This is a genomic window from Cytobacillus sp. NJ13, assembly GCA_030348385.1.
Lineage (GTDB): Bacteria > Bacillota > Bacilli > Bacillales > Cytobacillaceae > Cytobacillus.
This window is the reverse complement of the sequence record JAUCFP010000006.1, coordinates 2,928,532-2,985,094: the sequence shown is the minus strand read 5'-3', so window position 1 is coordinate 2,985,094 and position 56,563 is coordinate 2,928,532. Positions and strand designations below refer to the sequence as shown.

The 56,563-nt window shown below is 40.9% G+C and carries 63 protein-coding genes, 2 pseudogenes, 1 riboswitch and 1 other annotated feature (1 of these 67 cut by a window edge); of the genes and pseudogenes, 44 read left to right on the top strand and 21 right to left on the bottom strand.

Annotation, left to right across the window (positions count from 1 at the left end; translation table 11 throughout):
- Positions 1–566 carry the 3' end of a serine hydrolase domain-containing protein gene (locus tag QUF73_14750; protein ID MDM5227461.1) on the top strand. It extends 889 nt beyond the left edge of the window, so the window shows 566 of its 1,455 coding nt (coding positions 890–1,455); its start codon lies beyond the left edge, outside the window; it ends in the stop codon at positions 564–566.
- 26 nt (positions 567–592) lie between these two features.
- On the opposite strand, the gene QUF73_14745 is transcribed toward QUF73_14750, so the two are convergent.
- Positions 593–1,003: a VanZ family protein gene (locus QUF73_14745; GenBank protein MDM5227460.1), complete on the bottom strand. Its 411-nt coding sequence runs from the start codon at positions 1,001–1,003 to the stop codon at positions 593–595.
- Between the two features lie 261 nt (positions 1,004–1,264).
- On the opposite strand from QUF73_14745, the gene QUF73_14740 reads away from it, so the two are divergent.
- From QUF73_14740 to QUF73_14700, 9 genes and pseudogenes are all read left to right on the top strand, one after another.
- A complete protein-coding gene (locus QUF73_14740; protein MDM5227459.1) occupies positions 1,265–1,657 on the top strand; it encodes a hypothetical protein in 393 nt (130 codons plus the stop codon).
- Between the two features lie 9 nt (positions 1,658–1,666).
- Positions 1,667–1,897, top strand: a complete 231-nt coding sequence (locus tag QUF73_14735; protein ID MDM5227458.1) for a hypothetical protein — start codon at positions 1,667–1,669, stop codon at positions 1,895–1,897.
- A gap of 166 nt (positions 1,898–2,063) precedes the next feature.
- Positions 2,064–2,255: a hypothetical protein gene (locus QUF73_14730; GenBank protein ID MDM5227457.1), complete on the top strand. Its 192-nt coding sequence runs from the start codon at positions 2,064–2,066 to the stop codon at positions 2,253–2,255.
- Between the two features lie 22 nt (positions 2,256–2,277).
- Positions 2,278–2,715 (top strand): YfmQ family protein, encoded by a 438-nt coding sequence (locus tag QUF73_14725; protein ID MDM5227456.1) that lies wholly within the window; start codon positions 2,278–2,280, stop codon positions 2,713–2,715.
- A gap of 185 nt (positions 2,716–2,900) precedes the next feature.
- Positions 2,901–3,350 (top strand): annotated as a pseudogene (locus tag QUF73_14720) (LytTR family DNA-binding domain-containing protein).
- On the top strand, positions 3,336–3,791 hold the full coding sequence (locus QUF73_14715; protein ID MDM5227455.1) for an ABC transporter permease: 456 nt from the start codon (positions 3,336–3,338) through the stop codon (positions 3,789–3,791). Before QUF73_14720 ends, QUF73_14715 begins: the two are co-directional and overlap by 15 nt.
- A gap of 202 nt (positions 3,792–3,993) precedes the next feature.
- A complete protein-coding gene (locus QUF73_14710) occupies positions 3,994–4,272 on the top strand; it encodes an autorepressor SdpR family transcription factor (protein ID MDM5227454.1) in 279 nt (92 codons plus the stop codon).
- Entirely contained in the window at positions 4,272–4,883 is a 612-nt protein-coding gene (locus QUF73_14705; GenBank protein MDM5227453.1) for a hypothetical protein, read from the top strand. Before QUF73_14710 ends, QUF73_14705 begins: the two co-directional genes overlap by 1 nt.
- A gap of 293 nt (positions 4,884–5,176) precedes the next feature.
- The gene (locus QUF73_14700) at positions 5,177–5,623 is read left to right on the top strand and encodes a GNAT family N-acetyltransferase (GenBank protein MDM5227452.1); all 447 of its coding nucleotides are present in this window, start codon (positions 5,177–5,179) and stop codon (positions 5,621–5,623) included.
- Between the two features lie 32 nt (positions 5,624–5,655).
- On the opposite strand, the gene QUF73_14695 is transcribed toward QUF73_14700, so the two are convergent.
- Positions 5,656–7,089 carry a PLP-dependent aminotransferase family protein gene (locus QUF73_14695; protein MDM5227451.1) on the bottom strand — a complete coding sequence of 478 codons (1,434 nt, stop codon included), beginning with the start codon at positions 7,087–7,089 and terminating at the stop codon, positions 5,656–5,658.
- Between the two features lie 107 nt (positions 7,090–7,196).
- On the bottom strand, positions 7,197–7,652 hold the full coding sequence (locus QUF73_14690) for a hypothetical protein (GenBank protein MDM5227450.1): 456 nt from the start codon (positions 7,650–7,652) through the stop codon (positions 7,197–7,199).
- 203 nt (positions 7,653–7,855) lie between these two features.
- Here QUF73_14690 and spxA point away from each other — a divergent pair, with 203 nt between their 5' ends.
- The 3 genes from spxA (at position 7,856) to QUF73_14675 (ending at position 9,159) form a co-directional block, all read left to right on the top strand.
- Positions 7,856–8,251, top strand: a complete 396-nt coding sequence (spxA, locus tag QUF73_14685) for a transcriptional regulator SpxA (GenBank protein MDM5227449.1) — start codon at positions 7,856–7,858, stop codon at positions 8,249–8,251.
- 80 nt (positions 8,252–8,331) lie between these two features.
- The gene (locus QUF73_14680) at positions 8,332–8,745 is read left to right on the top strand and encodes an Rrf2 family transcriptional regulator (protein MDM5227448.1); all 414 of its coding nucleotides are present in this window, start codon (positions 8,332–8,334) and stop codon (positions 8,743–8,745) included.
- Between the two features lie 84 nt (positions 8,746–8,829).
- Complete coding sequence (locus QUF73_14675) at positions 8,830–9,159, top strand: IDEAL domain-containing protein (protein MDM5227447.1); 330 nt, start codon at positions 8,830–8,832, stop codon at positions 9,157–9,159.
- A gap of 126 nt (positions 9,160–9,285) precedes the next feature.
- On the opposite strand, the gene QUF73_14670 is transcribed toward QUF73_14675, so the two are convergent.
- On the bottom strand, positions 9,286–9,723 hold the full coding sequence (locus tag QUF73_14670; GenBank protein ID MDM5227446.1) for a cell wall hydrolase: 438 nt from the start codon (positions 9,721–9,723) through the stop codon (positions 9,286–9,288).
- Between the two features lie 705 nt (positions 9,724–10,428).
- Positions 10,429–11,385, bottom strand: coding sequence for a DMT family transporter (locus QUF73_14665; GenBank protein ID MDM5227445.1), 957 nt, complete (start codon positions 11,383–11,385; stop codon positions 10,429–10,431).
- A 182-nt stretch (positions 11,386–11,567) separates the two neighbouring features.
- Here QUF73_14665 and QUF73_14660 point away from each other — a divergent pair, with 182 nt between their 5' ends.
- The 3 genes from QUF73_14660 to QUF73_14650 all read left to right on the top strand — a co-directional run bounded on the left by QUF73_14660 (position 11,568) and on the right by QUF73_14650 (position 12,947).
- Positions 11,568–12,044, top strand: a complete 477-nt coding sequence (locus QUF73_14660; protein ID MDM5227444.1) for an Lrp/AsnC family transcriptional regulator — start codon at positions 11,568–11,570, stop codon at positions 12,042–12,044.
- Positions 12,045–12,303: 259 nt separating this feature from the next.
- Positions 12,304–12,630, top strand: a complete 327-nt coding sequence (locus QUF73_14655; protein ID MDM5227443.1) for a hypothetical protein — start codon at positions 12,304–12,306, stop codon at positions 12,628–12,630.
- A gap of 113 nt (positions 12,631–12,743) precedes the next feature.
- On the top strand, positions 12,744–12,947 hold the full coding sequence (locus QUF73_14650) for a ChaB family protein (GenBank protein MDM5227442.1): 204 nt from the start codon (positions 12,744–12,746) through the stop codon (positions 12,945–12,947).
- 44 nt (positions 12,948–12,991) lie between these two features.
- Here the strand turns inward: QUF73_14650 and QUF73_14645 are convergent, their stop codons facing one another.
- A complete protein-coding gene (locus QUF73_14645) occupies positions 12,992–13,465 on the bottom strand; it encodes an SRPBCC domain-containing protein (protein MDM5227441.1) in 474 nt (157 codons plus the stop codon).
- Between the two features lie 156 nt (positions 13,466–13,621).
- Between QUF73_14645 and QUF73_14640 the strand changes: the two genes are divergently transcribed.
- Positions 13,622–13,822 (top strand): hypothetical protein, encoded by a 201-nt coding sequence (locus QUF73_14640; protein ID MDM5227440.1) that lies wholly within the window; start codon positions 13,622–13,624, stop codon positions 13,820–13,822.
- Between the two features lie 196 nt (positions 13,823–14,018).
- On the opposite strand, the gene nagB is transcribed toward QUF73_14640, so the two are convergent.
- Positions 14,019–14,750, bottom strand: a complete 732-nt coding sequence (nagB, locus tag QUF73_14635) for a glucosamine-6-phosphate deaminase (protein MDM5227439.1) — start codon at positions 14,748–14,750, stop codon at positions 14,019–14,021.
- Positions 14,747–15,934: an N-acetylglucosamine-6-phosphate deacetylase gene (nagA, locus tag QUF73_14630; GenBank protein MDM5227438.1), complete on the bottom strand. Its 1,188-nt coding sequence runs from the start codon at positions 15,932–15,934 to the stop codon at positions 14,747–14,749. The genes nagB and nagA overlap by 4 nt, the downstream gene beginning before the upstream one ends.
- Before the next feature lie 316 nt (positions 15,935–16,250).
- Between nagA and QUF73_14625 the strand changes: the two genes are divergently transcribed.
- From QUF73_14625 to QUF73_14615, 3 genes are all read left to right on the top strand, one after another.
- Positions 16,251–17,783 carry a maltose/glucose-specific PTS transporter subunit IIC gene (locus QUF73_14625; protein ID MDM5227437.1) on the top strand — a complete coding sequence of 511 codons (1,533 nt, stop codon included), beginning with the start codon at positions 16,251–16,253 and terminating at the stop codon, positions 17,781–17,783.
- Positions 17,784–17,807: 24 nt separating this feature from the next.
- Positions 17,808–18,500 (top strand): N-acetylmannosamine-6-phosphate 2-epimerase, encoded by a 693-nt coding sequence (locus QUF73_14620; GenBank protein ID MDM5227436.1) that lies wholly within the window; start codon positions 17,808–17,810, stop codon positions 18,498–18,500.
- Positions 18,501–18,662: 162 nt separating this feature from the next.
- Positions 18,663–19,502, top strand: a complete 840-nt coding sequence (locus QUF73_14615; GenBank protein MDM5227435.1) for a MurR/RpiR family transcriptional regulator — start codon at positions 18,663–18,665, stop codon at positions 19,500–19,502.
- Between the two features lie 49 nt (positions 19,503–19,551).
- On the opposite strand, the gene QUF73_14610 is transcribed toward QUF73_14615, so the two are convergent.
- Both QUF73_14610 and QUF73_14605 read right to left on the bottom strand, forming a co-directional pair.
- Positions 19,552–19,899, bottom strand: a complete 348-nt coding sequence (locus QUF73_14610) for a multidrug efflux SMR transporter (protein MDM5227434.1) — start codon at positions 19,897–19,899, stop codon at positions 19,552–19,554.
- 1 nt (position 19,900) lies between these two features.
- Positions 19,901–20,224 carry a multidrug efflux SMR transporter gene (locus QUF73_14605; protein ID MDM5227433.1) on the bottom strand — a complete coding sequence of 108 codons (324 nt, stop codon included), beginning with the start codon at positions 20,222–20,224 and terminating at the stop codon, positions 19,901–19,903.
- Between the two features lie 365 nt (positions 20,225–20,589).
- On the opposite strand from QUF73_14605, the gene QUF73_14600 reads away from it, so the two are divergent.
- From QUF73_14600 to QUF73_14570, 7 genes are all read left to right on the top strand, one after another.
- Positions 20,590–21,375 carry a TerC family protein gene (locus QUF73_14600; GenBank protein ID MDM5227432.1) on the top strand — a complete coding sequence of 262 codons (786 nt, stop codon included), beginning with the start codon at positions 20,590–20,592 and terminating at the stop codon, positions 21,373–21,375.
- A gap of 352 nt (positions 21,376–21,727) precedes the next feature.
- Entirely contained in the window at positions 21,728–22,972 is a 1,245-nt protein-coding gene (locus QUF73_14595) for an MFS transporter (protein MDM5227431.1), read from the top strand.
- Between the two features lie 115 nt (positions 22,973–23,087).
- Positions 23,088–23,783 carry a peptidase E gene (locus QUF73_14590; GenBank protein ID MDM5227430.1) on the top strand — a complete coding sequence of 232 codons (696 nt, stop codon included), beginning with the start codon at positions 23,088–23,090 and terminating at the stop codon, positions 23,781–23,783.
- A 54-nt stretch (positions 23,784–23,837) separates the two neighbouring features.
- Positions 23,838–24,545 carry a DNA alkylation repair protein gene (locus QUF73_14585; protein ID MDM5227429.1) on the top strand — a complete coding sequence of 236 codons (708 nt, stop codon included), beginning with the start codon at positions 23,838–23,840 and terminating at the stop codon, positions 24,543–24,545.
- A 130-nt stretch (positions 24,546–24,675) separates the two neighbouring features.
- A complete protein-coding gene (locus QUF73_14580; GenBank protein ID MDM5227428.1) occupies positions 24,676–25,455 on the top strand; it encodes a PhzF family phenazine biosynthesis protein in 780 nt (259 codons plus the stop codon).
- A gap of 121 nt (positions 25,456–25,576) precedes the next feature.
- The gene (locus tag QUF73_14575) at positions 25,577–25,786 is read left to right on the top strand and encodes a hypothetical protein (protein ID MDM5227427.1); all 210 of its coding nucleotides are present in this window, start codon (positions 25,577–25,579) and stop codon (positions 25,784–25,786) included.
- 166 nt (positions 25,787–25,952) lie between these two features.
- Positions 25,953–26,882, top strand: coding sequence for a bifunctional helix-turn-helix transcriptional regulator/GNAT family N-acetyltransferase (locus QUF73_14570; protein ID MDM5227426.1), 930 nt, complete (start codon positions 25,953–25,955; stop codon positions 26,880–26,882).
- Positions 26,883–27,178: 296 nt separating this feature from the next.
- Here QUF73_14570 and QUF73_14565 read toward each other — a convergent pair whose 3' ends face one another.
- Positions 27,179–27,694, bottom strand: a complete 516-nt coding sequence (locus tag QUF73_14565) for a hypothetical protein (protein ID MDM5227425.1) — start codon at positions 27,692–27,694, stop codon at positions 27,179–27,181.
- A 315-nt stretch (positions 27,695–28,009) separates the two neighbouring features.
- Here QUF73_14565 and QUF73_14560 point away from each other — a divergent pair, with 315 nt between their 5' ends.
- The 3 genes from QUF73_14560 to QUF73_14550 are packed head-to-tail and all read left to right on the top strand — an operon-like array spanning position 28,010 to position 30,868.
- Entirely contained in the window at positions 28,010–29,047 is a 1,038-nt protein-coding gene (locus tag QUF73_14560) for an ROK family transcriptional regulator (GenBank protein ID MDM5227424.1), read from the top strand.
- 13 nt (positions 29,048–29,060) lie between these two features.
- Positions 29,061–30,287: an MFS transporter gene (locus QUF73_14555; GenBank protein ID MDM5227423.1), complete on the top strand. Its 1,227-nt coding sequence runs from the start codon at positions 29,061–29,063 to the stop codon at positions 30,285–30,287.
- Between the two features lie 20 nt (positions 30,288–30,307).
- Positions 30,308–30,868, top strand: coding sequence for a sugar O-acetyltransferase (locus QUF73_14550; protein MDM5227422.1), 561 nt, complete (start codon positions 30,308–30,310; stop codon positions 30,866–30,868).
- A 61-nt stretch (positions 30,869–30,929) separates the two neighbouring features.
- Here QUF73_14550 and QUF73_14545 read toward each other — a convergent pair whose 3' ends face one another.
- A complete protein-coding gene (locus QUF73_14545; protein ID MDM5227421.1) occupies positions 30,930–31,862 on the bottom strand; it encodes a LysR family transcriptional regulator in 933 nt (310 codons plus the stop codon).
- A gap of 121 nt (positions 31,863–31,983) precedes the next feature.
- Between QUF73_14545 and QUF73_14540 the strand changes: the two genes are divergently transcribed.
- The 3 genes from QUF73_14540 to QUF73_14530 all read left to right on the top strand — a co-directional run bounded on the left by QUF73_14540 (position 31,984) and on the right by QUF73_14530 (position 34,343).
- Complete coding sequence (locus tag QUF73_14540) at positions 31,984–32,562, top strand: LysE family transporter (protein MDM5227420.1); 579 nt, start codon at positions 31,984–31,986, stop codon at positions 32,560–32,562.
- Between the two features lie 166 nt (positions 32,563–32,728).
- Complete coding sequence (locus QUF73_14535; protein MDM5227419.1) at positions 32,729–32,890, top strand: hypothetical protein; 162 nt, start codon at positions 32,729–32,731, stop codon at positions 32,888–32,890.
- A 241-nt stretch (positions 32,891–33,131) separates the two neighbouring features.
- Positions 33,132–34,343: an amidohydrolase gene (locus QUF73_14530; protein MDM5227418.1), complete on the top strand. Its 1,212-nt coding sequence runs from the start codon at positions 33,132–33,134 to the stop codon at positions 34,341–34,343.
- Between the two features lie 36 nt (positions 34,344–34,379).
- On the opposite strand, the gene QUF73_14525 is transcribed toward QUF73_14530, so the two are convergent.
- The 3 genes from QUF73_14525 to QUF73_14515 all read right to left on the bottom strand — a co-directional run bounded on the left by QUF73_14525 (position 34,380) and on the right by QUF73_14515 (position 37,648).
- Positions 34,380–34,982 (bottom strand): trimeric intracellular cation channel family protein, encoded by a 603-nt coding sequence (locus tag QUF73_14525; protein MDM5227417.1) that lies wholly within the window; start codon positions 34,980–34,982, stop codon positions 34,380–34,382.
- Between the two features lie 103 nt (positions 34,983–35,085).
- Positions 35,086–35,179, bottom strand: a riboswitch (glycine riboswitch).
- A 266-nt stretch (positions 35,180–35,445) separates the two neighbouring features.
- Positions 35,446–35,832 carry a penicillinase repressor BlaI gene (blaI, locus tag QUF73_14520; protein MDM5227416.1) on the bottom strand — a complete coding sequence of 129 codons (387 nt, stop codon included), beginning with the start codon at positions 35,830–35,832 and terminating at the stop codon, positions 35,446–35,448.
- 34 nt (positions 35,833–35,866) lie between these two features.
- On the bottom strand, positions 35,867–37,648 hold the full coding sequence (locus QUF73_14515) for a BlaR1 family beta-lactam sensor/signal transducer (GenBank protein MDM5227415.1): 1,782 nt from the start codon (positions 37,646–37,648) through the stop codon (positions 35,867–35,869).
- Between the two features lie 259 nt (positions 37,649–37,907).
- Here QUF73_14515 and bla point away from each other — a divergent pair, with 259 nt between their 5' ends.
- From bla to QUF73_14485, 6 genes are all read left to right on the top strand, one after another.
- Positions 37,908–38,840 (top strand): class A beta-lactamase, encoded by a 933-nt coding sequence (gene bla, locus QUF73_14510; GenBank protein MDM5227414.1) that lies wholly within the window; start codon positions 37,908–37,910, stop codon positions 38,838–38,840.
- A gap of 213 nt (positions 38,841–39,053) precedes the next feature.
- Positions 39,054–39,884: a glycerophosphodiester phosphodiesterase family protein gene (locus tag QUF73_14505; GenBank protein ID MDM5227413.1), complete on the top strand. Its 831-nt coding sequence runs from the start codon at positions 39,054–39,056 to the stop codon at positions 39,882–39,884.
- A gap of 122 nt (positions 39,885–40,006) precedes the next feature.
- Positions 40,007–40,528, top strand: coding sequence for a GNAT family N-acetyltransferase (locus QUF73_14500; protein ID MDM5227412.1), 522 nt, complete (start codon positions 40,007–40,009; stop codon positions 40,526–40,528).
- A 253-nt stretch (positions 40,529–40,781) separates the two neighbouring features.
- Entirely contained in the window at positions 40,782–41,987 is a 1,206-nt protein-coding gene (locus QUF73_14495) for a hypothetical protein (protein MDM5227411.1), read from the top strand.
- Between the two features lie 18 nt (positions 41,988–42,005).
- Entirely contained in the window at positions 42,006–43,268 is a 1,263-nt protein-coding gene (locus QUF73_14490; GenBank protein ID MDM5227410.1) for a Zn-dependent hydrolase, read from the top strand.
- 3 nt (positions 43,269–43,271) lie between these two features.
- Entirely contained in the window at positions 43,272–44,447 is a 1,176-nt protein-coding gene (locus tag QUF73_14485) for an amidohydrolase (GenBank protein ID MDM5227409.1), read from the top strand.
- 53 nt (positions 44,448–44,500) lie between these two features.
- Here QUF73_14485 and QUF73_14480 read toward each other — a convergent pair whose 3' ends face one another.
- From QUF73_14480 to QUF73_14460, 5 genes are all read right to left on the bottom strand, one after another.
- Complete coding sequence (locus QUF73_14480; GenBank protein MDM5227408.1) at positions 44,501–44,980, bottom strand: hypothetical protein; 480 nt, start codon at positions 44,978–44,980, stop codon at positions 44,501–44,503.
- Positions 44,981–45,222: 242 nt separating this feature from the next.
- Positions 45,223–45,582, bottom strand: coding sequence for a hypothetical protein (locus QUF73_14475; GenBank protein ID MDM5227407.1), 360 nt, complete (start codon positions 45,580–45,582; stop codon positions 45,223–45,225).
- Between the two features lie 226 nt (positions 45,583–45,808).
- Positions 45,809–47,026, bottom strand: coding sequence for a threonine--tRNA ligase (gene thrS / locus QUF73_14470; GenBank protein MDM5227406.1), 1,218 nt, complete (start codon positions 47,024–47,026; stop codon positions 45,809–45,811).
- A gap of 583 nt (positions 47,027–47,609) precedes the next feature.
- Positions 47,610–47,842 (bottom strand) — a binding site (T-box leader).
- Positions 47,843–47,910: 68 nt separating this feature from the next.
- On the bottom strand, positions 47,911–50,070 hold the full coding sequence (locus tag QUF73_14465) for a YhgE/Pip domain-containing protein (GenBank protein ID MDM5227405.1): 2,160 nt from the start codon (positions 50,068–50,070) through the stop codon (positions 47,911–47,913).
- Positions 50,071–50,751: 681 nt separating this feature from the next.
- Positions 50,752–51,678 carry a nucleoside hydrolase gene (locus QUF73_14460; GenBank protein ID MDM5227404.1) on the bottom strand — a complete coding sequence of 309 codons (927 nt, stop codon included), beginning with the start codon at positions 51,676–51,678 and terminating at the stop codon, positions 50,752–50,754.
- Between the two features lie 236 nt (positions 51,679–51,914).
- Here QUF73_14460 and QUF73_14455 point away from each other — a divergent pair, with 236 nt between their 5' ends.
- A complete protein-coding gene (locus QUF73_14455) occupies positions 51,915–52,322 on the top strand; it encodes a cytidine deaminase (protein ID MDM5227403.1) in 408 nt (135 codons plus the stop codon).
- Positions 52,323–52,502: 180 nt separating this feature from the next.
- Positions 52,503–52,763 (top strand): annotated as a pseudogene (locus QUF73_14450) (SAM-dependent methyltransferase).
- Between the two features lie 66 nt (positions 52,764–52,829).
- Here the strand turns inward: QUF73_14450 and QUF73_14445 are convergent.
- The gene (locus QUF73_14445; protein ID MDM5227402.1) at positions 52,830–53,522 is read right to left on the bottom strand and encodes a winged helix-turn-helix domain-containing protein; all 693 of its coding nucleotides are present in this window, start codon (positions 53,520–53,522) and stop codon (positions 52,830–52,832) included.
- Between the two features lie 93 nt (positions 53,523–53,615).
- Here QUF73_14445 and QUF73_14440 point away from each other — a divergent pair, with 93 nt between their 5' ends.
- The 3 genes from QUF73_14440 (at position 53,616) to QUF73_14430 (ending at position 56,553) form a co-directional block, all read left to right on the top strand.
- Positions 53,616–54,230 (top strand): flavin reductase family protein, encoded by a 615-nt coding sequence (locus QUF73_14440; GenBank protein ID MDM5227401.1) that lies wholly within the window; start codon positions 53,616–53,618, stop codon positions 54,228–54,230.
- Between the two features lie 191 nt (positions 54,231–54,421).
- Positions 54,422–55,870 (top strand): HAMP domain-containing sensor histidine kinase, encoded by a 1,449-nt coding sequence (locus QUF73_14435; protein MDM5227400.1) that lies wholly within the window; start codon positions 54,422–54,424, stop codon positions 55,868–55,870.
- A complete protein-coding gene (locus QUF73_14430) occupies positions 55,867–56,553 on the top strand; it encodes a response regulator transcription factor (protein ID MDM5227399.1) in 687 nt (228 codons plus the stop codon). Before QUF73_14435 ends, QUF73_14430 begins: the two co-directional genes overlap by 4 nt.
- Positions 56,554–56,563: the final 10 nt, after the last annotated feature.

Below are 56,563 nucleotides of genomic sequence, written 5' to 3'. Positions count from 1 at the left end.
CACCGCAGGTCCAAACAGGAGAAGACCGATATTATGGTTTAGGAATACGCATATCACATCCGGATACTCCCAATGAAACTATCTGGCATTCTGGTTCTACCCCTGATTCGCATGCAGAAGTCTTTTATATTCCGGAAACCGGCTGGGGCGGCGTGATTCTGACCAATAAGAATCATATTTTAGAAGAAGATGGACTTTACTATCTGAAGAATCATATTATTAGTCTATTAAATGGCGATGAGCCTGAACAAGTACCTAATCATAGTTTGACCATACAATACATTATGCTGGGGTGTGTCCTGCTGCTAGTTATACTTTCAATCTATTTATGGAAAAGATTTAGAACCCAGAAGTTTTTAAAAAAGGGAATGGGGCTTTTCTTAGGGATGCTTTTTATTGGCCTGTCAGCAGCACTATTCCCTCTTTTCACATTTAGCACATCTTCTCCTTGGAATTCCATCTCTGTCTTTGCACCTGATATTGCCCTTTTAACGATTTTGGCTGTAATTATGCTTGCAATAAATGGGCTGCTGGTTATTACATTAGCCTTTAAAAGTACGAGGTAAAGTAAATTCCTTTGAAACAGGCATTTTTAAAATGATGACTGCTTTCTCTCTAATTTCCTGGCAGTCATCATTTTCCATAATCCAAACCCTATTAAAGCTCCAATAATATTTAGAATAAAGTCATCAATATCTAAACTGCCTCTTCTAGTGACCAGCTGTATAATCTCCACACTAATGACCATGACAGTCATGGTAACTGCAAATGATTTAAGTTTGTTTAGCCTTCTAATAAAATAGGGCAGAAAAATTCCCATTGGCAAAAATGCAGCCACATTGCCGGCAAGGTTTTTTATAGGAATGATTAAATTCATACTTCCATTGGAAATAGCCATCACATACCCATTAATTGTTTTAAAGGGCACAAGGTTTGAGGAAAGCTTCATATATTCCATTAACGGCATGTCCGACCAAAATCCTCTCGATATAAAGAAGAGCAGTACCGTTAATGCACATAGGTAAAATAGCTTATTCCCATAATCAATCTTATTAGCTTCTTCATTTTTATCCCCGCTTAAAAATAGTCTTTGATAATAATAACATAATTTTTCCAGATTTTACTCAAAAAACTAAACTGCCAGCTATAATAATGTAAAGTACTTGCAGTGGAAAAGCTGCCAAATGAATTGATGAAATTGCCTCAGTAGATTAATAGTAATATTTTGGAAGACGGGGGCATCTCTTATACAGAGGTGTTTATTATGAAGAAGAAACTAGTATGGCTATGTTTAGTTATAGTCTTGATTTTTACAATTTATGAGGTAATGTTAAAAACCAAAACAGTTCGTTATACGGGTGAAAACGGGGATTGGTCAGTTGAAATTAATGCTAAGCTGACTGGTCTCGAAGGAAGTCACTCCATTAAGATCCGCTATACAGGGACAGGTACTGTTGAGCGAGCGGATTATAGAATTTTCCCAGATGATTATGAAGGAGGCTATCCGGATTTTGATAAAAAAGGAAACTATTATTGGGAGTGCAGTGACTGCGGTTACTATGATCAGAAAGACGAACTTCTGTTTTTTATTGTATGGAAGGAAAGAGGAAAAGCAGATGAAAAAGTGGGTTTTATAGATTTAAAAAGGAGCCGTTAGGAGGAAATGATGTTGTGGGTTATGACGCAAGATAAGAGAAGTTTAGTCAATGTGAAAGAGATAACAGTTAAAGGTAAAACAGTGGAAGGTATAATCAGCAGGAGTTTTTTTGTATATTGGAGTAGAGTGCTAGGGGAATATGACACTCATGAAAGGGCATTGGAAGTGGTTGAACAGATTCATAAAAAATTAGAACATGAAGAGTATGGTTCAACGGCTTTTTCTATGCCTGATAAGTAGAATCCAAGAATAGTATGCCGTACCCATTATAAGCTGGGAGCGGCATTTTTATATGGTGAAAGTGGATGGTTAACTTTAGATCTAATTGGATGGTTAATTGTTGGCTAGTATGCGATATTATTTACTTATGGAAGTTTATTAAAATGTAAAAGAAGAGGTGCGCAGCATGGGAATAATGCTTGGGCTGGTTCTAATGATCTTAATTTTTGCTGTGGTTTCGACTTTGCTGCTGACAGGCAAGGCTGATGAGAACTATGGAAGTTCAACAAAACGGAACACAACCAATTTAACCTTAATATATGTGGTTATTATTTTTATCGGGTTAGCTTCTCTCGGAGTTTATATTTGGCGGATTTAAATACAGATGGAGATGAAGAAAGATGACATGGGCAGTATTGGTACCTATTATTCTCGTTAGTCTGCTGAAAATCGTGCTGACCTGTATGCCGACCGGCACGGTTAATTGGCTGATCCGGAAATTTGAAACTCATTCCAAGCTTGATGAGAAAGAGGTTACAGTCACAATTGGTGATAATAGGCTGGAAGATAAGGAGAAACTTCAGATTATCAATCAGTTCAATGAAGGAATATTTATTAAGAAACATTATATCCATCCTGGGAACGAACCGCTTTTTTTACAGCCGGAGAACTGCGGAACCCCGATAGTTATCGAGTTTCTGGAAAGAGATGACAGGCTGTTCATATTTAGTTATAAGGACCGTATTGATGTGGTCAAACAGCGCAGGAAAAAGGTCATCGCATATAGCCTGATTTCTGATAGCCTTCAAAACAGTTCCCTGGCAATCAAGGCCAGTTAAAATAAGAATATCAAATAGACGCCTGGATCTTTCGTGATTTAGGCTTTTTTTTATGTCTGCAGGAGGGATGTAATTAACTGCAGCTTACCATGCTTATCATGCGTGTCGCCTTAATTCTGGTGACAATTGGAAATTAGCCATCTATACTAAATTTATAAAGCTGATGGAAAGGAGGAGCGCCCTTCATGAAAATCGTGCTCGACATCGATCCGCGCAACGAAGAAACCTCGGTGACCATCCATTGCAAAGAAATCACCCCGGCCATCCAGGAAATCCTCGAGTACCTCAAGAAGAATGAAACCGGCCTGATTGTCGGAAAAGATGGCGAGAACCAGCACATAATTAAGCCTGATGAAGTCAACTATTTCCGTTCAGAAGGCGACACAGTGACAGCTGCTACCTCAGAAGGAATCTTTAAAGTGAAAGAAAAACTATATGAAATTGAACAATCCCTCCCTTCCCACCGGTTTATCAGGATATCCAAGTCAGTCATAGCGAATCTTTACGCCATGAGCCATTTTGAGCCATCCTTTAACGGAACACTCTGTGTTCACTTTAAATCAGGGGAGAAGGAGTATGCTTCACGCCATTATGTGGGACGGATAAAAGAAATTCTGAAAATGAACAGGAGGGAACTGGGAACTGTCTTAACCAATTACAGGGAAACAGGCGTATTGAGAAGGTATCAGTCAACTCCGCTTCAGCCTTGGAAAATCCTCGCCGCCCATACCTTTCAAGGGACCGTCGCCTTGCTTCTTATGGTCTTTGGCATGCTTCTGTATGACTTGACCCTGCCAGCTTATATCGGAAGTACGCTGCTCTCGCTGCTGATCAGCATCCTGGCCTTTTTCCCGTTTGCTTTATTCCTGACATCCCTAGCTAAAAATGCACAGTCTGCAGCAGCCATCAGTTCCTTATTCCTGAACCTGATGCTGTTCCTCTCTGGAGCGACCTTGCCTCTTGAGATGATGCCATCAGTCCTTCAATACGCAGCTAAAATCCTTCCGCTTTATTATGTGATTCAATTGCTGAGGGGAACATGGACCGAAGCGCTGGCTTTGAGGCGGCCGTTCTGATGGCGATTGCTATCGTGTCTGTTGTGCTTGCTGTGCGGTTCTTTCGGTGGAGCGGGAAGTAGCTAATAATCTAACAAAACCCCAAGAGGCATAGTTATCTCTTGGGTTTTCAAAATTTCGAAAAAAATATTGACATCTTAATCCATTTATATATAATTTAAGTAATTAAGTAAATGCTTAAATGTTAATGGAGGTTTAATACTTGGCCATCAATGATTTGTTTAAGGCACTATCTGACGAAAACAGAAGGAGGATATTGGATCTCTTAAGGAATGGAGATTTGACAGCCGGAGAAATTGCACAGCATTTTGAAATGAGTAAAGCAGGTGTATCTCAGCATTTGTCTGTTTTGAAAAATGCTGAGCTGGTATATTCCGTGAAAAGGGGGCAATATGTTTATTATTCTTTAAATTCAACAGTATTTCAGGAAGTTCTAAAATGGATTGTTCAATTTCAATCTAATACAAAGGGGAATGATTAATGCTTAAAAAATTCTTCATCATTATTTTAATCCTTTTTGCTTTTGGTGTAAGCATATATTTATATGGCTCAAATTTGGCATTAGAAGCAACGGGATATGGGCCATTGCCTGTAATATTATTTAGTATTCCTTTTACGATGATCATTGTAAACAGCAGCTTATTTTTTCTTCCAAAAATGATAAAAACCCATAGTTCTTATCTGCGATATAAAAAAGGATTTGAAAGTATATTTTTGTCTCTAAGCTTAATATTGGCATTACTTCATTTCGGCTTCATTCTTTTAGTGCTTGGCATTGAAGTCAACTTCATTTTATTAGTGCCATTAAGTGTAGGAATTGTCCTTATCACCACAGCAAATACTCTTCCCAGATTTCAATTAGAAATTTCCCGCACATCCTCAGAATTAACTCAATCTGCTCATCAAGCATGGAACATCGCTGTGCGCCCTTTAGCTCTTCCGTTGATTATTGGGGGATTAACCATGCTTTTTTGTGTGTTCCTGCCACCGGATCTAGTCCTTATTGGTTTCTTTTTAGTATTAATTTGTACGTTGCTGATATCCATATTTCTATCTTATAAAGCCTACCAAATACATGTAAGCAATCTATAAATTGGGGAGTGAATTCTATTGGAAAACCCTCGAGTATGTTCAGAATGCGGCTCAACAAAAACTGGAATAGGTGAATTCAGAGGGTATGGTTCGCTGTTTAAGAAAAACGCAATCCTGAAATGTTCTGAGGTAGAAGCCTGTTATTGTATGAAATGCGGCTATATATTATTTTTAAGAGTGAAGAACCCGGAAAAGATTCTATAAGTGGTCTCTCGCAAAAAAGATAAATCATCCTTGGAGTTTACAGGTTTTTTAAAATTTTTATATAATATGCTGAAAAGGTGGTAATGAATATGGAAATCTATCAAGCTTCAATGGAGGATCTAGAAGGAGTTTCCGCTTTATTTAATTTATATCGTATATTTTACAAACAAGCACCCGATTTGGAAGCAGCAGCTGAGTACATAAAGGAACGCTTGGAGAAGAATGATTCTGTTATATATGTGGTGAAGAAGGAAGGAAAGTACCTTGGATTTACTCAGCTTTACCCAACTTTTTCATCTATATCTATGAAAAGAGCCTGGATCCTGAATGACTTGTATGTGGATGCAGAGGCAAGGAAACAGGGAATAGGGGAAAAGCTCATAGACAAAGCGAAGGAGCTCGCTGCTGAAACAGGGGCGGTAAGTATCAGCCTCAGTACGGCTCCTGATAATTTCTCTGCACAAAGACTCTATGAAAAAATCGGGTTTAAGCGAGATGAGCAATTTTATCATTATGAATTAAGTACATATTCATAAAGAAAAAACGCCTGAATCCAGGCGTTTTTTCTTTATTCGAGATTTTTCAGAGCCTCAGCAAACCGCTTAATCCCTTCATGGATGTTTTTTTCATTTTCCCTGCCAAACGTAAAACGCACGAATCCTTTCTCAGATCCCATGGTTGTTCCGGGAACATAGATGACACCCCGTTTAATTGATTCTTCAAGCAGCTGATTTTCATTGTGCTCTTTTTTGATCCGGCACCAAAGATGGATTCCGCCCTGCGGAGTGCTGAATTCCACCTGGTCTTTCAGGAAGTGATCCAGGCTTGAAACAATTTGGTTTCTCCGCTGTTCCAATTGCCTGGTTAGAAATTTTAAATGTGACTCAAAGCCTGTGGACTCAATAAAATCATTCGCAATCCATTGCGAATAGCTTCCATGACCGAAATCCACCTGCTGCTTGGCATCTGATAACCGCTCGATTACTGATCTGGGTCCGATGATCCAGCCGATTCTGAGCCCGGAAGCGACAATTTTGGTCAGAGAGCTTATATATAAAACAATGCCGTTGCAGTCCAGGGCTTTGAGTGTATTCATTTTTTCGCCGGTAAAGGGTGTTAGGCTGTAAGGGTCATCTTCCACCACTGGAATCCCGTATTCTGATGATAATTCAAGGATTTTTCTGCGCCTGTCTTCAGGAAGCAATGTGCCTGTTGGGTTCTGAAAAATAGGATTTAAAAAAATCATCTTAATTCGATGCTTTTTATATAAGGCTATAATATCATCAGGATTTACTCCATCCTTGCCTGTTATTAAATAATAAGTTTTGACTCCGGCTGATTTAAAGATTGGCAGGCTATAGTGATAAGAAGGATCCTCGATGGCAACAGAGTCCCCGGGTTTTAAAAGGCATTGGACGACAAGGTGCAGGGCCTGCTGGGCACCGGATGTAATAAGTATGGAAGAAGGGCTGGTCTCGATGTCCCGGAACTTTTTTACATGGTCAGCCAGTGTTTTTCTCAGGATTTCATTTCCTTGAGGGTGATCGTACCCCAGTGTCCCGATAAAAGAGCGATTGGAAGTAATCTCTCTTAGCGAATCCAAAGGAAAGAGGTCCTGCGAGAGTTCCCCGCTGGCCAGGTTGATCAGCTTAGTTTCGGCCAGTTCTTTATGGATCCTTTGTGTGACTGGCAGGTTAGGCAAAAAGGAGCCTGCTTCAATATACCGGTTCCAGCTTGGAATACGTCTTTTGGCCATTCCCCAAATATCTTTGCTGACCATCGTACCGCTTCCCCGATTTCGTTCAACGATCCCGTTTGACTCCAGTTCATCATATGCCGCAACAACCGTGCTTCTATTGATATCAAACTGTTTTGCTAATCCTCTTTCTGAGGGCAGCTGTTTGTCTGGAGGGAAGGTGCCATCTGCTATTCCGTTTTCTATATACATCGCCAGCTGCTTATAAATAGGTGTTTTTGTTTTTCTATCAGGTTTCCAATCCAATTGAAACATCCTTTTCGAAGTGAAACTTTAAAATTATTATAACAGCCTTTCTCTAAAATACAGGATGCAGAGGGCTTAATAAGCGTAAAAAAGCAGAAATATGGCTTTTAAGATTTGTTCTTCTCCATTAATTTCTGAAAGCCGTAATTAATATTTGCAAGTGAGAAGGAAATCAGGAACAGTGTTATAGGCTTGAATTTTTTAAGCTTGTAATGGCCAATCTTTTGGAATAGAGCATTTAGCGGGAAAGCAAAGATGATGTCCATCACCAGATTAAAGAAAAAATAAAGCAGGTATTTACCATAAGTAAAATGAAATGCCCATAAATTTATTGTGAAAAATGGACCGAAGATAAACGCTAATGCGTCTAATACAATAAATTTTGTGCCGCCTTTAACTTTCCACCATTTAAAAAGAAGGTTTAAAAGGGTTTGCACTAACAAAATGCATGAACAAAATAAGGTAACAGGCAGATATCTTTTAAAAGACGACTTTGGGAGGAATATGACTGTTATGGTCCATAAAAGGAATGCGTTAACAACTCTAAAGAAATTTACGTTCAAGATTAACCCTCCTTTTTTATTATGGTGTTGAATTTTATGGCAATTATTCGATTAGTAAAAGAAAATATTGACTTATTTAACTGTAATGATTATTATTACAGTATACCCGATTGGGGAATGGGAAATTTACTTTTAGATGTTAACTGTAAGAAAATATATTACATTTATAAAAAATATCTAAATAATATAGGGAGTGTTTTTAAATGGTGAATTTATTCTTATCATCAAGCTGCGGTTCCTGCCGGAAAGCCCGGGCATGGCTTGAGGAGCATCAAATAGAGTATGTTGAGCGTAACATTGTAACAGATCCGCTTACAGTGGATGAAATTAAATCAATTCTTCGTCTTACAGAAAATGGGACTGAGGAGATTATTTCAACTAAATCAAAAGCTTTCCAGGAGTTAAACGTGAATATTGATTCCATGCCGCTAAAAGAGTTATATCAATTGATTATCGATAATCCGCAAATGCTGCGCAGACCGATTATTCTGGATGAAAAAAGACTCCAGGTCGGATTTAATGAGGATGAGATCCGCAGCTTCCTTCCACGGAAGTATCGTACGTTTTCATACAATGAACTGCAAAGATTGGCTAACTAGTCAACATTAGGCTGTAAATTCTTGACAACCTAATCTGTAACACTTAACATTACAGTAGCAGAAAATATAGGAGGCCGGCCATGAATAGCGATTTTACTCTTGCCATTCACAGTTTAACGTATCTCGCCCTGCAGCTGGATCGCATGTCAACGAGCGATGCGATTTCTGAAAGTGCATGTGTCCATCCGGTCCGTATCCGAAAAGTCCTGAGTTTATTAAAAAAACATGGGTTTATTAAATCAAAAGAGGGAACGGGCGGCGGATTTATTTTTGCCCGGGACTTAAGTGAAGTTAATCTTTGGGATATTTATAAGATTACATCTGAAGGCGCACTTCAGCCCAAGTGTCCGGATTCAAATGAAGAGTGTGTAGTTGGTGCAAATATGCAAAGAGTTCTAATCAACATCTTTTTAGGTGCTGAAGAACATCTTGGTGAATATTTAAGACACTATACATTAAAAGATATTGTTGATCTGATTTATAAAGAAAAATAATTGGAAGCTAACAAGCTTTCCATTCGTTAAAATGTAACGAAAAATATTACAGTTTAGAAATCTCTTTTAGGAAGGTGAAAAAATATGATGCCCAACAATAATGCCATTTTAAAAGCAGGGGATTGGATTAAGGGGAAATCCCGAGAAGGGGAACTAATCGTTGGCTATATCGAAACCCTTGACGAAGGAATTATTAAGACAAAAGTTATTTCAAGTGATAATAAAACCATTGAAGGCAAAATCATTCCTCTGCTAAGCAAACAGGTTAAGAAAATGCCCGCAGCAAAAGTAGCCAACAAGGAACAGATTTATTTCCTGATTGACCTGGCCCTTTCCACTGGAGATGAAAAATGGTTTTTTGAATTGACCTCGAAGCTTAACTCGATGAGAGAGCTTGTGAAGCAGATTAAATAAAATCTGGGGTGGTGCCTGTGTCCGTCTGCTTTTCTATATAAGCAGGCAGATGCAGGCACTTTGTTTTATATTTCCTTAAAGCCTTTATGAAAGCTCAATTGACCCCCACTAAGCGTGGGGGTATGGTCACCTATAAACACTTTCACATGTATTAGCTTGGGGTTCATAATAGCAATGCTGTTTGAATTGTCCTGAAAAAGGCTGATCGTACCATGTTGGCGGACATGGAGCATATGGATTGAAATACCAGAGTGCAAACTTGGAAGGATGCTGCCTCCAATAGTCTAATGTTTGTTTGGCTAATCGTTTCTCTACACCTCTGGCCCTGTTGTAAAAAACATTTCCTTTCTGTACGGCTTCAAAAGAGTAATTTCCTCCCTGCACTTGAAATATCACTTGAGGGATTGTCCTGAGACCTACAAAATCGAGACAATCAGCCGCTCTTCGATTGACTATAACATTTCCGACCATAAGCATCCCCAGTTTTCCTTCACCTTCGGCTTCCGCCCTCATCATTCTTGCCATTAAAGCCACGTCACTGTCGGTATATTGTACTCTTGGCACTTTTTATCACCTCTAAAAGAATTGTATTAAGAAATCCTGTAAACATGATAACGGGTTCAAAGGAAGAAAATATTAATTGGGGGTGCAAACCGCATTGCGTTCAGCACCCCCTTATTACGGATATTTAAACAGTTAGTGTGGCTTAACTGCTTCGAGTTCTTTTTAAATAAGCTACCTAATTTATATGCTGCCTTCGTTTGAGATATGCGAAAAAGGGCATTTAATGAAACTTTCTCTTTGGGAATTCGTACCATTACTTAAGCGGGGTGGGTATCTTGAAAACTCAAAATGATAAAAGAGAAGTAAGCCTGAGAAATTTATTATATGGTATAGGCCTATTTATTTTCGGGGGATTGGCTTTAACAAATGTGACGACGCCACTGCCTTCAAAGGAATCAACCAAAGAATTTCTTTGGTTTATTTTTGGGTGTGCACTAATCTATTATTTTTTAGTAAGTCTCTGCTTCATAGGCGGATTATGGAGGAAGGTTTTTTATGCGATTTTAATTTTGCTATGCGGGTTTAGTATATTAATGGTTTTTTATTTGATAACACATTCAATACCGCATTAATAATTAAAAAGGGAGAAGGGGACAGTTATTCTGTCCCCAATTTTCAACTGGGACGAGGAACCTGTCCCTCTGTCCCGCCCAAAAAAGAAGGAATGTAAAGTGCCTGTTCTCTTAACGGAACAGGCACAATTTTTTATCTCTCCTTAACTGGCTCCCTAATGAACACTGGTGCCGGAATTCCCATTGTTGTTTTTCCGGTCCTGCTTTTAAGTGCAGAGAATAATAAACACCCAGCAATAACAATGATGCTTCCGACAGCTTGTATCCAGTTCATGACCTCTCCTAAGAAGATAAAAGCTAAGATGGCTGTGAAAATTGGATTAAAGTTTAGGAACAGGCCGGAAGTGCTTGGTCCCAGCTGGTTGACCCCGATATTCCAGAGTACCATGCATAGGACTGTTGAAATCAGACCCGTATACAGAATGGATAAAAGAAATGAAGCACTGACATCTGTAACGGTGAAACCAGCAGTGTTGAACGGCAAAAGCACGAGAAGGCCAAATATGCCTGCGTATAAGATGGACATCATAGGTGTAACGAAAGACATGGCCCATTTGCTGCAGACCGAATAGATTCCCCACATGCCCACTGCTGCCATCATATAAAGGTCCCCGGTATTAAAATGAAGTGAGACCAGCATCTCCAGGCTTCCTTTTGAAAGGACCAGCAGTACGCCAAACAATGAAATGAACATGGACATGAGCTGCAGTATGTTTATTTTTTCTTTTAGAAATATGAAAGAGAAGGCAGCAATGGAAAACATATTTAATGTAGAGATTAAGCCAACACTGGTGGCCGACGTTTTTTCCAGTGCCATGAATTGCAGTGCCTGGAACAAAGCAACTCCCGTGATGCCCATTAGCAATAATGGCAGGATGGCAGTTTTCGGAGGGAGCAGCCGCTTCTCTTTATGCCAGACAAGAGGTACGAGACAGATGATAGCGATGGCCCACCTTAAAATGGTTAAGGTAATAGGAGATGCGTGATCCACAAGCGTTTTTCCTACAATAAAATTTCCGCCCCAAAGAAAACTTGTTAAAAGAAGGAGAAGATAATAGTTCACGTCATTTAGCTCCTTTTTCAGAGCCATTGTGCACAATGACATTGTTTATATGAATAATTTTAACATTTTTTAAATCAAACAAAAGATAATTTTGTATAATGAAATTAATTCGAAATAATTAAAAGTTTTTTAGATTAAAATTATAAAATATTCGGTTTGGGTATGTGATTTTATCGGTATTTGGAATAATTGAAAAGGACTGATGGATAATGGAATCGCTTGTAAGCAAGGTATTGGATCACCTGGATATAAAAATTTTGGATGTACTTCAAAAGGATGCCCGGATTAGCAATCTGGAACTGTCGAAAAGGGTGAATCTGTCTGCTCCGGCTGTGCATGCGAGAATTAAGCGGTTGGAAGCGGAAGGGTATATCCAAAAGCATGTGGCTATTTTAAGCCATGAGAAGCTGGGCTTTGATTTATTATGCTTCGTGTTCATGAGCACCAATATGCACCAGGCTGAAAAACTGGAATCTCTTGAAAAAACGCTGGAATCCATGAAGGAAGTTTTAGAATGTCATTGTTTAACAGGGGAGTATGATTATCTATTGAAAGTAGCCTGCAAGGATCGCAAGGGGCTGGAGATGTTTATCAGGAAGCTGAATGAACTGGGGATCACGAAGATTCAGACAAGCCTGGCATTGAGGGAGATAAAGGATTCGACGGTGCTGCCGATACAGGATTAGCGTCTTTAACGAAAACTTGAAACCTTTTCCAATAAATATCGTAGAAAGCAGGAACAAAGGTCAGGAGGGATTAGTTTGACAAAAAAGCTCGCGCAGCTCGAAACACGTTTTTATGTGCTTTTTGGCGCCGTAATTGGTTCTGTGATCGGATTAGTGGCTTATGTGAAAGATTGGATCTAATCGATGAAAATTATTGATACTATTCTGTTTTTTATGCGCAGCTATCAGCCTTCAGCAGAAGAAATGATGAGATGGAAGAATGAATGATCATAAAGATAAACCCAATGCAGGCTATACGCTGTTTAAACCAACAGGTGTACGCCATGAATTTCCTCTTGTCGATTTACTGAAACAACAAGTGACGGGTACTGTTCTTTACAGGGATAAAATATTTATGACCGTTGTTGTTGACGTTAAGGCAGGTACAGTACAAGTTCAAGGAGACACTGCTGATTTAGGGGATTTAGCCATTAGCAGAGATTCCTACATTGATATGTTCAAAGATCAGGCAAAGTTTTTCATTGATAACCATATTTCGAATCCGCAAGAGTATTATGAAGAACTAATTAATAATCTTTCCGAGTGATGACGGGCAGCTGAGCAGCTACTCCTGTACATGGAGACTTCCTGGGGCTGTGTTTAAAACACACATAATTAGGAAAAATACATAAAAGAACATGTGCAGGGGAGGAAGCGAAAATGCCTTATGATAAATTAAGCGATCTGCCTGATTCCGTCAAAGATAATCTTCCGCATCACGCACAGGAAATCTTTAAGGAAGCGTTTAATTCGGCAAGCGAAGAATATGACGAGGAGGAAACGGCCTTTAAGGTTGCCTGGAGTGCAGTGAAAAAGAAATATGAGAAGAATGATGATGATAAATGGGTGAAGAAGGAAGAGTAAATAAGCTTTTACAGTAAAAGGTGTCCCGTTCCAGGACACCTTTTTTATTCATCATCATCCGCTTCATTCTCCACATAACTCTTCAAGTTCTGGTATTGCTCTTCAAACACAAATTTAGCTGTCCATCCTAAAAGTTTGGTTGTCAGCTTATAGAAGAAGTTGCTTGGAACAAGGCTTGCTTCCACAATCAGGCGCGTTCCATTATGTTCTCTTGATAAGAGATACTTTGAAATGCTTAAGCCTTCTTTGGAATGGGAGTGCATAACAACTTTATGGGGAGCTTCGTATTCAATCAATTCGGAATCGATTTTGATGATTTTTTTATCCAATTTCTGAACGGTGACAAATTTAGTTCCAGGCTCCGGGACTGGCTTATTTTCCTCATTGTCATAAATGTTTTCGATCAGCATAGTATTCCAGAGCTTTATCTTTTCATCATCATCCACGTATTTGAAAACCAAATCTATTGGGGCATGAATAACTTCTTCATATCTGTAAACCAGCATTTCTTTCATCATAAAGTCCTCTTTCTTTCTATTTATTCAAAGTCATCTTAATAGTTTTTTCGGCAGAACTTGCCTGTTATTAAACCCATAAATATATCGATTGTTTTATTTGAATTTTCTGAAACTAATCAAACTATAATCCGTATATAAAAATAAGGGGTGATGGAAATGTCAGGATTCATTATTATGGGTTTACTACTTATTATCATGATCGCTATTGGTGGCTCCAGACCATCGAATCGTTCTTATGACAGCGGGAAAAATCATTCTTCCTATCACCATACAGGAGATTATAGCAGCTCGCATAACTGTGATAGTTTTGGAGGCGGCTTTGGTGGAGATGGCGGCGGCTGCGGGGGAGGAGACTGAATATTATTCTTCTATGCAGAAAACTGGAAATCAGTTTCGGAAACTACAGAGCTCTCCAGGTTTTGGCGAGTTCCCTCAATAAAAAGAAGTTTTTCCTGCATCTTCATACAAAGATGGGGAAAAACTTCACTGATGCCGTTCCGATTAGTCGCGTACTCTGCTCCTCAATTGCTAAGAAACTATTCTTAGAGCAAGTTTAAACAAGAATTTTACCTATAGCGGCCTCATCTGCAATAATAGTCACTGCGGGGTGTGTTTTTAATATAGATGCAGGGAAGTTTTCGTTTACCTCTCCTTGTAATAGCTGCTCTAAAGCTGCACTTTTGGCATCTCCCGAGACAAGCAATAGTATTTCCCTGCTGCGCATAATGCTCGCAATTCCCATGGTAATAGCATGAGAAGGCACTTCGCTCATGCTGTTAAAATATCTTGCATTGGCCTCGCGTGTAGAAGGTGTCAATTCGACCATATGGGTTTCAGTGTCAAAGGAAGTACCTGGTTCATTAAAGCCAATATGCCCGTTGCTGCCGATGCCAAGAACTTGAAGGTCAATACCTCCGTGTTTCTTTATCTGATATTCGTATTCCCTGCATTGCTGCTGCGGATTGGCTTTATCGCCAGAAGGAACATGAGTATTCTCTTTTTGAATATCAATATGATTAAATAAATGCTTGTCCATAAAAAAACGGTAGCTATTCGGGTCTTCACCAGAAAGACCCATATATTCATCCAGATTAAATGTTGTAACGTCCCTGTAGGAAGTGTGGTTCTTTTGTTGATCATTCACCAATTGGGCATATAATCCAACTGGCGTCCCGCCTGTTGCCAATCCCAGTTTAATATCAGGGCTCCTGCGTATTCTTTCTATTAAAAACTCCGCTGCTTTTTGACTCATTTCATCATAATTTTTTGCTTGTAAGATCTTCATTGCTGTTCTCCTCCCCGATGATAGGCAAGCTCTCCGCGGCAAAATGTCATGGCTACTTCAAGCTGCTCATCCAATATCACGATATCAGCATCTTTTCCAATTTTGATGGTTCCTTTGCGGTCAATGACATTTAACTGCTTAGCCGGATTAACAGAAGCCATTCGGATTGCATCTTCAAGTGAGCATCCCGTGAAATCCATCATATTTTTCATTGCATTTCCGAGTTCTAGAATGCTCCCTGCGAGGGTTCCATCCTGTAAAACCGCCTTTCCTTCTTCAACCGTTACAGCTTGTCCGCCAAGATCGTATATGCCATTTTTTAAGCATTTGGCACGCATGGCGTCTGTTATCAGTATTAGTTCTTTTTCACCTTTTTGCTGAAAGGCTAGCTTCAACATTTCTGGCCGGACGTGAACACCATCGGCGATTAGTTCTGCTGTTAATTCACCCCGCAGCAAAGCAGCCCCCACAACACCTGGTTCCCGATGATGCAGGCCGCGCATTTGATTAAATAGATGTGTGACATGTTTAGCGCCAGCCTCAATAGCTTCGGAGACCTCTTCATATGTGGCATCAGAATGGCCAATAGAAGCAATAATTCCATTTTCATCCAGGTGTTTCACCATTTCCATGCCGCCTGGCTGTTCAGGAGCCAGTGTAACAATCTTTATCGTTTGTTTTGCAAGATTATTCCACTTATTAAATTGCTCTATGCTCGAATCTACAATGAATTCCACAGGCTGAGCACCAGCTCTGGATATATTGACATATGGTCCCTCAAGATGGATACCCAGGATTTCTGCTTTACCGGGAGACTGCTGATTCTGTATATAGCCTCCAGCGTTTAAAATTGCCTTTTCAATGGCTGCTTCGCTCTGAGTCATCGTTGTAGCTAAAAAGCTGGTAGTGCCTTCTTTTGGAAGGGCAGCGGACATGATCTCTAAAGCCTCTTCTGATGCATCCATCACATCAGCTCCATTCACACCATGGATATGAATATCTATTAGGCCGGGAATGGCTTTAAAGGAAGATGGAATTTCCATCACCTCAAATTCTTTCGCTGCGGGCAAATTCGTGAGTGGCCCAATCCCGATTATCTGGTGATCCTCCAATAGAATATAACCTTCTTCAATTTTTTGATCTTCCGCATATACTTGCATTCCTTTAAGCAAGATAGCGTTCAAGGTAATCAACTCCCTTTGTGCAGATCAGCTGGCCAAGTCTCGCTAATCTCTATAATTATTATCTAGACCAATGCTATAAGAGCATCCGGTTTTCCAGGTGACGGATGCTCCATTCAAGTAGATATTCTACTATCAGAAATGAATGAAAAGTAGATACATACAATAAAATGAACGTGTTTTCAGAGCTGGAGGGAAAATGGTGAAAAGGATTGAAACCGATTTCAACCTCATTGAACTTCGGCAGCTGCGAATATATGATACAGACAGGAGGCTAAAGCAGCAGAGTTTCTCATCAAGATAAAGGGGGTCAATATCAATGAAAAAAGCTTTTGAGAAAGCGCAGCAGTTTGGTAAATCGTTTATGCTGCCAATAGCCGTTTTGCCGGCAGCAGGTTTGTTATTAGGAATTGGCGGAGCGCTGTCGAACCCGAATACGGTTTCAGCGTATCCTTTTTTAGATATTAGCTGGCTTCAGGCCATTTTTACGATTATGAGTGCGGCAGGTTCGATCGTATTTGCCAATTTGCCAATCATATTTGCGGTAGGGGTAGCGATCGGTTTAGCCCGTTCAGATAAAGCAACGGCTGGATTAGCAGCCATGATTGGTTATTTTGTTATGAATAGCACCATTAGTGCATTGCTGTCCTTAACCGGGGACCTGGCAAAGGATAACTTGGCAGGAGCCGGTCAGGGGATGGCAGTCGGAATTCAGACTTTGGAAACGGGTGTATTTGGCGGTATCATCGTCGGGATAGCAGCAGCTGCGCTGCATAATAAATACAATAAAATTCAGCTGCCTCAAGTGTTAGGATTCTTTGGGGGATCTCGCTTTATTCCTATAGTCGTTTCATTTGCTTCGATTTTTGTAGGAGCGATTCTATTTGTGATATGGCCATACTTCCAGGCGTTAATCAATGGGCTTGGATCAGTGGTGACAGGCACCGGGGAAATAGGGACTCTATTCTATGGATTTATTTTGCGTATGCTTGGACCGCTCGGCTTGCACCATATTTTCTACCTTCCTTTCTGGCAAACCGCTCTCGGCGGAACACTGGAGATTGGCGGAAAATTAGTCAGCGGTACACAAAATATCTTTTTTGCGCAATTGGGTGACCCATCGACTGAACAATATTACGAAGGGGTATCCAGATTCATGTCAGGCCGTTTTATTACCATGATGTTTGGCCTGCCGGGAGCTGCATTGGCCATCTACCATTGCTCTAAAAAGAAAAACAGAAAAGTGGTAGCAGGTATTTTGCTTTCAGCAGCGTTAACATCATTCCTGACTGGTATCACAGAACCGCTTGAATTTAGCTTCTTGTTCGTGGCACCTCTACTTTATTTAGTACATGCCATTTTCGACGGTTTGGCTTTCATGATGGCAGACATTTTCAATATTACGGTCGGACAGACCTTCTCAGGCGGATTTATTGATTTCATTTTATTTGGAATTCTCCAAGGCGCCGATAAAACAAATTGGCCATATGTGCTGATGGTAGGTATTCCCTGGTTCTTCTTATACTACTTTACGTTTAAATTCTTAATCAGAAAAAAGAACTTCAAAGTTCTTGGACGTGAAGATGAGGAACAAGCAGCACAGCAAGTTTCAGCTACAGACCGTGCTAAAACGATTGTTGAAGGATTAGGCGGAACCAATAATATTGATATCGTTGATTGCTGTGCAACTCGTCTGAGGGTAACCATTAAGGATGAATCCCTGGTAAAAGAAGATGTCATTAAACAGACTGGATCAAAAGGAATTGTGAAAAAAGGAACGGGTGTTCAAATTATTTATGGACCTCAAGTCACCATTGTTAAAAACGAAATAGAAGAGTATTTAGGTCAGTAATAAATAATAAGGACGTGTTTTTAAATGCATCAAGTGCTGGAACAGATCAAAAATGGACTAATCGTATCCTGTCAGGCTTTAGAAGGAGAACCGCTTCATAGTCCGTTCATTATGGGACGCATGGCATTAGCTGCAAAGGAGGGAGGAGCCGCTGGCATTCGGGCAAACTCCGTCCCTGATATTAGGGGAATTAAAGAACTAGTCGATCTTCCTGTGATCGGTATCATCAAACAGGTATACATGGATCATCCTGTCTTTATTACACCAACCATGAAAGAAATCGATGCCTTAGCTGAGACGGGTGCCGAAATCATTGCAACAGATGCAACTAATCGGATCCGGCCGGATGGCAGGGATTTAGAATCGTTTTATCAGGAAGTAAGGTCAAAGTATCCACATATTTTGCTGATGGCCGATGTTTCTTCAGTGGAGGAAGCCGTTTTTGCCGATAAGCTGGGATTTGATATTGTTGCGCCGACATTATACGGATATACAGAAGAAACAAAAGGATTGAAAATTGATGATCATGACTACGCTGTGATCAAACAGATCGTCAAAGAAGTGAAGCATGCAAAGGTAATAGCTGAAGGGAATGTTTCAACCCCGGAAATTGCACGCTCTGTGCTGGATATTCATGTTCACTCAGTTGTGGTAGGCGGTGCGATTACAAGACCGCAGATTATTACAAAAAGATTTGTAGATGCAATGCAAAAATAATGATTAGCTGAAAACAGCCCAGGCTGCCGACTGGGCTGTTTTCAGCTTTTTGCTTTTGTACGGCTAGTCAAGGATAGTTCATAGTTTTCAGGAAATGGACTAAAAATAAGGATATTATCTTGTATAATGTACCTATGGATTATCTAAAAGAGGAGAAAGAGTATGGAATATCTAGGTGAGAATCTTCTGCATGGCATAGCCTGCACCATGGAAAAATTCACAAGCTCTGAGTCAGAATTGGCAAAGTATATAATCGAAAATCCGGATGAAATCAGCCAATTGTCGATTAATCAAATCGCTAAAAAAATTCATATTTCCCCAGCTACAATCACCCGTTTTTGTCAGAAGATCTCTTTTTCAGGTTTTAATGAATTTAAGCATGAATTAAAAAGATATATCGATTTAAGGAACAAACCGACTGTGTCCAGTGATATCAAAGAGATTGATTATTTTTCCAATCTCTATCAAAATCATTTGGAGATTATCGAAACGACTTTTCGGAAAATGACTTATTTAGATATTCAGCAAGCCGTTTCACTTTTAACTGATGCAAAGAAAGTGCATGTATATGGCATCGGCAACTCAGGAATTGCAGCGCAGGAGTTCAAATGGAAGTTTTTCAGGATCGGAATCCAGGTTGAGTCGATTACAGACCCTCATCAAGCTGTGATGGATGCTGCGTTAAGCTCAGGCGGAAGCCTTGTCATTGGCATTTCTGTTTCAGGGAAAACCAAAGAAATAATCGACGCTGTTAAAATCGCCAAGCAGCAAGGTGCATCAGTCCTTGCCATCACAAGTGAGAAAACATCCGAACTCTCCCAGCTGGCAGACCTATCCCTTCTGGTTATGAGTAAAAGCAGTATGCATATGGGCCAGAACATCTCTCCAACGCTGCCGCTCTTCCTGCTTTTTGACTTACTGTACACAGAACTTGTTGCAAAGGACTATGTCAATCGTGTTCAGATTCGGGATAAGACATTGAGGGCCTTGAAGGATATTTAATAAGGGGAATGGCATAAATGAAGAGAAGTCCTGGAATCAGAAAAGAGCCCTAGCGTGAAGGCTCTTTTGTAGTTTCTGCACTGCTGGAAGAGTTCAATGCGATTATTCCGCCGATAATCAGTATGATTCCCAGTATCTTGAGGCTGCTGAATGCCTCTCCCCATAGTATGGCACCTATCAACGCTGTTAAAGCTGTGCCTGCTCCAGACCAAATGGCATAAGCCAGACTTAATGGAACGGTTTTAAGACATAATGATAAGCAATAAAATGAAAGTGCATAGCCAAACACGACTCCTGCAGATGGAAGAAGCACAGTAAAGCCATCCGACAGCTTGAGCATGGTGGTGGCAAAAATCTCTCCAGCGATTGAAATTGTTAGATAAAAATATCCCCTCATATTAATGGCCACCATCGCTATTCAATAAGATGACTCCTCCAACTATTAAAGCCAACCCCAGGATTTTTTTGCGGTTTACATTCTCTTTATAAATGATAATCCCAACCATAGCTGTAAGCACAGTCCCGAGGCCAGCCCATATCGCATAGGCCACTCCCAGCGGCAGTGTTTTTAACGATAAAGACAGCGCGTAAAAAGCGACACCGTACCCAATGATTACGCCAAGGGATGGCAGCAGCTTTTTAAATCCGTCTGCTGCTTTAAGCAAGGAGCTGCCAAACACTTCACTTACAATGGCTAATGCTAAAAGTAAATAGGCATTCATAAAGTCTCCCCATTTCTTCTCCGAATGAATTCAATTTATTTTACCTTTTCGAAGGTTCCTTTTGCCAAGTATATGAATAAAAGAAAAAATGAAACCAATTTATTTCCAAATCGTAATCATAGATATACTCTCCATGGATTTAATGTGGTTGTCGTGGAGAGCGGTCTGCTTGAAGCGGTAATTTGCAGGAGGATTTTGAAAGACCTGCCTGGCAGCAAACAAATCCGGCATGGACTGCTGGATATTTATCATAATGAAGGACGCTTTTTTAATATATATTTTTAAGGTTTCCTCCAGCATTTTTGGGGAATCTATAGTTATTGAATCAATGAAGAATATTTTTGTTGCAGAAAGGAGTGTCGCGGATGGAGTCCATTTGGCTCGAGTATGCCTGGGCATTATTGATATTAATTGGACTGGAAGGCTTGCTGTCGGCCGACAATGCTCTTGTCTTAGCCGTCATAGCGAAGCATTTGCCCGAAGATCAGAAGAAAAGGGCGATCAATTATGGAATCATTATGGCTTTCGTTTTCCGGTTTGGTGCGCTTTTTGCCATTTCTTTTATTGCAAACGTCTGGCAGATCCAGGCGATTGGAGCGGCCTATCTATTGTACCTTGGCTTAAAACATGTGATTAAGGCCAAGTTCGGAAAAGAAAACGAAAATATTCGTGAGGATGTTAAGGATGAAGCTGCCGGGAAAGGATTTTGGCCAACAGTAGGGAAGATTGCATTAGCCGATCTTGCCTTTGCCATCGATTCGATTCTTGCTGCAGTTGCGCTGGCACTTGGTCTGCCGGATTCACCGCTTGACGATTTCGGCGGCATGGATGGCGGCCAGTTTATTGTAGTGGTGCTTGGCGGGATTGCCGGATTGATCCTGATTAAGTTCGCGGCAACCTGGTTTGTTAAGCTCCTTGCCAAACGGCCCGCATTGGAAACAACCGCTTATGCGATTGTCGCCTGGGTTGGTGTCAAACTTGCTGTTATCACACTTGCGCATGAGGATATCGGTGTCCTTGACCACCATTTTCCTCATAGTACAGGCTGGACACTGGTCTTTTATGGCGTATTAGTGGCTATTGCGCTGTTTGGATGGTTTGCGCCAAAAAAACAAATAGATGGAGAAGATTTACAAAAGGGAATGCGTTAATATTTGGATTAACACATTTTTAAAAGAAAAAATAATTGCTTGAACGAGGCTGTATTGTTATGATAAGGGTAATTATAATGAAATGGAGGTTTTCCTTTTGACAGCATCAATGAGACTAAGAAACCCGCTTTTCAATCGTTAATTGAATACGTTTGAAGGCTCTGCCTATGTTCAGAGCAACGGGATTGGTCTGTCTATTTAAGGAAACCTGAATTTAACGGTTTGTTTTTAAAGAGGGGATGAATTTCTCCTCTTTTTTGCTGTCTATAGAAATAGAATGTATAGAGCGGATTGATCAACTGAATATAGGCAAAGCTTGTTTTTATTAAAAATAGAAATGAGTGATTAGTTCATGAGTACTGTAAACCCTAATCTGAAGGAGAATTGGCTAAAGAATATTATTCTCTTTTTAAGCAGTCAGACGATCTCGCTTTTTGGATCGTCCCTCGTTCAATATGCGATTATGTGGCATATTACGTTAACGACAGAATCTGGTTTGATGATGACGCTCTACATTATTTGCGGGTTTATTCCAACCTTCTTTTTATCACCGATTGCAGGTGTTTGGGCAGACCGGTACAATCGGAAATTGCTGATTATTTTAGCAGATGGTCTTATCGCCTTTTCAACGCTGATCCTCGCTATCCTCTTTTTAATGGGATATGAATCCATCTGGCTGCTGTTTGTCATGGCGGCGATTCGTGCCCTTGGAACAGGGGTTCAGACTCCGGCAGTCGGAGCGATTCTGCCGCAGATAGTCCCTAAGGATAAGCTCACAAAGGTAAATGGAGCAAACGGGAGCATACAAGCGGTCATTATGTTTGTTTCGCCAATGGTCAGTGCCGCTCTGCTGGCAATGGCATCGCTTGAAATCATCTTCTTCATCGATGTCATCACAGCAGCGATTGCCATTGTCACCCTGATGACTTTTGTCAAAATCGCTGTGCACGAAAAAGCTGCGGCAAAACAGACAACGAGTTACTTCAGCGACTTTAAACAAGGTCTGCAATATGTAAACAGTACTCCTTTCCTGAAGAAATTCTTTCTGTTCTTTGCAGTTTTCTTCGTGCTGATGGCACCAGCCGCGTTTTTGACGCCGCTGCAGGTTACCCGCACTTTTGGCGGGGATGTGTGGAAGCTGACAGCCATTGAAATCGCCTTTTCAGTCGGCATGATGGCTGGCGGTGGAATCATTGCTTCCTGGGGTGGATATCCAAATAAAATTAAAACCATGACCCTCGCCAGTCTCATCATGGGGATTTGCACCCTGGCACTTGGCATCGTTCCGGTTTTCTGGATCTATTTAGTGTTCATGGCGTTATTCGGGGTTGCCATGCCAATATTCAATACACCAACGACTGTATTGCTGCAGGAAAAAATTGAGGAGAATTATTTAGGCAGAGTGTTTGGTGTCATGGGGATGATTTCCACTTCGATGATGCCGATTGGCATGCTGATATTTGGCCCGGTTGCAGATATCATTGCCATCGAATGGCTTCTTGTTGGAACAGGGGCATTCATTATCCTATTAGCGGTCATTTTAGGCCGGGATCAGGTGCTTCTGGAAGCGGGGAAGCCTGTGCTGAATGAATCGTAAGGTATCTTTTAAAATGGAGCTGTCATATTGGCAGCTCTATTTTTATGTGAAAACAAGGAACAGCAATAATGAAGGAGAATATTTATACTTAACATCAATTGAGGGGAGTAGAAAGATGAGGCAAATTATCGCACTTGGAGGAGGAGGGTTCTCCATGGAGCCGGAGAATCCATTATTAGATGAATACATTTTACGTCAGTCAGGTAAAGAAAATCCTAAAGTCTGTTATGTGCCTACTGCAACAGGAGATTCCGATATTTGCATTAAATGGTTTTATGACTTTTTTGAAAAACAGATGTGCCAGCCTTCCCATTTATCTTTATTTAAACCGCCAACAAGAGATATAGAGGGATTTGTACTGGATAAAGATATCATTTATGTTGGAGGCGGAAATACGAAGAATTTATTGGCTTTATGGAAAGACTGGGGATTAGATATGATTTTAAGAAAGGCATGGGACCAAGGGATCGTATTAGCCGGCATCAGCGCGGGCTCCATTTGCTGGTTTGAAGAAGGGGTTACGGATTCTTATGGCGATAAACTGGAGCCCTTAACATGCCTCGGCTTTTTACAAGGAAGCAATTGCCCTCATTACGACGGGGAAGCGGAAAGAAGGCCTGCCTATCATGAGCTTTTGGCTTCTGATAAAATAAAGCCTGGAATTGCAGCGGATGATGGAGTGGCAATCCACTTCATTGAGGAGGAGGTCAGCCGAATCGTAAGCTCAAGATCGAATGCCAGGGCATATAAGGTCTATTTCGATAAAGAAGTAAAAGAGATTGAACTGAAAACCGAATACTTGGGTTCTTGAGGCGAATCAGTGTTTTGCTGTTAACTTTATTAAAATAGAAGGAAGTGCTTAAAGATGGATTTACAGACGGTTATGCAGGAGCTCGAGGCTCTCGGCAAGGAACGGACCAAGAAAATGTACATATCAAACGGCGCACATGAGCCGCTTTTTGGCGCTGCAACAGGCGCAATGAAGCCAATCGCTAAAAAAATCAAAAGAAATCAGCCTTTGGCAGAGGAACTATACGGTACAGGGAACTATGATGCCATGTACTTTGCAGGCGTCATCGCAGATCCAGAAGCCATGACCGAAGAGGATTTTGACCGCTGGATGGATGCAGCTTATTTTTATATGCTGTCCGATTATGTGGTGGCCGTTACATTAGCTGAAGCAGATATTGCACAGGAAGTTGCCGACAAATGGATCGAAAGCGGGGAAGAGCTGAGGATGTCAGGAGGCTGGAGCTGCTATTGCTGGCTTTTGGGGAATCGCCCGGACGCTGAGTTTTCAGAAGAGAAGCTGGCCAAAATGCTTGATAAAGTGAAAGACACCATCCACGATGCTCCGGAGCGTACGAAATCCGCCATGAATAATTTTGTCTACACAGTGGGGGTTTCTTATTTGCCGCTCCATGAAAAAGCAGTTGAGACCGCAAAAGCCATCGGGCCTGTAGAAATGAAACGGGACAAGAAAAAAAGCAGTTTCCTGCACGCCTCAGAAAATATCCAAAAGGAAGTAGATAGAGGGAAGCTGGGTTTTAAAAGAAAATATGTAAGATGTTAAAACCTCGCGTGATGTATGATCATTGATACAGAGTTGGAGGATTAAAGAGAGGGACAGGGACCTGCCACGCCCCGTTGTCTCCATTCTTAGAGATGCGCACTGGATGAAATTAAAAGGGGAGCTGCTAATCATGAGAATACCTATCTATCAAATTGATGCTTTTACAGACGAGCAATTCAAAGGGAATCCAGCGGCGGTATGTCCATTGGAAAAATGGATTGATAATGACCTGATGCAAAGCATTGCTGCCGAAAATAATCTGGCTGAAACAGCCTTTTTTGTGAAGAAGGGAAAGGATTATGAGTTAAAATGGTTCACGCCAAAAGCAGAGATTGATTTATGCGGGCACGCGACATTGGCAGCTGCTTATGTCATTTTTACCTATCTCGATGAAAGCCAGATGAATGTGAAATTCAATACAAAAAGCGGAATTTTAGAAGTATCGAAGGACCGTGAACTACTAACCATGACGTTCCCTGCCAGGGAAGGGGAAAAATGTGAAGCTCCGGAGGCACTCATTAGAGGACTGGGCAAGGAGCCAATAGAGACTTATTTAGCAAGGGACTATCTGGCCGTCTATGAATCAGAGCAGGATTTACTGGACCTGCAATTAAATATGGAAGAACTTAAAAAGCTGGATGCTTTCGGGGTTATCGCCACTGCCAAAGGAAATGAATCTGACTTCGCATCAAGATTTTTTGCTCCAAAGGCAGGTGTTGATGAAGACCCTGTTACCGGATCAGCTCATTGCACATTGGTTCCATACTGGAAAAAGGTGTTAAATAAGACTGAATTTACGGCACTGCAATTATCAGAAAGGGGGGGGAAGCTTTATTGTGAGGATTTAGGCGATAAGGTGAAACTATCTGGAGAGGCTGTTGCTTATTTGGAAGGATATATTCATGTTTAGACCATCTGTTTCTTTGTGTGGCAGCGCATGTTATAATGAGGAACTTAGGAATTATGATCTATAATGGAACGGATGCCCAGAAAAGCCTCCGCCTAGTAATTAAATATGGAGGTGCAAAGTAATGAATAAACGATGGACCATCAGTAAAATTAACGAATTTGTTGAGAAAAATTCAGATAGTAAGCTGTTAACGACGGAATATCATGGTTTTTCTCAAAAGCTGCTTTTTCAATGTGCATGCGGAAGCCAGTTTGAAAAAACGTTTACGAAATTTAAAAATAATCATCAGCGCAAATGTGACGTTTGTCAGCCGCCTAAAGCGTCACGCTAAACAAATATCAGGAAATAAACGAAGTGCCGATTTCAATTTAAAGAAATGGGCACTTTTTCTTTTAAAAAGCTTCCTCATTGTTCCGGAAAGAAGTTGACTTAAGCAATTAAATTAATTATTATATTTGACAAAGGCAACTATATTCCGAGGGGTGATTTCTTTGTCAATGATCTCGTTTGAAGAAAGAATCAGTGCTGTTCGCCATTTTAATCGTTTTATGACCAGGCAAATAGGAGCTTTGCGGGAGGGATTGCTACATAGCCCTTATACACTGACAGAATCAAGAATCCTGTTTGAAATTGCCACTAAAGAGGACCCTGCAGCATCAAATTTAACTCAAGAGCTGGGTTTAGATGCAGGCTATTTAAGTCGAATATTAACCCGGTTTGAAGAGATAGGCCTTATAAAGAAAGAACGTTCTGCTAAAGATGCCAGGCAGCGCATTTTAAGGCTTACGCCAGAGGGAGAAAAAGCATTCTCTAAACTAAATGATCGTTCATACAATGAAATAGCGGATCTTCTTGGGAAATTGTCAGAAAGTGAACAGCATCAATTAATTAACGCCATGAAAACCGTTGAGGGACTGATCAGCAAGAATGACAGCCTAAAATTTTCGGGCCCATATTTTCTTCGTCAGCATGAACCTGGTGATATGGGGTGGGTTGTTCACAAACATGGCATCTTATATTCACAGGAATATGGATGGGATGAGAGTTTTGAAGCTCTTGTATCTCAAATTGCAGCAGATTTTATAAATAACTATAAACCTAAGCGGGAACGCTGCTGGATTGCCGAAATGAACGGAGAAATAGTGGGATCTATTTTTGTTGTCGAAGGAAGTCAGGATACGGCTAAACTTCGTCTATTAATAGTAGACCCAAAGGCGAGAGGATTGGGCCTTGGTTCACAATTGGTTGAAGAGTGCATAAACTTTTCCAAACAAGCAGGATATAAGAAACTCGTTCTATGGACAAACAGTGTTCTGGAAGAAGCGCGGCATATCTATCAGAAAAAGGGATTCCAGCTTGTGAAGAAGGAAAAACATCATAGCTTTGGGCACGATTTAGTTGGAGAAACATGGGAACTGCTGCTTTAAGTGACACGGGGACAGGTACACTGTCCCTTTTGCTGTTCTTTCAGAGAAATTGTGTCCTCCTTAGATCATTAGATTAATAAAAAGCCTCCATTCAATTTGAATGGAGGCTCATAGAAGGAATCGGGATTACGGATGAATGGCCGTCGGCCTCCAGTACCATGGTTGGTTATTGGTTACGGATGAAGTTGTAATGGGTCATGGATAATCGGTTGGCCATTGCCATTACAAGGTACCTTTGTACACAATAGGAGGGTGTTCCTTCTATGCCTTGAAGCAGAGTCTCACCACTTCAAGGTCTAGAAATACTTTTCGCTGTCAAACTCTAATTCTATCAAATAATTCTTGTTATTGATTAAGTTGGACAGACGATTCGCCTGGCGTTCGGCTTCCAGGCCCTTTAATCGATACTGCTCAGGATCAAATAGCGCCATTTTCACCATCGACACGTTTTCCGACACTGTATAGAGGAATTCCTCTTTTGCTGCTGTGCCATATTCCTTGAATTTGCGGGCCTTTGCCCGATATTGGGTGGCAAGCTCAATTGCTTCTACGATTGGCAATGATTCATTGTTAAAGGTGATGTCATTTTCAATATTGGCTTTATATACAAGTTTATCCAGCAGTCTCATGTCTTTACGGACTTCATCCATCTCTTTTTCCACCATACCAAGCGATCTTGGCATTTCAGGAAGCTTGCTGCCTTTTTCAAGATCAGCAAATGCTACACGGTCCATTTCTTCTTCTAACTCGTGAATTCGTTTGGCCAGTACACTTTTTAACTTTACTGCTTCAGCCAGGGTGAGTTTTTGCATGCCTGAATCTGCTCCTTTAATAGATTCGTTCTTAGTATTATTATATAGTCGGGAGTCATATATTGGAAGGGATAGCTGAGCTCCTTAATTCTCAGGGGATCCTGGAAACGTTTAATAAAATTAGCATTCAAGCTCCATGAGGAACCTTGTAAAGACAGCCTGCTGAAATAATACATCCTTATTAAGGGAAGGTTGTTTTCGATTAATTTAAATGATATATTACCATTAATAAACTTATTAAAGATCTTTAATAAGTTTATTAATGGATACTTTTTAAATTTGTTTAATAAGTATGATTTGCAGGTGGTGAGAATAATGAAGACTGCTCCAAAATCTTTAAGCCTGGGCATCCTTTCTGGTGTTCGCAGATCGCTGTTAGACCTGGGAAGTGCAACCAAAGTTGAACTAAGTGATAAATTGGGAATCAGTTTTCCGACGATAAGCAAGTTCCTGTCACAGATGGAGAAGGATGGGGAAATTTTGTCGGCAGGATTGGATGAATCTAGCGGCGGGAGAAGAGCGAAGAGATATACATACAATTCTGACTATATGCTGGGCCTGGCAATTTTCTTAGAGAAGACAGAGACGAATTATGCCATTTTTAATTGTGCAGGAGAAGTGAAGGAACAAGGAACCGTTCAAAGTGTATTGACTGACGGCGGGCTGCATTTATTAACGAGTTCGATTGAAGCCTTATTGATGGCCAATCAAGCAATCCGTTCGCTTGCCATTGGGGTGCCTGGTTCGGTTAAGAATGGGCGGATTTTTTATATCCCCGGCTATGAACATTTTCAAGATTTCGATATAAAAGGATATTATGAGAATCTCTTTTCAATCCCAGTTGTTGTAGAGAACGACATGAATGCTGCTGTTCTTGGATATCACCATTATAAGGGGATAAAAGATCATCAATCCCTTGTGTATTTATATTCCGGTCAAAATGGTCCTGGTGCAGGATTTATGATCAACGGGGATGTTGTGCGGGGAAACACATTTTTTGCCGGGGAAGTCTCATTCGTTCCCCAATATGATGACCGAAACTTCCGTGAAGCCTTGGGAAATGGAACCAGTCCTAAAGAGGTACTGATATCCAGAGAAAATCAGGTCGATGCTATCAGCAGATTAGTAGCCTCGATAACGGCTATCATTAATCCTCATACATTCATTTTCTGCAAAGATGAAGTGGAAGAGACCCTATTAGAAAAAATTGCAGCAGCAAGCTCAAAATATATCCCGCCAGAACACCTCCCCATTCTTGAAATAAGTGATTGGAAACAAGACTATTTATACGGATTGCAGAGTCTGGGGCTGGCGCTTATGCTTGATTCGCCCGAAAAATATATTAGAAAATAGGTGAGGCTGAAGCATGGCAACAATCCTTTTGGTGATCATATATTTGGCTTTTATTAGCCTGGGTCTGCCGGATTCATTGTTAGGGGCGGCCTGGCCTGTCATGCAGGCTGACTTAAGCGCCCCGCTTGAGACTGCCGGGTTGCTCTTTATGACAATAGCTGGCGGTACAATCATCTCGAGCTTAGTTAGCGGAAGAATCCTCAAACGATTTGGAACTGGGAAGGTATCTTTCTTCAGTACGTTAATGACTGCTGCCGCGTTACTTGGCTTTTATTTTGCTCCGTCTGTTATTTGGCTATTTCTATGTGCCATACCGCTCGGATTGGGGGCGGGTGCCATTGATGCGGGATTAAACGATTATGTTGCTGCACATTACAAAGCACATCATATGAGCTGGCTGCACAGTTTCTGGGGAGTCGGAGCCACTCTTGGCCCTATTATCATGGCCCAGTATATTGCAGGGGGAAACTACTGGAGCAATGGGTATTTTGCCATTGCAGGAATACAATTTGTCCTGGCAATTATCCTTTTGCTGACTCTGCCTTTATGGAATAAAGGAAAGAATAATAATAAAGCTCTAAGTGAAGAGGCGGAAAAATCAGAAGAAAGATCAGATCATGCTGAAAATGTAAAACCGCTCCAAATCAAAGGAGTTAAATTAGCTTTAATTTCCTTCTTGTTTTATTGCAGTGCTGAAGCCACTATGGGACTTTGGGGAAGCAGTTTTCTGGTAAGTGTGAAGGATATGCCGGCAGCGGCCGCTGCCCAATGGGTTTCCTTTTATTTCGCAGGCATTACAATTGGCAGATTTATTACTGGCTTCATTACGTTTAAAGTGAATAATCGTACTCTCATTCGGATGGGACAAATCATTGCACTTACTGGTGCCATCCTTCTTTTCCTGCCATTTTCATCCGCTTTCGCGCTTGCAGGCTTTATTTTGGTTGGGTTAGGATTGGCACCAATCTTTCCGTGTATGCTGCACGAAACGCCAGCGCGTTTTGGGAAGGAGCATTCCCAGACCATCATGGGCTATCAAATGGCTGTTGCATATACAGGCAGTACCTTTATGCCGCCAGTTTTAGGCTTCATTGCCTCACACTCAACAATTGGAATCTTCCCGTTTTGTATTGTTCTTCTTGCTGCAGCATTGTTCTTAAGTTCTGAAAAACTGAACCGCTTGCTGAATATGAAAGAGATTAAAAGTTCAACAGATGTTACCTATAACACACCTAAATGAATTTGAAAGAGGTCATTAGAATGAAAACAGAAAAAGAAAAAATGCTGGCTGGAGAAATGTATGATCCTGCCGATCCGGTATTATTAAAGGAACGCGAAGAAGCAAGGCGAAAGGTCAGAATTTATAATCAAACTCTGGAGACTGAAGGAGAAAAAAGGACAAGATTACTAAAGGAACTGCTCGGTTCAACTGGAAAAAACGTATATATGGAGCCAAATATCAGATTTGATTATGGCTATAATACGCATGTAGGTGAAAACTTTTTTGCGAACTTCGACTGCACGATCTTAGATGTCTGTGAAGTTCGTTTTGGAGATAATTGCATGCTTGCACCCGGAGTACAAATTTATACGGCAACACACCCGCTTCATCCTGCTGAACGTAATTCAGGCAGAGAATACGCAAAGCCGATCATGTTTGGAAACAATGTATGGATTGGCGGAAGTGCCGTAATCAATCCAGGTGTAACAATTGGGGACAATGTTGTGATCGCATCAGGTGCAGTCGTTACCAAAGATGTGCCGGATAATGCAGTAGTTGGCGGAAATCCAGCGAAAGTAATTAAACAAATTGAGCTTTAAATTCTCCTCAGCACCCATAAAAAAAGCCATTTCCCTTTGGGGATTTGGCTTTTTTTATGTTTCAGTGTAAGGAAGCTGACTCTATTTTTTGTTTTTGTTCAAATATTTCTTTGTCCAGTCCATCTGCCGATTTTAAAACAAGCTCTGTAAAAGCCTCTACAGCTGGAGATAGCCACTTTTTCTTTTTGATCAGCATATGAGAATAAATGGGTTCGAACTCCTCCGAATGTGTTAATAGTTTTAACTTTCCGTTCTCTACATCTTCTTTAACAGTGATATAAGGCAAAGCGCAAAAACCAAGTCCGCTCATAACCATCTTCTTGATTGCTTCTATGCTCCATAGTTCCATTGTCTGAAAGTGCTGGATGCCATGCTTTAAAAGATATCTTTCAAACATTGACCGGTAGCTGCAGCCTTCTTCATTTGTGATATAAAAGGGGCTGGCCTGACTGTTTTTATATTCATCAAAATTGTCAGGTCCATCATTCCCGCTCACAAGGACAATTTCCTCTTGGAATAAGGGATAGTGAATGCATTTTTCAGGTTTTATTTCTGGATAAACCATGAATGCTGCATCTACCCGTCCGCTCATTAAATCACTTTGGTTTTGTCCGCATGTACCATTGATTAAGACCAATTTGACATGAGGATATTTTAATGAGAACTCCCTTATGATGGGTCCTAGCCTGGTGATGGTTAAAGACTCTGGTGCAGCCACTTTTAATACTCCGCTCACTTCACGGCTGCTTCGCATTGTTTTAATCTGTTCATGAGCAGAAAGAAGATCCTCCGCTAAAGGAATTAAATCCCTGCCTAAAGGAGTAAGCTGCAGTTTTCTATTGATATAAGTAAAAATCTCCCCGCCAATCTCCTGTTCAAGTGCCTGTATGTGGGCGGTTAGGGTCGATTGGGTATACCCCAGCTTCGCAGCAGCGCCTGTATAACTGCCTATTTCTGCAATGGACTGAAACGTTATTAGATGTCTGATTTCCATTCCGTCTCTCCCTTGTATCGAAAAAAATGATAATGGATTTTTGAATTTCAATTTTATTTATAGATAAAGTCATCATACAATAATAGCTGTAATTCGTAAATGAGTAAAAGAAGGTGAGTTTATGAGTATACTGGCGTTTCTATCGTATGTAATCATTACATCCATTACGCCTGGTCCAAGCAATATCTTAATCATGAATGAAGCGAGGAGATTTGGCTTTGCAGGGTCGTGGAGGTTCACGGCGGGTATCCTGGCAGGGTTTGCTGTACTTGGGATCTTGAGCGGTGTATTCACAGCGGGTCTATATACTCTAATTCCAGTATTAGAGCCCTATTTAAAAATGGCTGGTGCTATATATCTGCTCTACTTAGCCTGGCAGGCAGGTCTGCCCGAACGATCCGGGGAGAAAGCAAGTGACATGAAGTCTTCCTTTTTATCAGGTTTTATCTTTCAAATTATAAATGTAAAAAGCATTTTGTTCTTTTTAACTGTCATGAGTGCTTTTATACTTCCTTTCTATCATTCATTCCAGTCCATTGTTTTTTATTTAACGGCAGCCATTATTCTAGGGTGGTTAGCATTGCTTCTGTGGTCAGGGTTTGGCTCGGTTTTCAAAAAAGTTTTCACTCATTATGACAAGTTATTTCGGCTGGTGATGTGTTTGCTGCTGGTTTATTCGGCGGTTACTATTTTTCTGTGATTTTTCATTCATTTAAAGCTTTCGTTACTTCTTACAGTACAGTGGCTTTTTGCAAGAATTTGGCGCTATTGCTCAATAGAAGATACTGCTCTCATGAATCTCCTCAACACGAATAATATTTCTCATCTAAGATAAAACTTTTAAATAAAAACATTGGAGGAAAGACATGAGAGAAAAGAAAGAAAAGCCGCCGCTCGAGGATATCCAAAAAAATGCTCGGGATTTATATGAGATAAGCAATACAGACTACGGACTTGAATCAGTTGCAGAAGGCTGTGATTTCGCTGAGGGGGAAAAGGATAAACCGCCCAATTGTGGAGGGTTATAGAGTCCTGGGCTAGTGTTTGGCATTATTCTGAAAAGATATTCAAAAAGAGCTGCAATTTAGCAATGAACATATAAAGTGAACAGCTAGAGACCGGATGAAAATTGTAAACATGAATTACAGAGAATATAGCAGAAGGAGAGCAATGGATTTGCACAATGCTCTTCTTCTTTTTTAGTATTATTGTTAAAGGCAATCCAGATAACAGGTATTTAGGTTCCAGCAAGGATAGGAGATGATTTGGATGATTGATCAATTAATGAGAATGCTGGAAGAACGAGAAGAAGAGATGATTGGAATACGCCGTTATTTACATCAGAATCCTGAGCTTTCATTTAAAGAGGAGAAAACGGCAGCCTATATCGCTGATTTTTACAGAGGGAAAGATGTTGATCTTATAACGAATGCAGGGAATGGATATGGCATTGTTGTCACTATTGAAGGTGGCAACCCGGGAAAAACCGTGGCACTTCGGGCTGATTTTGATGCGCTTCCTATTAAAGAAGAACTGGATGTTCCGTTTAAGTCAAAAAAGGAAGGTATCATGCATGCTTGCGGCCATGATGCGCATACTGCATACCTTATGGTTTTGGCTGACTGTTTAAACCAATTAAAAGATAAGATCCATGGCACCGTGAAAATAATCCACCAGCATGCTGAAGAAGAGCCTCCAGGCGGAGCAAAAAGCATTGTTGAGGAAGGATGTCTCGATGATGTCCATGCTATTTTTGGCATACATGTTTTGCCGATCGCCCCTGCTGGAACTGTTGGCTATCACAGCGGATATTCCTTCAATGGACGCGCCTATTTTAAACTTAGGTTGCAGGCAAGCGGCGGACACGGTTCTTCTCCGCATAAGGCCAACGATGCTATTGTTGCAGGCGCCTATTTTGTAACAGCTATCCAGACGGTTGTGAGCCGCAGAGTGGATCCGTTTCATGCCGGTGTAGTGACAATTGGTTCATTTGACGGTAAAGGGAGTTTTAATGTGATCAAGGATCATATCGAAATTGAGGGGGATGTACGCTATTCCAATGGTGAAACAAAGGATGTGATGCACAGAGAAATTCTTCGCATTGTAAACGGTCTCGAGGAGCTATTTGGTGTAAGCTGTGAGCTAACGTATCAACCTGACTATCCGCCGCTGTATAATGATCCTGAATTGACAAGGTTTGTCGCGGATACGCTTTCGGCAGCTGGGGATAAAGATATTAAGGAGGTAAAAGAATTTCCAAAAATGGCACCCTCAGACGATTTCGCACATTATCTGGAGAAGGTCCCGGGCTGTTATTTTTATATTGGGTGCACGCCAAAGGGGGCAGAAGAACCTTACTTCAATCACCACCCTAAATTTGATATAGATGAAGGTTCGATGCTTGTTGCCGCAAAATCAGTGGGATATGTAGTTTGCAATTATTTTAATATGAACGAAAACGAAAAGCTCACGCTGATGTGAGCTTTTTATGTTTAAAGGAATTCTGCTTTTAACTTCTTATTGTTTTTGAATAGATTTGATAGGCAATCTCCAGCTGTAATGATGCGAAATTCCTCTCAGCATTAAAGTAACAGTAAAAAGAATATAGAAATGATAAGACTTTGATAACCAATCAAGGCCTATAATAAACCCGGCAAAGATGGCCCATAAAAGATATACTTCATCACGTAAAACAATAGGCTTTCGCTGAGCCAGCACATCGCGGATCATACCTCCGCCGGCACCGGTTATGGCAGCTGAGAACATAACAGCAAATAAGGGCAAATCAATTGATTGTGCATACATAGCTCCCTGAACAGCAAACGCTGACAAGCCAATTGAGTCAAAAATACTCCATTTCGTCAAAAGCTGAACTGCGCTGCCTGGCAATAGGATGACAATGCTGATGGTAATAAGGGCAACGATAAAAAGAGTCGTTTGCTGCCATAATTCTATGATCGGAATCCCAGTAAAAAGGTTTCTAATAGCCCCGCCGCCAAATGCGGTAATTAATCCCAAAACATAGGCGCCCATAATGTCGTATTTTACTTCCAGTGCAACGACTGCCCCGCTCATTGCGAATGCAATCGTTCCAATCACGTTCAATACATCCCAAACCATACAATCCCCCTAATCAAGTATCTCTGTCCTTGTACCTGAGAGGTTTACCTATTCGAAATTAGAAGGCCTGCCCCGTGGGTGAGTGATACGCTCTCCAGAGAAGCGTCCAGCTGCAGTCTTCTTACCTGAGAGATTCATCTTTCCTATAGATTTGCCCCTTCGGTGACGTACGATACGTTCTTTCCCGCAGCAGTCATTCGCAAATATTTGTTTTTATAATTATAAAGTATAGAAGGGAGGGGTGGACAGTCAATTAAAATGGTTAAGTGGAAGTTAGAAAACGCTGAGGGGCGAAGTGCACATGAGCCCCTGGTGATAAGGCCTGCATAATTCTGCTTGTATGGATTGGTGCCATCATTGTATTAAAGCGGAAATGAAGGAGGGGCAGTCGCTGCTTTTGGGGGCACGGCAAAGAAGCAAACGTTAAAAACCCCCACAATTGTAGAGGGTCTCGCATATAGGTTTATTCATCCTTCTTTTGTTTCTTTGCCAAAATCGTCCGCAGTTCGTTAATTTCCTCATCAGATAGGGAATCTTCCTGGATGAATTGGACTAGCATGGATTTCACCGTTCCGCCATAGATTCGCTTGATAAAGGATTGAGCTTCTGCCCGCTGGCATTCATCCTGTGAATAGAGCGGGAAAAAGGTATAGATTCTCTGGTTTTTATTTACACCGACTGCATTCTTATGGACAAGCCTGTCCAGAAGAGTACGGATTGTTTTGGGCTTCCAGTCTGTGTGCTCTTGTAAGGATAGAATGACTTCATTAGCCGTTTTGGGTGCGCCGTGCCAAAGAACTGTCATGACTTCCCACTCGGATTCTGAAATGCTGGGAATCCTATCAGTCATATTACCGCCCTCCTTCTTTAATGAATTGAACGAATTAATAAATGCCTTTCTGCTTCAAAATGGATAATGTAATTTCAGCTGCTTTACTTCCATTAGAGTTATCTTCATTCTGTATATTCGTTGCAAAAAAGTATGTGTCCTGCCCTGACTCAACATACCCGATGAACCATCCATTGATGTTTTTTCCATTTACAGTGCCTGTACCTGTTTTTCCTGAAAGGAGGGCTCCCTCTTTTCTTTCTAGTTTAATGGAATCTTTCACCGTTTGGATATTCTTTTCTTTAAATCCAAATTGATTTGCATAAAATTTTTTAAGCAGCTGAACTTGTTCCACTGGAGAAATTTTAAGGGAAGATTCCAGCCAATATTCGTCTATTCCACCAGATAGATCACGATTCCCGTACCTGATTCGGTCTAAAAAAGTTTGAATCGTACCGGGCTGCACCTGCTGGTCTAACGACTGAAAATACCATGTAACGGAATCTCTTATTGCAGAAGTTAAATCCTGATCCGCATTCCAGGAATCAATAGGATACTTATGTCCGTTCCATTTGGCCGACGAATTTTCAACTGTTATGGTGCCTGACTCTAAACCAATCAGAGCACTATAAATCTTATAAGTAGAATTTGGTGAAACCCTTAATGTGCTATGATTTTTATTATATATAAGATAGTGGTCTGCTTCTTTATCATACAACACGAAGCTTCCATCAAACCCTGCAAAATAATTACCTAAATCCTCATAAATAATGTTATCATCCTTAAATTTATAGCTGCTATTTTCATGAGCCATTACAGAGATAAATGGAGCCTGGCCTGCAATAAATATCCCCGCAAAAATGAGTATAGCCGCACTTTTCCATTTCAGCAGTTTTGATTCCGCCTTAAAACAGGCAATTTTTTCGATTCTCGTTTTGATCTGTTTCTTTGACCCGTTTAAATGGTTTGCCAAATCGACTGTCACTGCCCTTGAGGCTTTATGGGCAAAATGAATAATGCTGTTTCCATACTCCAAATAAGCCTGCTCGTCCAAAGAATTTAAAACCGCAGCATCACAGGCGATTTCACGATCCAGCCTCATTCTCCTAAAAGCAAGCCAAACTAGAGGATTAAACCAATATAAAATTTGAAAAATCATCATTAAATAATTTACTGCAAAATCTTTATTTTTATAGTGGTTCAGTTCATGTAAAAAGATATATTCTATATCCTTTTCAGAAAGCCACTGGTTAAAATGGCGGGGAAGCACCACATAAGTCTTAAAAAGTCCAAACGTCATTGGGGTTTTAACGAGAGATGACTCTCCGACAATAATACCTCCAGTAATCTTCAGTTTGTGTTTGCAGTGTTTGAATAATGATAAAAGCTCGTTATTTCTCAGGCTGTTTGAGTGTTTCTTTATTTTACTGATCTTAAGCATTGCGATCAGCGTAAATACAGTTAAAATAGCCACTCCGGAAATCCAAATATAGAATAAAGCATTATTTAATAATGTTAAATCATAGCGTTCTACCGAAACGGTTATGTCCTCCATCCAATTATTTTGCCTTAAAGGAATCTCTGCAGATGGCGCAGTTTGGGATTGAAGGCTGCTATTGCTATTCCAAAAGGATAATGAATCCGCAAATGGCATGAATTGTAATGGAATAAGAGGCAGTGGCAGAGCAAGCAATAATAGAAACCAAAGATTATAGTGAGCTTGTGCTGTTAAATGTTTCTTTAAAAGTTTTTTTAACAGAAGAATGACTCCAATTGTAAAAGAAGACACCAGCAGACATTCCAAAAAAACAGATAAGAACTGTGAGCTTGTTATCATCCTCAGACCTTCCTCGCAATATTTGACATCTAGTTTTAATCTCTTAGACAAAAATGAATACCAATCATTCTAGCATCCTATTTTTACTTTATCAAATCAGGGGAGATCTTATGAAACACCATAATATCAGGGGATTCATTAGCGGTTGACAAATAAAGACTACGGATGTAGTCTTATATTACACTTGTAGTCAAACGGAGGTGTTTAAAAGTAAAGTTGGAATATAAGTTTAAATTCTTTTTGGAAAGAGGTAATAAATTTGAGGAAACAAAATCATTCTATTTTTAGTGTAAAAATGTTAAAAACAGTCCGGCTAGTCAGTTTGGTTCTGCTTCTTGCCCTGACTGGCTGTGCAAATGACAATTATCAATCAGATGCCAGTGCGGCAGAAAACTTCAAAAAAACTCCTGTAAATACAAACCAAAAATTCAAACAGCTGGAGAAGGAGTTTGACGCACGGCTTGGCGTGTATGCATATGACACAGGAACGAAAAAGACAATTACTTACAGGTCTGATGAAAGGTTTGCTTACGCATCTACATTCAAGCCGATAGCAGCTGCTATATTACTGAATAGAAAAACATTGGAAGAGATGGATGAAGTCATTACATACTCTAGTGACGACCTGGTCACATATTCTCCGGTTACAGAAAAGCATGTAAAGACTGGAATGACTTTAAGGCAACTCTGTGAGGCGGCAATCCGGTTTAGCGACAATACAGCAGGTAACTTAATTTTAGAGGAATTAGGAGGGCCTGAAGGATTCGAAGCAGCTCTGCAGGAAATGGGGGATACTGTCACAAGGCCTGAGCGCTTTGAGACGGATTTGAACGAGGCAGAGCCAGGGGACATCCGGGATACAAGTACACCTGAAGCGCTTGCAGTAAGCCTTCAGAAAGTTTTAATTGGCGATTTTCTGACTGAAGAAAAGCGGAACATTTTAACCGATTGGATGCGGGGCAACGTTACTGGGGATCCATTAATTCGTGCTGGAGTGCCAAACGGCTGGGAGGTAGCTGATAAGAGCGGTGCAGCGGGTTTCGGAACACGTAATGACATTGCGATTGTCTGGCCGCCAAACAGGGAGCCGATTATCATAACGATCCTTTCCAGCCGGTATTCAAAGGATGCCGAATATGATAACGCTCTAATTGCAGAGGCAGCGGAGATGACAATAAAGGCTTTGGATTAAAACATTTTTAAGCAGGGAAGATTTCCCCCGCTGAAAAATGTGAAAGGGTATTTTTATTCAGTTTCAAATAGCCTTTTTGTAAATAAACATAAGAATAAAGGCTGGTTTTTGTTAACATGATCTTTATTTAGCCATAAAAATAATCACACACCCGTTCAACATTCCTTTTCTAGAATATGGTTGAATACATATTTTAGATAGGAGATGGAGAGCATGAACAAAAAATTTTTAATTGGTACAGGGTTGGCTTTTTCACTGCTATTCAGCCCAATCAGCCAGGCGTTCGCAGCGGAACCGACAACAGGGGAAAGGAAACAAGTGGATAATATAGCGCACCGCGGTGCCACAGGGTATGCACCGGAGAATACGGTAGCCGGCTTTGATCTGGCCGTTGATATGAAAGCCGATTATATTGAAATTGATGTTCAAAGAAGCAAAGATGGTGAATTAGTGGTAATCCACGATACAACTGTGGATCGTACAACAGATGGAACAGGAAAAGTGGGGGATTTAACGTTTGACTATTTAAGAAGTCTTGATGCCGGCAGCTGGAAAGGGGAACAATTTGCGGGGGAACCAATCCCGACATTTGAAGAGATTCTGGATCGCTACCATGGTAACGTTGGAATATTAATAGAATTGAAAGCACCAGAGCTTTATCCCGGCATTGAAAATCAAGTAGCAGATGCATTAAAAGCACGAAATCTTGATAAGCCGCAAAATGAAAAAATCATTATCCAGTCTTTTAACTTTGACTCTATGAAAACAATGGATCAGCTTCTTCCTAAAGTTCCCATTGGTGTATTGACCTCTAACCGTGCCGATACTACAGCGGAAGCTTTACAGGAATTTTCAGCTTATGCAGATTGGTTCAATCCAAGCTATGGAATTGTCACAGAAGATTTAGTGAATCAGGTTCACTCTCTTGACATGCAAATTGGCTCTTGGACAGTGCGCAGCCAGGAAGCCGCCGACTTCCTGTTTGAAATGGAAGTTGACGCCATCATTACCGATTATCCGGATTATGTAGATCCTAGAAATTAATATCTGGAAAAGGGGCAGCCGCTGCTCCTTTTTTTTGTCTGGAATTTATTTGCTGAATAATGAAAGGGATTATTTGTATTTCTCTGGAATATAAACGTTATCCTTTTTCAGAGGTGAAAATCATGAACATAAGAAAAGCTGTTTTAGCTGATTCAATGGGTATTGCGAAAGTACATGTTGATAGCTGGAGAACAACCTATAAAAATATTATTCCTGCTGCATTTTTAAGTAACTTATCTTATGACAGTCGTACGGATTTATGGAATGGGAATATTTCAAAAGAGGGAAATTATGTGTTTGTCGCGGAAAATAGCGATGGTGATATCATTGGATTTGCTGATTGCGGAAAGAGGGAAAGTAATCATTTTCCGGAGTCTGGAGATTTAACTGCCATTTATCTCCTCGAAGAATATCAAGGAAAGGGAATTGGCCAGGGGTTATTAGAACAAGTTTTCCTGCAATTTGAAGAACTTGGCTTCAATAGAATTTTTGTGGAAGTATTAGAAGACAATAAAACCCGCTATTTCTATGAGTATTATGGTGCAGAATTATATAAAACCAAAAAGATTACTATTGCAGGTGCAGAATTGAATCTTCTTATATATGAATGGAATAACATTAGGAATGTATTAATTAAATTCTAATCCAGGAACCCCTCATATTGACGGGTTTTTATTTTTTCTCCAGCTCTATTGGATTTTAAAATAATAAAATTATTTTGCCAAACTAAATAAAAAGAAACATGTTCCATACAGAAACTGGAATGGCATCGCTTGCATAAAATTTTTAATAATTTAAATTGACTGAAAAGTATAATTGTATTATTATTCTAACAATATATATATTCTTCGCAACACGAATGAATAGGAATTCATCTTAGAGAAGGGGATGGGGATTATGTCACAGTTATTAGCTTTGGTTATTCTATTACTTATTTTATTTATTGGAGATCTGGTTGCAGTTCGCACAAAGGCATGGGTGCCGTCCATTTTCGTCTGTGCCGTCCTGTTCCTTGCAGGTTATTGGACATTCTTTCCGCAGGATATCGTAGCACTGGCAGGAGTTCCGCCGGTTGTGGCTACGATGATGATGTACTTATTGATTACCAATATGGGAACATTGCTATCGATTCAGGAATTGAAAAATCAGTGGAAGACAATTGTGATTGCTTTATCAGGGATTTTGGGAATTATCGCAGTGTTACTGGGAATCGGAACATTTATTTTTGGTTTTAAGACAGTAGTTGTAGCCATCCCTCCTTTAGTTGGCGGTGTGGTATCTGCCCTGATCATGTCGGAAGGAGCGAAAGAAGCGGGACTTGCTTCCCTGTCTGTCTTTGCGATCGTAATTTATGTTATGCAGGGATTTGCCGGATATCCGCTCACATCCATTGTCCTGAAAAAAGAAGGAAAGCGGCTTTTACAGCAGTACCGAAGCGGACAGCTTGCCTATAAGGGAGAGGGCACGGCAGCTGAAGAGACGGCTGCATCAGCGGCAGCTCCAAAACCTGAGCTTAAGCTTTTTAGAAATATGCCGGAGAAATATAATACAGATTTTTTCAAATTTTTAAGATTGGCAGCAGTATCCTACCTTGCCTATCTGGTATCGACACTGCTGGCCCCGGTTGCGAGTGTCAGTCCATTTGTACTTTGCCTATTGTTCGGGGTCATTGCCACAAGTATTGGCTTTCTTGAAAAGCAGGTACTGCAAAAAGCAAACGGATTTGGCTTTGCGATCATGGCCCTGATGCTCTTTATTTTTGACGGCTTAAAGCAGGCTACACCAGGGATGATGCTTGAAATTATTTATCCGCTTGCAGGAAGCATTATTCTAGGCGTAATGGGAATGTATATCTTCTCATTCATCGCAGGAAAAATGTTAAAAGTGAGCAAGGAAATGGCTTTCGCTGTTTCGCTGACGGCCCTATATGGATTTCCGGCTGACTATATTATTACAAATGAAGTGATTAAATCATTAACAGAAGATGAAAAAGAGAGGGAAATGCTGACCAGCAATATGCTGCCGCCTATGCTTGTCGGGGGATTCATCACCGTTACCATTGTGTCAGTCGTATTGGCCGGAATTTTTGTCGGATTTTTATAAGAAAGGGATTGGAGCGAAATGAGTGAAGTTCAAACAGGGAAAAATGTGAATCTGGAAAAAGTGCAGGCGCGAATCGAAAACCATATTGACACCTTAAGCACTTATACAGCGACTCCAGGCAGAGGAACAACCCGGCTGACGTATAGCCAGGAGGATCTGCTTGCACGGCGGTATATTAAAGCAAAAATGAAGGAAACGGGCTTGACTGTCCGGGAAGATGGATTGGGCAATATCTTTGGAAAGCTTGAAGGCTCCCAAAAAGATGCGCCAAGTGTTCTGATCGGCTCTCACTTTGATTCCGTCCCGAATGGGGGATCTTATGATGGCCCTGCCGGAGTTGTAGCAGGACTTGAGGTGGCTGCACTTTTCACTGAGAATGGTTTAACGCCGAAATATCCTCTGGAGGTTATCGCCCTTATTGAAGAGGAAGGCTCAAGATTCGGCGGCGGCTTAATGGGTTCACGCGGAATGGCCGGTCTGCTGGCTGAGGAAGACTTCAAATTATTGAAAGATAAAGATGGAATTACGACCGTTGAAGCCATGGAGAAAATCGGGCTCGATCCATCTCTTCCGAAAACAAGAGACCAGCAGTCTGTAAAGGCTTATCTGGAATTGCATATTGAACAGGGACCTATTTTAGAAGAGAAGAATATCCCAATCGGGATTGTCGAAGCGATTGTCGGCTTAACGCAATTGGAAGTAACCGTAAAAGGACAGGCCGGACACGCAGGGACCACTCCAATGGATAGGAGGTCTGACGCGCTGGTTGCAGCCGCCAGGATGATAGCCCAATTTCCAGAACTGGCTGAAGCGGAAGGAGAAGGGACGGTAGTGACAACCGGGCAATTGCAGGTATATCCAAATGGAGCCAATGTAATTCCGGATCAAACTGTATTTTCTGTAGACATTCGCTCCGGCAAGGAGGAACATGTCCAGAATGTTATTCAAAAAGTGAAAGAATTAGCAGGTTCCTATCGTGATAGCGGAGTAGAAATAACCGTTGAACAGCTTTTATATATCCAGCCAAAAGAGATGAATAAAGAGATTATCAGCCTGTTAAAGGAGAAAAGCAGTGAACTGGGTTTCACATCATGCTCCATGAATAGCGGCGCTGGGCACGATGCTATGGTTTTCGCTGATTACACAAGTACTGGGATGCTGTTTATTCCAAGTAAAAACGGTCTGAGCCATTGTCCAGAAGAATGGTCTGATTCCCGGCATATCGCCGAAGCTGTTCAAATCCTGTTTGAGGCAGCAATAGAGCTAACGGAGGCGGAATAAGCAATGATTCATAACAGGCTAAAGGAATTGATTGGGGCATATAGTGATGAATTAACGGAACTGCGCAGAAAATTGCATCGTGAACCAGAGGTGTCATGGGAGGAATACAAAACCACGCAATTTATCTGTGAGTATCTTGATGGTCTGGGCATCCCATTTAAAAGAACGGAACCAACTGGTGTCATTGCAGAAATAGCAGGCGCGAAGCCTGGAAAGACGGTAGCTTTAAGGGGAGACATGGATGCGCTGCAGGTGGAAGAATTGAATAAGGATCTGCCTTATGCATCCCTGGAAAATGGCAAAATGCATGCATGCGGACATGATGCCCATACCGCCATGCTGCTTATTGCCGCCAAGTCATTAAATGAGATAAAAGAAGAATTGCCGGGGAACGTCCGCCTGCTGTTCCAGCCAGCCGAAGAAGTAGCGGAAGGGGCAAAGATGATGGTGGAACAGGGAGCGATGAAAGGCGTGGCCAATGTCTTTGGCATCCACATCTGGTCGCAAATGCCGACACATAAGGTGTCCTGTACACCAGGGCCTTCCTTCGCATCAGCTGATATCTTCAAGGTGACATTTAAAGGCAAGGGCGGGCATGGTGCTATGCCGCATGATTGCATTGATGCGGCCGTTGTCGCCTCTTCCTTTGTCATGAATGTGCAGAGCGTTGTGTCCAGAAGCATTGATGCCCAGCTTCCTGCCGTACTCACCATCGGAAAAATGATTGCCGGCACAAGGTTCAACATCATCGCAGAAAATGCAGTCATTGAGGGGACCGTCCGCTGTTTCAATCCTGAAACAAGGGATCATATAGAAAAGCAGCTCCAGCATTATGCTGAAAACACGGCTGCGATCTACGGTGCAACTGCAAAGGTGGAATACATCCGGGGTTCCCAAGCGGTGATCAATGATGAATACAGCGCAAAACTCGTACAAAAAGTTGCTTCCGAAGCTTTCGGGGAAGAGGTTCTATTTAACGAAAAGCCCACAATGGGGGCCGAAGATTTCAGTTTCTTCCTGGACAAAGCACCTGGCAGCTTCGCCCTCGTCGGCAGCGGCAATCCTGAAAAAGACACAGAGTGGGCTCACCACCACGGCAAATTCAATATTGACGAAGACGCCTTATCAACAGGTGCAGAGCTATATGGACAATATGCCTGGGCATACTTGAACGAATAAGGGTAAAGCTGATCTTAAAGAAAAATCCGTTCCTCGTATTTGGAGGAGCGGATTTATTTTTGATAAGGTTCAGTTCTTCTTATAAATTTTAAAAGCCACGGCAGGAAAAAGGCATAAGCAGTGATGTGGACAGGGGTTGACCACCAAGTATTCCAGCGTTTCATTAATCCTGCTTTAACTGTGAGCCATTCAAGGATAAGTGAAAGGATGACAAATAAGATGACCCAGAACCATTTGCTTTCTTTTTTGTAAAAGTTCAAATAGATGACTGATAAACAAGAGGGGATGATACCAAAAAGTAAAAGCTCAGGCAGTCCTTCTTTTTGCGGGTCACCGATGTCAAAAAGATCTAATGGAACGGCTATTGTGATATCAACCATCCAAACGATATAACCGATTAGACCAAAGATTATGTATATTTCCTTCCAGCTTATTCTTTTCTTTGACATGAAAATCACAATTGAAATTAGAACCAAACCAAGAATGGCAGGATACCACCAGCCTTGAGTTAAAGCGAAATCTGGCTGCTTCATCTTATTCCCTCCATTGTCTTAGAATTCGTTAGAATAAACGTCTTTATTCATTAGCAAAGGAGGAATTTGAAAAAATAAAGGAAACTCAAAAATCGGCTTTCAATGCCAGACTGGTTTTTCTTTTACTCAGCTGTTTAAACAAAGAAATATAAAAAAGGAAGCAGTTATTAACCTTTGCTCCCCACCCATATTTATATAAATTGTCTGTGATCAAGCGGGAATAAGTGTTAGTCGATGGAACTCTAATATTTGTGCAGGTAATTCGGCGGAATGAAGTTTAGGGGCAGTGGTCTTAAGAGTACTTTAATGTCAGTGGGCATTTCAAAATCGCGCTGTGCTTGTTTTAAATAATGATACATAGCTTTCCCGCCTACTGAATTGGCAGAGTGAACAGTTATGCGATCTGCAAATAGCTGTTTTTGAACCATTATATGAACAAGCATAAGACCATTTCTCGATTTGCTTACTAAATCATGGTCCAAAGACAAGTGGTCAATTTCAAAGGTCTGAAGCAAATGGATACACTCATCAATGGTCTCAACTAATACATGACCATCAGGCGCTTTCCGATAATCATCCAGGAATACGCTTATTTTCTCCAATTTTATCCCCCTTTCGAAGGGGTGACTAAGAAAAGTCAAGTAGACCCTAAAGATTTGGTTCACATTTCATTGTAACATACATATGTAAGCAAAGATACCTTTAAGGGGAAAACTGGAATTTGGAGTGCTGATTATGCTTTCAGGCGTGAATACAAATACTTGGTAAAAAAATGTGTATTTCTAAGAAAAGCCCAAAAGGAATAGATTCCTTCTGAGCTTGAAAGATTTATCTGCCGACGCCGTTTATTTCATTAATAAACCGGTCAATTACTTCCTGTATGCTCATTGCACCGATATTTCCCTCTTGACGTTTTCTCAGCGACAGGGATTGCTGCTCCATTTCTTTATCACCAATCACCAGCATGTAGGAAACTTTCTGTTTTTCGGCTTCTCTGATCTTGAGTCCCATTTTCTCTGTTCTGAAGTCGACCTCTGCACGGATACCTGCCGATTCCAATTGTGATTTTATATTGTCTGCATATTCTGCATGGGCATCTGAGATGGGAATGATCTTTGCTTGAACGGGTGACAGCCACAGAGGAAAATCCCCTGCAAAATGTTCAATTAGAATGGCCATGAAACGTTCAACTGAACCAAAGATGGCCCTATGAATCATAATGGGAAGATGAAGTTTGTTATCTTCACCAACATAAGCACAATTAAACTTTTGCGGCATTTGAAAATCCAGCTGGACTGTACCGCATTGCCAGCTTCTGCCGAGTGAATCCAATATATGGAAGTCAATTTTCGGCCCGTAAAATGCCCCATCACCAGGATTAATCTGATAGTTAACTCCTTTGTTTTTCAAAACAGATTCTAAAGCCCCTTCAGCACGTTCCCACATTTCCTGTGATCCCATGTATTCCTCTGGACGTGTTGAAAGTTCAACTTTATAGTCAAAACCAAAATGGGAGTAGAACTCGTCAATTAGGACAAGTATTTTATCAATCTCCGCTTCAATCTGATCAGCCATCACAAATAAATGGGCGTCATCTTGAGTGAACGACCGAACTCTTAACAGTCCATTTAAAGAACCTGAGAGTTCGTGTCTGTGGACTAATCCCAGCTCCGCATAGCGGAGGGGCAATTCCCGGTAGCTTCTCCGTTTGCTGTTGAAAACCAATATCGCACCCGGGCAGTTCATGGGCTTTATCGCATAATTTTGTTCATCCACATTTGAGAAATACATATTTTCATGATAATGATCCCAATGGCCGGATTGTTCCCAAAGTTCCTGTTTCATCATAATCGGTGTCTTAATTTCCTGATAGCCTGCCCGCTGGTGTTTTCTTCTCCAGTAACTTTCAAGTTCATTTCGCATCACCATTCCCTTTGGCAGGAAAAAAGGCATTCCTGGGGCTTCCTCCATGGATGTGAAAAGCTCCAGCTCTTGACCTAACTTTCTATGATTTATTTTTTCTGCTTCCATTTTTAATTCCTCCAGATTTTTAGTTATAAAAAAAGACCACACTCCTCCCAAACATAGGGACGAGTGTGGTCGTGGTGCCACCCTAATTCCATAAAGCAATCGAAAGACTGTTTTATGCTCAAAAGATAACGGATTCCCCGATTATGGATACTCTGATATAGATCATTTCCCCATAATAAACTCCAAGGCGGTAAATCATTCCCTTTTCTTCAGGGCTTGCAGCCGGTGGCCCTGATCTCTGGAAAGAAAATAAAAAATGATTCATGTCCTTTTCAACGCTAACTATATAGTTTTAATTAAAATAAAAAGCCGCACTCATCCCAGCAAAAGGGACGAGTGCGGCCGTGGTTCCACCCTAATTCCATAAAGCATATCGAAAGACTGCTTTATGCTCAAAAAGATAACGGATTCCCCGATTATGGATACTCTGATATAGATTATTTCACCATAATAGCTCCAAGGCGGTAAATCAATTCCGTTTCTTCAGGGCTTGCAGCCGGTGACCCTGATCTCTGGAAAGAAAATAAAGAATGATCCATGTCCTTTTCAACGCTAACTATATAGTTATAATAAAATAAAAAGCCGCACTCATCCCAGCAAAAGGGACGAGTGCGGCCGTGGTTCCACCCTAATTCCATAAAGCATATCGAAAGACTGCTTTATGCTCAAAAAGATAACGGATTCCCCGATTATAGATACTCTGAGTACATCATTTCACTATAATAGCTCCAAGGCGGTAAACCAATCCCTTTTCTTCAGGGCTTGCAGCCGGTGGCCCTGATCTCTGGAAAGAAAATAAAGAAAGATTCGTGTCCTTTTCATAGCTCTTATTGGATATTTTTACTGATTTTAATACACATTTTGGAAAAGGTCAAGAGGGTTAATGAAACTTTTAGACCCTAATGAAACAACCCGGATTCCTTCGATTTCTTCATCAGCGCTTTCGTTTTTCTGCTTAATGGCTCTTTCAGGAAGGTTCCAATTAATAGTGCAATGAAACCGAATAGCATCAGGATCAGGAGGTCTCTGTATACTCTCTCCCAAACAATGCCTCCGACGGCTTCTCTCATTAAATCAATGGCATAAGAGAAGGGCAGGAAGGGGTGGATGGTTTGGAAAAATTCCGGAAGCAAGGCGGTCGGATAGGTTCCGCCAGCACCTGCAATTTGAAGCACCAGCAAGACAATCGCCATGGCTTTACCTACATCGCCAAATACAGATACTAATGTATAAACAATTAATATAAACACCAAGCTGCTTACCAGTCCAAACAGGATAAACCATACTGGTGCTGCTGCATCCACTCCCAGAATGAAGATATCCCCTATAGTTACGACCAGGGTCTGTGCAAATCCAATGCTTAGGAAGGTGAGTAGCTTGCCGAAATAGATTTGTTTTCCTGTAAAGTCTTCATGGTGATGAATATCTGTGGCCAACAGGGAAATTAGCAGAAGGGCACCTACCCATATCGCAAGTACGGTATAAAAGGGAGTCATGCCTGTTCCGTAGTTTTGAATTGGAAAAAGGCTGTTTTTGTTGAGCAGAACAGGTTCCTCGAAAAATCCCTTCTCTGCTTCCGGATCATTTTGCAGCAGCTCAATAATCTCATTGATGTCTGTCTCGCCCTGAATGTCCCGGATCCGGTCGGCTAATTGATTAATCTTTTCGCTGACGTACGGAAACTCTCCGATGATATGTTTAAGTGTTTCCTCCCCTTCATCTAAGTTTCCCTCTGTATTAGCAAGAATTTTTTCGACCTCAGGCATGGCAGATTGTATTTCAGTCAGGATATTCCGGGCATTACTCAATGTTTCCTTGGCGCTGGCCACTTCCTGTTTGATGGCTGGCCGGATGTTTTCATTATATTCTTTAACGAATGCGTCAATCCTGCCTGCAGCTGCAGCTGAATTTTCCTGAAGGCGGGTGATTAATTCATCAGCTTCCTGCTGCTTGTCTGAAAGAAAGGCATTGACCTTCTGCCCGTTTTCCTGGATAGTCTGCAATTCCTGCTTTAATGCAGCCAATTGTTCCAAAACCTGATTGATTTGTTCCTGATTCTGGCTTGTGCCTTGTTCATTATTTGATTCCTGCAGCTGCTTTAGTGCTGTTTCGATTGCCTCGATATTCTGAAGCGAACCCGCTATCTGCTCATTGATTTGATTGCCGATTTCCTTTCCCTGGTCCAAGTTTAAATCAGAGGATTGAACCGCAGAGATAAAATCGTTCACCTTCACCGCCATATTCTGGACCTTCTCCAGATTCTCCTGAACCTGAGGCTCCATTGCATTCAGGCGAATCTCAGCCGCGTTTATAAATTTCATCGTTTCATTAATGGTCTGCAGACCGTTGCCTGCTGCGCGTTTGGCATCGGGAACGAGTGCTTGTGCCTTATCAATTATTTTTTTGGCATTTTCTGCATCGGACAGGGAGCTGCTTAATAAGGAATGGATTTCAGGAAGCTTTTCCTCCATTTGAAAAACATACTCTTCGAACCTCTTTATATCCGGAAGGTCTTTTTCAATCTCCAGACCCAAATCATTAAACTTCTCAAAAATAGTACCGTTCACGGTAGAGATGAAATTGCTTGTAACCGTATCGACAATCCCGCCTGCACCTTTTTCGGTGATTTTGGGCGCAATGGCATTGATTTTTTCATTTACATAATACTCGATTTTCGCTTTTTCGGGCTGATCTTCAATGACAGTTCCCAGCTTCTGAGAGAAATTTTTCGGAATCACGATGACGGCAAAATAGTCGCCGTATTGCACCTTATCCATCGCGTCTTTACGGTCATCAAAGTGCCAATCCATATCATTATTCTTCTTCAATTCCTTGACGATGTCATCTCCAATATGTATGTCCATATCACGAACCACTGCTCCGGCATCTTCATTCACTATTCCTACTGGAAGCTGATTCGTTTGACTATATGGATCCCAGGAAGCCTCGATGTTAAACCAGGCATATAAAGAAGGCAATAACGTCAAACCTCCGATTAATACTGCCGCAACCCAATTCGTAAAAATACTTCTAATATCCTTTTTGTAAATTTTCCACATGCTGTTCAGTCCAATCTGCTCGTCTTCCTATAGATTTTGTGAATAATCCGTTAAATATATTCAGGATCTCAGTGAACAACAATTCTATACCTTAAAAAATGAGTATAATCAGAAGGCAGAGGGCAATTATATTCGGGGCTAAAAGAGCAGGCTCATTCGGACAGAGGAGGAAGAAACCCGAGCGAACGAGTCCGAACCTGGCGCTCCTTCAGACAGGGGAGGAAGAAATGCGGGCGAACGAGTCCGAACTTGGCGCTCCTTCAGACAGGGGAGGAAGAAACCCGGGCGAACGAGTCCGAACTTGACGCTCCTTCAGACAGGGGAGGAAGAAATGCGGGCGAACGAGTCCGAACTTGGCGCTCATTCAGACAGAGGGGGAAGAAACCCGAGCGAACGAGTCCGAACTTGGCGCTCCTTCAGACAGGGGAGGAAGAAATGCGGGCGAACGAGTCCGAACTTGGCGCTCATTCAGACAGAGGGGGAAGAAATCCGAGCGAACGAGTCCGAACTTGGCGCTCCTTCAGACAGGGGAGGAAAAAACCCGAGCGAACGAGCCCGAACTTGGCACTCATTCAGACAGAGGGGGAAGAAACCCGAGCGAACGAGTCCGAACTTGGCTCTCCTTCAGACAAGAGAAGAAAAAACCCCGACATTCATCAATAAATGATCCAGCTTCTCTGCTTAAGAACTCATTACTTTTATAAAATCTTCTATAAATCCCTGATAATTAAAATCTAGAAAAATATTTTTATTCTTTTCAGAAGGCTTGGAACTGATTCTGAAATCAGCAATGGAAGTACCTTTTCCATCATCCGCTGTTAGTATTTTCACATCTCTTCTAATAGAACGTCCCATTTCCGGGTTGGCCATGAGGAAGAGTGTTACAACATCATGTAATGGAGCACCGTTAATTCCAGGAATGAGTTTTTTATAGGCTTCTATATAATATTCCATCACTTCATCCATAATTTGAATTACTGGATTGTCACTCATTTCCTGTATTATTTTGATATGTTCCATCGTGACGATAGCCCTGTTTGTGACATTAAGCGGAACAATATAGATATTATCCATATTGGTTACCACTACCTGTGAAGCGACAGGGTCACCATAAAAATTTGCTTCAGCGGAGGGGGTTACATTTCCAGGAACCAGAAAAGCCCCACCCATTATATAAAAATCTTTAATGTCGTCTGATATATTTTCCCCTAATATAAAAAGTGCAGCTAAAGAGGTATTTCTCCCCACGTCTACTATAGTTACGTTCTGGTTCTCCCTTATAATGTTATAGAGCTCCGAGAAATTGGTTAGTTCCCCTTTTGCATCCTCTGGAGGCCGTATTGGGCCCAATCCCTCTTTTCCATGAATTTCAGGATAGAACCTTGGAATCTCCCCTGATGAAGGGCTATTAGCTCCTCCGATAATAGGAATATCCAGTCTGCCGGCCAGTTTGAGCAAATAGGTGATGTTATCTGTTGCTTGTTCTTTTGTAACGTTCCCATAACTCGATACGATAGCTAGTACATTTATGCTTGGATTAAGAAGGGCATATATGATGGCAATGGAATCATCAATCCCAGGGTCAGCAAACAAAATGATGTTTTTCATTTTCTATTCCCCCCATACTAAATATCCATTTTTATAACATATCAAAAAGGGGAGCGGGTTATGCCATTAAGGTGATTAACCTTAAGGTGAAAAAGCTGCCAGGGCAGGTCTGATAATATTAGCAGAGGCTTTTAACGTGATATTGACAAACATTTCAAAAAAATATATGATAAAAATCCTGCCAATTTTTCATTGGCCTAAGGGGACTGTTAAAAGTTCATTCTTCTTTGAAAAGGATGGTAACTATGAATAAAGAGCAATTGATGGAAAGTGCACGCAGTATGAAGGAAAGAGCCTATGCTCCCTATTCCAAATTTCCAGTTGGAGCAGCATTATTGCTAAAAGACGGCACTGTCATTAATGGAGTGAATGTGGAAAATGTTTCGTTCGGTGCAACGAATTGCGCAGAGAGAACAGCTATTTTCACTGCAATTGCGAACGGTTACAAAAAAGGTGATTTTCAAGCTATTGCTGTAGGAGGCGATACGGCAGATTTTCTTCCGCCATGCAGCATCTGCAGGCAAGTGTTAGCCGAGTTCTGTATGCCGAATATGCCAGTTTACTTAACTAATGAGAAAAAAGAAATCTTAGAATTGACATTAAAGGATTTATTGCCGTATGCATTTACGGATTTAGAGATGTAGCATAAATGGAGGGCTAGTTTTGAGAGATATTAATCAAAGCTTGCCCTCTTTATTTTTTTCCTGCTGAAGTATGCTTTTTTAGAATGATAATGAAGGATTTTCCAATTAGATAAAGAATATTGAAAAGATGTTCAGACAATTTTTGGCAGAGGATTTTATAATGAATTTATTGGACCAGCAGTGAATCATGAATTTGGAAATTGGAATCTGACGAGAGCCGTATTGGAACTTGATGAAAACCAATTTGAAGTATTGTATAGCAAAGAGGAGTTCCCCACTCAGCGATTTTACGATATAGGTGCATTAATATATTATCTAAAAGCGATACCTTGGCAAGTCCCGGATTTTAGTATTGAGAAATATGAAGAGAGTTTGTATGAAATACACAAAGCAATTCTTCTTAAAGGCTTTTTTGATGTGAAGCAGCAGTGGCAGGGGTGAGCGAAGGGGTTTAAGAACAGGATGAGAGTGGTTCCTGCACCTAAAAAGTGCGGGAACCATTCGTCTTTATCTATCCATATCAATAGCAAAGGTTTCCTTAAGGCCCTTCATTCCATGAGGGGTTATTTTGATGGCTCGGGTTTTGGGGATGCGCTGTATCCAATTTCGTTCCAGAAGTTTCTCCAGGATGGCATTCCCCAATGCTCCTGCTAGGTGATGGCGTCTTTCGCTCCAGTCCAGACATTTATGGGAAAAAGAGCGGCGCTTCTTTTTCAATGAGGTCAGATCGATTTGCATGGAGTGGAAAAATGCTTTTCCATCTTCCGTAACACTAAAAGTGTCATCTTCTTCCGTAATATATCCTTTGCTTTTTAGCGATTCAGTTAGCTGCACACCTAAATTTCCAGCGAGATGATCATAGCACGTCCTGGCCAAACGGATCGCTTTATCTTCAGAGGCATGGTGAAGTGATTTAATTTCAGCTGGTGGTGCTATGGATAGAAAGGATTCCATCACCTGGGCAACCTCTTGGTTCATGATGCCATAATAACGGTGCCTTCCCTGTTTTTCTGCCGTCACCACTTGAGCATCCAGCATTTTTTTGAGATGGAAACTGGCTGTTTGCGGTTTAATCCGTGCCATATGGGCGAGCTCATTCACAGTGTGATACCGGCCGTCCAATAAGACCGTCAGTATGGCTGCCCGACTTGGTTCACTGACCAGAGAAGCGACTTTTGCTACGTTAGAATTCACATTCATATCATATTCCTCCATGTAATCCATATTTCGATGATAATTGAAATATTTAACCTTTACAATGATATTTGAAAAAATATTCAGGAGGAAAATGTAATGAAAAAGGAAGAAAACCAAATACAAACCAAGTCCATTCAGCCTAAAATCTTATACTATGGAGCTCCGGTGATTTTGTTAACAACACTAAATGAAGATGGATCATCCAACATCAGTCCCTTATCCTCGTCATGGGCATTAGGGGAATGCATAGTTCTTGGAATCGGGGCAGGGGGAAAGGCATTGGAGAATCTTCGCAGTCATCCCGAGTGTGTTGTAAACGTTCCTCATCCCGGTCTTTGGGAGAATGTAGAAGCTTTAGCCCCACTGACAGGCAAGAACCCAGTACCGGAATACAAACGGGTTAATTCATTCCGTTTTGAAAAAGATAAATTCTCTGCAGCCTCGCTTACAAAGCAGGAAGCAGAAATCGTAAAGCCCCTTAGAATCCTGGAATGTCCCCTTCAGATTGAGAGCAGGGTGGAACACATCCGAGTTCCGGAACATGACCCCCACTTTGCAATCGCAGAAGTAAAAGCATTAAAGATCCATGCCCATACATCCATCATTATGGATGATCATCATGTGAATCCCCATGAGTGGAGTCCCCTCATTTATAATTTCAGACACTATTATGGACTGGGCGAACATCTGGGAAAAACATTTCGGGCATAGGTCTATGGAAATTAATCACTTACGCTAAGCTGTTTAGAAATATTTCATACATATTTTAGAAAGTTTTAAGATTTATGTGATATAGTTCTTTTAATTTCTTAATCTGGATAATTGGGTTTATAAAATTATCTTGAATGCTAAGAATAAGGTATGATCTGATGAAAATTTTTATAACAGAGTGAGTGAAACAGATGTCCATTAAAATGAGGTTTCTGCTGTCTTATATTGGAGTGATTCTTTTTTCCATCACTTTATTATTGGCAGCAGGTTTTTTAATTATTTTTGCCATAACAGGTGATGTAAGATCTATTGAGCATCTATACAAAAAAACGTATATACAAAAACCTTTGACAACAGTTGAGGAAAGTGTGTTTCTTGATTTAAAGCTTTTTGCTAAAAATAATCCTAAACAGCTCCTAAATGAAAAGGAGCTCAAGAGGATTGAGCAGGAGGATATCGGGATAGTTGTTAGAAAGGGCACCAAAATCAAGTACGCTTCCCCTGCTCTTGATAAGCAGGAATTGGTTAAATCCCTTCCGGGGTTTGAAGAAACAAACATCAATACTCGAGATACAATTAAACTCAACGACTATTTTTTTACTTATGTGAAGTTTGATTTTTATTTTCCGGATAGAAGTGAAGGAAGTGTTTTCGTATTAAGTAAGGCAAGTTCCTATGCAGAGCTTATTAGAGAATTGTTTCCAATTTTATCAGGACTTTTATTGTTTCTGTTTATTATGATTATTGGTATATTAAATTATTTAGTTTCACGCAGCATTATTAAACCTATATCAGTTCTTAAAGAAGGGGCCGAAAGAATTAAGACAGGAGATTTAAATTTTGAAATCAAGGCGATTTCAAATGATGAAATCGGACAATTAAATAGAGCGTTTGAGGAAATGAGAATAAAACTAAAAGAATCGATAAACCTCCAGCTTCGGTATGAAGAAAATCGAAAAGAGCTTCTGACAAATATTTCTCATGATTTGAAGACACCTATCACTTCGATTATTGGATATGTAGAGGGGATTAAAGATGGTGTAGCAAATACCCCTCAGAAGATGGAAAAGTATTTGTCGACTGTGTACTTAAAAGCAAAAGACATGGATTCATTAATTGATGAGCTGTTCTTATTTTCCAAGCTGGATTTGAAAAAAGAACCATTCCATTTTGAAACTGTCGAGCTGGATAAATATATGAAAGACTATACAGAAGAACTTTATTTGGATTTACTTCAGCAAGGAATTCATATGGAGCTTCATCTTTTGAATAAACCAATCTGCGTGAAAGTGGATAGAGAGAAATTAAAACGAGTATTGGCCAACTTAATGAGCAATTGTGTTAAATATATGAATAAAAACAAGAAGAGCATTACTATTTCTCTTCATGAACGATTAGGTGATGTAATTGTTCAAGTAGCAGATAATGGACAAGGGATAGAACCTTCTGCCTTGCCAAATATTTTTGAACGTTTTTACCGCGCAGAACAATCAAGAAGTTCCGAGACAGGCGGAAGCGGCTTAGGACTTGCGATCGCCAAAAAAATCATTTTGGAGCATGATGGGAATATCTGGGCTGCAAGCGAGGTAGGTAAAGGTACAAGTGTATTCTTTTCCCTAAAGAAAGGTGAAAAAATGTGAAAAAAATATTACTTATTGAAGATGACATTAGCATAGCAGAGTTGCAAAGAGATTATTTAGAAATAAATGAATTTCGTGTAGATATTCAACACACTGGTGATGAAGGACTCCGACAGGCTCTTCAAGAGCACTATGATTTAATTATTTTGGACATCATGCTTCCAGGAATAAATGGGTTTGAGATATGTAAACAGATACGCGCAGTTAAAAATATTCCTATCTTGTTTGTGTCCGCTAAAAAGGAGGATATCGATAAAATTCGGGGTCTCGGTTTAGGGGCAGACGATTATATTACCAAGCCTTTTAGTCCGAGTGAGCTGGTAGCCAGGGTGAAAGCACATTTAGAGCGATATGAACGTTTAGCTGGAAAGAAAACTCAAACAAATACCATTTTCGTTCATGGAATATCAATTGATAAGTCAGCACGTAAAGTTTATATTGACGGAGAAGAAACTTCGTTTACAACAAAGGAATTTGATTTATTAGTATTTCTTGTTATGCATCCAAATCAAGTATTGAGCAAAGAACAGCTTTATGAAAAGATTTGGGGGCTGGACTCAGCTGCAGATGTTTCAACGGTCACCGTTCATATCAGGAAAATACGAGGGAAAATTGAAGGGGACCCTGCACAGCCGAAATTCCTGGAAACCGTTTGGGGAGCCGGTTATCGATTCAATGTTTAAATAAATGTTA

Coding starts and splice junctions, on each gene's coding strand:
- QUF73_14435 (MDM5227400.1), top strand. CDS start 54,422: ATGTCCATTAAAATGAGGTTTCTGCTGTCTTATATTGGAGTGATTCTT.
- QUF73_14595 (MDM5227431.1), top strand. CDS start 21,728: ATGAGTACTGTAAACCCTAATCTGAAGGAGAATTGGCTAAAGAATATT.
- blaI (MDM5227416.1), bottom strand. CDS start 35,832: ATGACTGATAGGATTCCCAGCATTTCAGAATCCGAGTGGGAAGTCATG.
- QUF73_14560 (MDM5227424.1), top strand. CDS start 28,010: ATGAAGACTGCTCCAAAATCTTTAAGCCTGGGCATCCTTTCTGGTGTT.
- QUF73_14530 (MDM5227418.1), top strand. CDS start 33,132: ATGATTGATCAATTAATGAGAATGCTGGAAGAACGAGAAGAAGAGATG.
- QUF73_14700 (MDM5227452.1), top strand. CDS start 5,177: ATGGAAATCTATCAAGCTTCAATGGAGGATCTAGAAGGAGTTTCCGCT.
- QUF73_14680 (MDM5227448.1), top strand. CDS start 8,332: ATGAATAGCGATTTTACTCTTGCCATTCACAGTTTAACGTATCTCGCC.
- QUF73_14660 (MDM5227444.1), top strand. CDS start 11,568: ATGGAATCGCTTGTAAGCAAGGTATTGGATCACCTGGATATAAAAATT.
- QUF73_14455 (MDM5227403.1), top strand. CDS start 51,915: ATGGTAACTATGAATAAAGAGCAATTGATGGAAAGTGCACGCAGTATG.
- QUF73_14650 (MDM5227442.1), top strand. CDS start 12,744: ATGCCTTATGATAAATTAAGCGATCTGCCTGATTCCGTCAAAGATAAT.
- QUF73_14465 (MDM5227405.1), bottom strand. CDS start 50,070: ATGTGGAAAATTTACAAAAAGGATATTAGAAGTATTTTTACGAATTGG.
- QUF73_14610 (MDM5227434.1), bottom strand. CDS start 19,899: ATGAGGGGATATTTTTATCTAACAATTTCAATCGCTGGAGAGATTTTT.
- QUF73_14480 (MDM5227408.1), bottom strand. CDS start 44,980: ATGAAGCAGCCAGATTTCGCTTTAACTCAAGGCTGGTGGTATCCTGCC.
- QUF73_14525 (MDM5227417.1), bottom strand. CDS start 34,982: ATGGTTTGGGATGTATTGAACGTGATTGGAACGATTGCATTCGCAATG.
- QUF73_14580 (MDM5227428.1), top strand. CDS start 24,676: ATGAGAATACCTATCTATCAAATTGATGCTTTTACAGACGAGCAATTC.
- QUF73_14500 (MDM5227412.1), top strand. CDS start 40,007: ATGAACATAAGAAAAGCTGTTTTAGCTGATTCAATGGGTATTGCGAAA.
- QUF73_14550 (MDM5227422.1), top strand. CDS start 30,308: ATGAAAACAGAAAAAGAAAAAATGCTGGCTGGAGAAATGTATGATCCT.
- QUF73_14655 (MDM5227443.1), top strand. CDS start 12,304: ATGAATGATCATAAAGATAAACCCAATGCAGGCTATACGCTGTTTAAA.
- QUF73_14705 (MDM5227453.1), top strand. CDS start 4,272: ATGCTTAAAAAATTCTTCATCATTATTTTAATCCTTTTTGCTTTTGGT.
- QUF73_14715 (MDM5227455.1), top strand. CDS start 3,336: ATGAACAGGAGGGAACTGGGAACTGTCTTAACCAATTACAGGGAAACA.
- QUF73_14615 (MDM5227435.1), top strand. CDS start 18,663: ATGGAATATCTAGGTGAGAATCTTCTGCATGGCATAGCCTGCACCATG.
- QUF73_14725 (MDM5227456.1), top strand. CDS start 2,278: ATGACATGGGCAGTATTGGTACCTATTATTCTCGTTAGTCTGCTGAAA.
- QUF73_14640 (MDM5227440.1), top strand. CDS start 13,622: ATGTCAGGATTCATTATTATGGGTTTACTACTTATTATCATGATCGCT.
- QUF73_14735 (MDM5227458.1), top strand. CDS start 1,667: ATGTTGTGGGTTATGACGCAAGATAAGAGAAGTTTAGTCAATGTGAAA.
- QUF73_14730 (MDM5227457.1), top strand. CDS start 2,064: ATGGGAATAATGCTTGGGCTGGTTCTAATGATCTTAATTTTTGCTGTG.
- QUF73_14620 (MDM5227436.1), top strand. CDS start 17,808: ATGCATCAAGTGCTGGAACAGATCAAAAATGGACTAATCGTATCCTGT.
- QUF73_14600 (MDM5227432.1), top strand. CDS start 20,590: ATGGAGTCCATTTGGCTCGAGTATGCCTGGGCATTATTGATATTAATT.
- QUF73_14540 (MDM5227420.1), top strand. CDS start 31,984: ATGAGTATACTGGCGTTTCTATCGTATGTAATCATTACATCCATTACG.
- QUF73_14490 (MDM5227410.1), top strand. CDS start 42,006: ATGAGTGAAGTTCAAACAGGGAAAAATGTGAATCTGGAAAAAGTGCAG.
- QUF73_14645 (MDM5227441.1), bottom strand. CDS start 13,465: ATGATGAAAGAAATGCTGGTTTACAGATATGAAGAAGTTATTCATGCC.
- QUF73_14495 (MDM5227411.1), top strand. CDS start 40,782: ATGTCACAGTTATTAGCTTTGGTTATTCTATTACTTATTTTATTTATT.
- QUF73_14445 (MDM5227402.1), bottom strand. CDS start 53,522: ATGAATGTGAATTCTAACGTAGCAAAAGTCGCTTCTCTGGTCAGTGAA.
- QUF73_14605 (MDM5227433.1), bottom strand. CDS start 20,224: ATGAATGCCTATTTACTTTTAGCATTAGCCATTGTAAGTGAAGTGTTT.
- QUF73_14625 (MDM5227437.1), top strand. CDS start 16,251: ATGAAAAAAGCTTTTGAGAAAGCGCAGCAGTTTGGTAAATCGTTTATG.
- QUF73_14485 (MDM5227409.1), top strand. CDS start 43,272: ATGATTCATAACAGGCTAAAGGAATTGATTGGGGCATATAGTGATGAA.
- QUF73_14440 (MDM5227401.1), top strand. CDS start 53,616: ATGAAAAAGGAAGAAAACCAAATACAAACCAAGTCCATTCAGCCTAAA.
- QUF73_14575 (MDM5227427.1), top strand. CDS start 25,577: ATGAATAAACGATGGACCATCAGTAAAATTAACGAATTTGTTGAGAAA.
- QUF73_14545 (MDM5227421.1), bottom strand. CDS start 31,862: ATGGAAATCAGACATCTAATAACGTTTCAGTCCATTGCAGAAATAGGC.
- nagB (MDM5227439.1), bottom strand. CDS start 14,750: ATGAAGATCTTACAAGCAAAAAATTATGATGAAATGAGTCAAAAAGCA.
- QUF73_14565 (MDM5227425.1), bottom strand. CDS start 27,694: ATGCAAAAACTCACCCTGGCTGAAGCAGTAAAGTTAAAAAGTGTACTG.
- QUF73_14535 (MDM5227419.1), top strand. CDS start 32,729: ATGAGAGAAAAGAAAGAAAAGCCGCCGCTCGAGGATATCCAAAAAAAT.
- QUF73_14740 (MDM5227459.1), top strand. CDS start 1,265: ATGAAGAAGAAACTAGTATGGCTATGTTTAGTTATAGTCTTGATTTTT.
- QUF73_14665 (MDM5227445.1), bottom strand. CDS start 11,385: ATGGCTCTGAAAAAGGAGCTAAATGACGTGAACTATTATCTTCTCCTT.
- QUF73_14570 (MDM5227426.1), top strand. CDS start 25,953: ATGATCTCGTTTGAAGAAAGAATCAGTGCTGTTCGCCATTTTAATCGT.
- QUF73_14590 (MDM5227430.1), top strand. CDS start 23,088: ATGAGGCAAATTATCGCACTTGGAGGAGGAGGGTTCTCCATGGAGCCG.
- QUF73_14505 (MDM5227413.1), top strand. CDS start 39,054: ATGAACAAAAAATTTTTAATTGGTACAGGGTTGGCTTTTTCACTGCTA.
- QUF73_14675 (MDM5227447.1), top strand. CDS start 8,830: ATGATGCCCAACAATAATGCCATTTTAAAAGCAGGGGATTGGATTAAG.
- spxA (MDM5227449.1), top strand. CDS start 7,856: ATGGTGAATTTATTCTTATCATCAAGCTGCGGTTCCTGCCGGAAAGCC.
- QUF73_14555 (MDM5227423.1), top strand. CDS start 29,061: ATGGCAACAATCCTTTTGGTGATCATATATTTGGCTTTTATTAGCCTG.
- QUF73_14460 (MDM5227404.1), bottom strand. CDS start 51,678: ATGAAAAACATCATTTTGTTTGCTGACCCTGGGATTGATGATTCCATT.
- QUF73_14585 (MDM5227429.1), top strand. CDS start 23,838: ATGGATTTACAGACGGTTATGCAGGAGCTCGAGGCTCTCGGCAAGGAA.
- QUF73_14515 (MDM5227415.1), bottom strand. CDS start 37,648: ATGATAACAAGCTCACAGTTCTTATCTGTTTTTTTGGAATGTCTGCTG.